We start from the raw sequence: 57671 nt of genomic DNA, 5'->3' as shown, positions 1-57671 counted from the left end.
TCCCGGCCGGGCCCGGCGGGACCTCCCGGCTCTCGCGCTCCGTACGCCCCGGCGCCACCCGACCGCCACGGGGCGGAGCGGACGCGTGCGCGAGACGGACCGGGAAGCGCGGTGCACGCGAGGGATGAGGAAGAGGCGTGCGAAGGGAGAGGGATGAGAAGGGAGAACAGCGGACTACGGGATACGGGCCATGCGGCGGACGAGGCAGTGAACGTCTCGGTGCGGGGCGATCCTTGCACGCTGCACAGGGGGCCGCGCAAGCCCTCGGTCGTCGGCTTATCGATGTGACTCCCCATCTGGTATGGGCAGTTGACGTCGCTCGATAGCCGCTGCCATCACGTCGGGGAACAGGTCGGGCGTGCAGGCGAAGGCCGGCGCGCCCAGCGCCGCGAGCGCCCCCGCGTGCTCCCGGTCATACGACGGCGCGCCCTCGTCGGACAGCGCCAACAGCGTCACGAACTGCACGCCCGACGCCTTCATCGCGGCCACCCGCCCGAGCATCTCGTCGCGTATGCCGCCCTCGTACAGGTCGCTGATCAACACGACGACGGTGTCGGCTGGCCGGGTGATCTGCGACTGGCAGTACGCCAGCGCGCGGTTGATGTCCGTGCCGCCGCCCAGTTGCGTGCCGAAGAGCACGTCCACCGGGTCGTCGAGTTCGTCCGTGAGGTCCACGACCGCCGTGTCGAAGACGACGAGGCGGGTGGCGAGCGAGCGCATCGAGGCCAGCACGGCGCCGAACACCGAGGCATAGACGACGGAGGCCGCCATCGACCCCGACTGGTCGATGCAGAGGATGACGTCCTTCTTCACCCCGCGCGCGGCCCGCCCGTACCCGATCAGCCGCTCGGGGATCACCGTGCGGTACTCGGGCAGGTAGTTCCCGAGGTTGGCGCGGATCGTGCGGTTCCAGTCGATGTCCTGGTGGCGGGGGCGGCTCACCCGCGCGGAGCGGTCGAGCGCGCCGTTCAGCGTGGCGCGCGTGCGGCTGGACAGTCGCTTCTCCAGGTCCTCCACCACCTTGCGCACCACGGCCCGCGCGGTTTCCTTGGTCGTCTCCGGCATCGCCTCGTTGAGCGAGAGCAACGTGCCCACCAGGTGCACGTCGGCCTCCACCGCCGCCAGCATCTCCGGCTCCAGGAGCAGCGTGGACAGGCCCAGCCGGTCGATCGCGTCGCGCTGCATGACCTGCACCACGGAGGTGGGGAAGTACGTACGGATGTCGCCGAGCCAACGGGCCACGCGCGGCGCCGAGTCGCCGAGCCCCGCGGAGCGCTGGCCCCCCGCCGTGCCGCCCTTGCCGCGCCCGCTCGCCCCGCCGGCCCCGCTCGCCCCGTACAGCGCCTCCAACGTCCGGTCCATCGCGGCGTCCCGTCCGTCGAGCGCGCAGCCCGTGCCGTCGGCGCCATCGCCGCCGCCGAGCACCAGGCGCCACCGGCGCAGCCGTTCGGCGTCCGGTACGCGCGACGCCGGTGCGCCGGCGTCGCCGTCCCGCTCGGGCGCCTCGGCCCGGACGCTTCCACCCCCGGTGGTCGCCGCGGCCACGGCCGGGCCGGCGGCGGGCCGGCACGCCGCGTGCGCCCCGGCCGAGGCAACGGCCGTGGCCGCCGCCCCGGCCGGTTCCCCGGTCTCGGCCGTAGCCCGCTGTCCGGTCGTGGCCTGTTCCCGGGGGGCGACCTGTTCGCCCGTCACGGCCTGTTTCCCGGGCGCGGCCTGCGGATCGGCCGCTGTCGCCGCCACCGGTGCGGGGTGTGGCCCCGCCGGGGCCGGGCCGTCGATCCCGAGGAGGGCCCACAGCGTCGGCAGCACGGCGCGCGCCCGCTCGAGGTCGGTGTCCGGGCCGAAGCCCGCGGCCGGGGCGGCGGCGGTGGTACCGGCGCGTGCGCCGCCGGGGCCGCGGCGCACGAGTTCGCCGAGCGTGCGGCGCACCCCCTCCTCGTACGTGGAGAAGGTGCGCCGCAGCAGCGGCAGGACGTCGGTGAACGCCTCGGGTGCCACGCCGCACAGCCAGTCGTCCACCAGGCCGAGCAGCCGTTCGTCGTGGACGAGGAGCATGCCGCCGCCCGCTCCCCCACCGACGAACCCCTCGATCCAGGCGGCTGCCGCGACCGGTGGCGTGCCGGGCGACAGGGCGAGACCCATCAGTCGGGCGGCCTCGCCGTCGGCCAACTGGCTGTCGTCGAGCAGGAGTCGGGCGGCCCGGCCCCGGATGAGGCCGGGCGTGCCATCCCGTTCCGCCAGCACGCGCAGCACGGCGGTCCAGCGGGTGCGCAGGCCCGGTTCGCTGCGGGTGGCGGGGACGGCTGGGGCGGCGGCCGCTCGTGGGCAGTCGTCCCCGGCCGAGCCGGGCGCGGCGTCGGGGTGGTGGTCATCGTCGGCGACGGCGACGCGGTCGGTGGACCGTGGGGTACCCGGAGCCGCGGTGCCTGCGGAGTCGGCGGTTGCCCGCGGGCTCTCGTCGCCGGCCGGGCCGGGGGCGGCGTCGGCGTGGTTGTCGTCGTCGGTGACGGCGACGGGGCCGGCGGGCCGTGGGGTGCCCGAAGTCGCGGGGGCGGCGGGCCCGGCAGCCGGAGCGCGGGTCTCGGCCAGCAGGCCGATGGCCCGGTGGGCCGCGTCCAGGTGGCCGCGCATCTCCTCGGCGCCGTCCGCGTCCAGGCCCACGCAGGCGGGTGGCAGGCCGACGCAGACCCGTTCGGCGAGGCCGACGGCGACCTCGCCGAGCGCCGCCGCGTCCGTGCCCCGCACGTCGCCATAGCGCACGGAACGCACCAGCGCGGGCAGGGCCTGGGCGAGGTGGCCCACGTCGGCGGCGAGCGCGGCCCGGTCCGCGAGCACCCGCATCACGACCGGGAGCGCGTCGGGGAGCCCGGCGAGCAGGCAGCGCTCGGCCAGTTCGGTGACGTCGGCCAGCCCCTCCGCGTCGACGGCCAGGGCCGCCGCCCGCGCGGTCGCGGCCGAGCGCACCGTGGTTCCCCAGACACCGGCCTCGGCGACCCGTACCGCCAGTTCGGGCTCCCACCGCAGTCGCCATGTCTCGCGGAACGTGCCCGCGTTGGCGCGGACGTTGCGCGCCGGCACGCCCCACGCGATGCCGAGCAGCCCCAACCGGTGCAGCAGCGCGCTGCGCTCCGCGTCGGTCTCCTTCCGCAGGTCGAGCTCCATCTCGCGGTCGGTCGCGGTCGGCTTCAGGCGCAGGGCGCGCTGGGCCCGGGCCAGGTCGCGCTGCAACGGCGTCGCGGGGGCCGTGTCGGGGACCTCGCCGATGTCGTCGCCGACCACCAGGCGCTCGCGGACCAGGGACAGCGGCACGTCCGACCCCTCGCAGAGCACCGACCGGATGGCGTCGGTGGTCTCGGTGAGCCCCGCCAGCGGGCGGCCCCGCAGGACGGCGAGGGTGTCCGCGAGCCGTACGGCCTCGATGACGTGCGCCGTCGACACGGGGTAGTCCTCCTCCCGCAGCAGCCCCGCGACCTTCGTCAGCCAGCGCTCCACGGGGCGGTCCGGCGCGCCGAACAGGTGCCCGTACCAGCCCGGCGAGGTGATGCCCGCGCCGTACCCGCTGGCGCGGGACAGCCTGCGGTGGGTCCACGGCACCCAGCTCAGCTCCACCTTGGCCTTCGGCAGGCCGCGCAGCAGCCCGCGGTCGGCGGCCACGGTCGTCTTGGTGGTCAGCGCCGGCACGTGCCAGGCGCCGCAGACGACCGCGACGTCGTCACCGAACTCGCGCCGCGCCTCGCGCAGCCGCAGCCGCATGTGCGCCTCGCGCACCGCGTCCCGGTCCGGGCCGTCCGCGCTGCCCGGGCCGCCCTCGTCGCCCCGGCCGTCCCGGTCATCGGGCTCGCCTCGGCTGTCGGGTCCGCCCTGCGCGGCGGACCCGTCCGGTCCGGCGGGTTCGTGCTCGGCGCGCAGGACGGCCATGGCCTCGCCGATGGCCGCGAACGGGGCCAGCGCCCGGGCCCGGGCGGTCGCGTGCCCGTCAGGCCCGTCGTCCTGGGCGAGCGCGCGCGCCGGCCCGACGAGGCGGTCGGTCTCGTCGTCCGGCGCGGCCTCGCCCCGGTGCTCGACGACGTCCTCCCACCATCGCTCGGGGTCGTCGTACCCCGCCGCTGCCGCGAGCGCCGCCAGCGGGTCGACCCGCACCGGCGCGCCGCCGGCCCGCGGGGCGTCGCCCGCATCTTCCGGGGTGTCACCGTCGACCGCCGCGTCGGGACCCCCGCGTCCCGGCGCGTCGGCGCCGGCCTCCCCGCCCGCGCCGGTGAGCGCCAGCGTGTGCGCCGCCGGCAGGTCGATGAAGCGCACCGGAACGTCGTGCCGCAGGGCCCAGCGGATCGCCACCCACTCCGGCGAGAACTCCGCGAGCGGCCAGAACGCCGCCCGACCCGGCTCGTTCGCCACGTGCGCGAGCAGCGCGACCGGGGGCCGCATCCGCGGGTCGGCGGCCAGCGGCAGCAGCGCGTCCCCCTCCGGCGGGCCCTCGATCAGCACGGCCTTCGGCGCGCACCGCTCCAGCGCGGCCAGCACGGCGCGGGCCGAGCCCGGCCCGTGGTGCCGGACGCCGAGGAGCAGCGGTCCCGTGCCGCCGTCGGTCGCGGCGGTCGGCCCGGCCGGTCGCGCGGTCCGCTCACCGATCGCCCTGGCCGCCCGCGCCAGGGCCCGTGCCTCCCCCGCGGACGGTCCGCCGTCGGCCTCGTCCGCTACGGCGACGACTCCCGCGTCGGCGGAGACCTCCGCCGCGCTCCCCCACGAAACGTCCACCCCGTTCTCCTCGCACGTAACCGATCCCTGCCGGAACATCGCCACCCCCGCGGCCGTGAACGGCGCCCCGGGGGCGGTCGCGGCCCGCGCCGCGACCGCGCCCGACGGCGCACTCGAACCTGCATCCGTGCCGGCACGCGCGCTCAACCGCGTGCCTCGTGCTGGGCCGCCGGCCCCCGTATCGACCCCGGCGCCCGGGCCGGTGCGCGCGCCCCCACGCCCACCGGCCGTCTCGGGGAGCGCCCGCGCCGCGTCGGACGCGGACGCTCCCCGCTCGTGCGCGTGCGTCACGCGCTCACCTCGCGGCAGGCGCGGTAGAAGTCCTTCCAGCCGTCGCGCTCGCGCACGACCGTCTCCACGTACTCCTGCCAGATCACCCGGTCGGCGGCCGGGTCGCGGACGACGGCGCCCAGGATGCCCGCCGCCACGTCGTCCGCGCGCAGCACGCCGTCGCCGAAGTGCGCGGCCAGCGCCAGGCCACCGGTGACCACCGAGATCGCCTCGGCCGTGGACAACGTGCCCGACGGCGACTTGAGCTTGGTCCGGCCGTCGCTGGTCATCCCGGAGCGCAGCTCGCGGAAGACGGTGACCACGCGCCTGATCTCCGCTATGGCCTCGGGCGTGGACGGCAGGTCGAGCGACGTGCCGAGCTGGTCGACGCGGCGGGCGACGATCTCGACCTCCTCCTCGGGCGTGGCGGGCAGCGGCAGCACCACGGTGTTGAACCGGCGGCGCAGGGCGCTGGACAGCTCGTTGACGCCCCGGTCCCGGTCGTTGGCCGTGGCGATCAGGTTGAACCCGCGCACCGCCTGCACCTCGGCGCCCAACTCCGGGATGGGCAGCGTCTTCTCCGACAGGACGGTGATCAGCGTGTCCTGCACGTCGGCCGGGATGCGGGTCAGCTCCTCCACGCGCGCGGTCATGCCGTCGGCCATGGCCCGCATCACCGGGCTGGGCACCAGGGCGTCCCGGCTCGGCCCGTGGGCCAGGAGCTGGGCGTAGTTCCAGCCGTACCTGATGGCCTCCTCCGAGGTGCCAGCCGTGCCCTGCACCAGCAGGGTCGAGTCGCCGCTCACCGCCGCCGCCAGGTGCTCCGACACCCAGGTCTTGGCGGTGCCCGGCACGCCGAGCAGCAGCAGCGCCCGGTCCGTGGCCAGCGTCGTCACGGCGACCTCGACGATGCGGCGCGGTCCCACGTACTTCGGAGTGATCACGGTGCCGTCCGGCAGGGTGCCGCCCAGCAGGTACGTGGCCACGGCCCAGGGCGAGAGCCGCCAGTTGGTCGGTCGCGGCCGGTCGTCGGCCGCGGCGAGGGCGGCCAACTCCCCGGCGAACGCGTCCTCGGCGTGCGGTCGGAGCGCCTCCGGACGCTCCTCGCTCTGCGGTGCGGCGTCGGCGGTCGCGGTGGCTTCCGACGCGGCCCGCGCGGTGTCCGACACGGTGTTCGCGGTTCCAGACACGGTCACAAATCCCCCTCTTCACCTGCCCGTCCGGCTGCTTCGGCCGGGGACGTCATCCACCATGCACCACCCCTCTGACAATCCCGCTCGGGCTGGGGAAACAGCAGGTCAGCGCGATTGTCAGTGGGGTGGCCTAGCGTCGTGGACATGAATTGGCAGGGGGAACGATGGACGGCGGAACAGGTGCTCGCGCTGGCTCCTGACGCCGCGTCACAGAAGGCGGGCGGCAAGCTGTCGTCGCCCGCGCCGTGGTCGGGCACCGGCGTGCGCGACGGGGCGTTGTGGGGGCTGTGCTCGGGCAGCGGCAGCAAGCCGTACCAGACCGTGATCGACCTCTCGGGCCCGGCGTACCGGTGCAGTTGCCCGAGCCGCAAGTTTCCGTGCAAGCACGCGCTGGGCCTGCTGTTGCTCTGGGCCACCGGGGAGCCGATGCCCGACGCCGAGGCGCCACCGTGGGCCGCGGAGTGGCTGACCGGCCGGCGCGAGCGCGCGGAGCGCGAGGCGGCCTCGTACGCCGGCGCGCGGGGGGCGGGCGACGGCGAGGGGGCGGCCGGGGCCGGTGACGACGGGGCGGCGGCGCGGCGCCGCGCGGAGCGGATCGAGCAGCGCGAGCGACGCGTCGCCGCGGGCGCGACCGAGTTGGAGCAGCGGCTGACCGACCTCGTGCGGGACGGCCTGGCCGGCGCGGACCGCTCCGGATACGCGCAGTGGGAGGAGACGGCCGCCCGCATGGTCGACGCCCAGGCCCCGGGCCTCGCGGCGCGGGTGCGGGAACTGGGGGCGATCACCACGTCGGGGGCCGGCTGGCCGTCTCGCCTGCTGGAGGAGTGCGCTCTCCTGCACCTGCTCAGCGAGGGATTCCAGCGCGTGGCCGACCTCCCCGCCCCGCTGGCCGCCACGGCCCGCACGCGGGTCGGGCTGACCACGGACACGGCGGAGCTGCTGGCCACGGCGGAGCCGGTCCGCGACGACTGGTTGGTGCTCGGCCGGCAGGACAGCGACGACGGCAAGCTGACCACCCGGCGGATCTGGCTGCGCGGCGAGCGCACGGGCCGGATGGCCCTGCTGCTCTCCTTCGGCGCCGCCGGCCGCGCCCCCGAACTGGCCCTCCCGGTCGGCCTGGTGCTCGACGCGGACCTCGCGTACTACCCGGCCGCCCGCCCCTTGCGCGCCGCCATCGGCCGGCGTTACGGGACGACGAACGGCGGCGGCACACCCGCCCCCGCCACCCTGTCGGAACCCGAACTGGCGGCTGCCGTCGCCCCGGCCCGGTCCGCCGGCGCGGACCCGGACTCCGCGGCGCACGCCGGCGCCACGCGCGCGGCCGACGCAGCCGCGCAGGCCCCGCCCGGCGTGGATGTCGCCACCGCCCTGGCCGCGTACGGCACCGCGCTGCGGGACGACCCCTGGCTCGACGCCTGGCCCGTGGTCCTCTCCCAGGTCGTCCCAGTGCCGGACGCGGCGACCCTGGAGGCCCTCGCCGGCGCGGGCGCTCCGCGCGGCGGGCAGCGGGGCGGCGGGGCGGACCCCACCGGATCAGCGGCCCGGACCGGCGACGACGGCTGGCAACTCGCCGACGCGGACGGGGAACTCGCCCTGCCCGTCGACCCGCGCTGTACGAGCAACCTGTGGCAGCTCACCGCGATATCCGGCGGCGCCCCCCTCACGGTCTTCGGCGAGTGCGGGCACCGCGGCTTCGTGCCGCTGACCGCCTGGAACGGCGCGCCGGTCGCGCTCACCTCCGGCGCCCGCCGCACCGGACCGTGACGCCACGGACCGCGCCACACCCTCGCCACGCGGGCGCCTCACCACGTGCGCGCCGCGTTAGGCGTGCGCCCCGTTACGGGCGCACGCGCAACCGGTACGTGGCCACGCCACACAGCCACCACTCCCACCCCGTCAGCCCGCCCGCCGTGGCCGACGCGCCCGGGCGACACCACACCAGAGCCGCCCCGCGCGCCGACGCCCGGCGCGCCGACGGACCGACGCACCGACCGGACGCCCCGGCGGGCGCGCGGCCAGCACCTCGCGTCGCCGAACCACTGCCGAACCACTGCCGAACCGGGTGACCGGCCGACCTGCCGCACCCGCCGCCCCACCTTCCCTGGAGGCACACCGTGACGTTGACCGACACCTCGGCTGCCCCGCCGGCGCCCGAGGGCGTACGCCCCGTGGCCGACTGGGGCGACCTGCTGGCCGCCGCGCTCCTCGGCACCGACCGGCGCACGCCGCCGGTGGCCGCGCGGCCGGGCCAGGACCCCGCGGCGGCACTCCTGGAAGCCGCCGCGATCAGTACCGTGCGGCGCCGGGCGGGGCTGCGTCCCGCCGCCGCGCGGCGCGGCCCCGCCCCGGCGCCCGCCGACCCGCGGCCGGGTCTGCCGCCCGCGGCCCGCGTGCGGCTGGCCATGCTGCTCACCGAGCGCGCCAGCTCCGGGGGCAGCGGCTCGCGGACCGCACCCGACCTGGCGGAACTGCTGCCGCAGTGGCTCTCCGCCGCCAATCGACACGGCTACCGGGCGCCCTCGGCCCTGCTCCCCGCCCTGCTCGACGCGGCCCGCGCGCGCACCGACCTGCGCCCGGCCGCGCTCACCCTCGCGGGCCCGCGAGCGCTGTGGCTGGCGCGGCTCAACCCGGACTGGAAGTTCGCCCTGCGCGGCGGCGCACCAGCCGGCGCGTCCGATCCCGCGGCCCCCGGTGCCGCGCTGGACGCGGCGGCGACCCAGCGCGTCTGGGAGGAGGGGCTGTTCGCCGAGCGGGTGGCGTTGCTGGCCTCGCTGCGCCGCCGGGACCCGGCCGCGGCGCTGGCCCTCCTCTCCAGCACGTGGGGCACCGAGCGCGCCGAGGACCGGTTGATGTTCCTCGACTCGTTGCGCGAGGGCCTCTCGCAGGCCGACGAGCCCTTCGTGGAGCAGGCCCTGTCCGACCGCAGCCGCAATGTGCGCTCCACCGCGGCCGAACTGCTCGCGGCACTACCCGGCTCCGCGCTCGCCGCGCGGATGGCCGCCCGCTCGACGGCCTGCGTCACCCTGCGCGAGGACGCGGGCCACCCCGTACTGGCCGTGGCACCGCCCGCGAGCTGCGACAGCGAGATGGAGCGCGACGGCGTCATCGCCAAGCCGCCGTCGGGGCGCGGAGAACGCGCCTGGTGGTTGGGCCAGTTGGTGGAGGCGACCCCGCTCGACGCCTGGCTCGAGCGGTTCGGCGGGCGCACGCCCGCGCAGATCCTCGCCCTGCCGGTCACCGACGACTGGCAGGCCGAGTTGCACGCGGCCTGGGGCCGTGCCGCCGTGCGACAGCGGAACGCCGACTGGGCCCGCGCCCTGCTCAACACCCCGGAGACCGACCCGTCGGCGCCGCTCACCGGCCCGCCCGCCCCCGCGCCCCAGGGCGGCGGGCACCCGGGCGGCGGGCAGGGAGGCGCCGGCGTTCGACCGGGAGGCGCGCCCGCCGGTGGCGCCCGCGCGGCGCAGGCGGCGCTCGGCGGTCACCTGTCCCCGACGGCCGCCGGCCCGTCCTGGCGCGATCCGGCCAAGTTGTTGGCGGTGCTGCCGGCGGCGGAGCGGGCCGCGTGGGTGGCGGAGTTCATCGCGGTGCACGGCTTGTCCGACGCGTTCCGGCTGCTCGGCGTCTGTACGGTGCCGTGGGCCGAACCGCTGGGCCGCGCGGTGGTGGACGCCCTCGACATCGCCCGCGACGCGGGCAGTTACCCCTGGAGCTTCAGCGGGGTGATGGGCCTTGCCGAGCGGTGCCTCGACCCGGCGCTGGCCGATCGGCTTGAGGTGCTGACCGCGATAGCGGAGGAACCCCGCGACGGCGCACCGGGGGCGATCGGCTACTGGTCGGAGGCGTTCCAACGGCTGGTCGGCACGTTGCGGCTACGCGCCACCATGCAGGCGGAACTGGCCGCCACGCCGGACCAACCGGCCGTCGCACCAGGCCCGGGAGATGCGGAGGGGACGGGAGGGACGAAGGCCACCGAGCGTTAGGCAGTGACGGGGGACCGGAGGCTGGTCCACGGCGCCGGACCGCACCGAACGCCCTGCGGGCGGTCGCGCCCGGCGCCGGCCGGTCAGCCTCACGGCCGCGTACGTGCGCACGCCGGGGCCCCTGCCCCTGCCGTCACCTACGGGGGTTGCCCCCGTACGCCCCCACTCCATCTCCATGCCGCACGCGACGGACGAGCGGCTGCCGGCCACCGGCCGCCGCCGGGGGCGGGGCCGATGGACGCGGGGGCCGGTGGGCGGGGGGGTTACGCCTCCGCGGGGTGCCGCACGTTGGCGCGCACCCATGCCACGACGTCCGTGGTCGGGGCGCCGGGGGTGAAGATCGCGGCCACGCCCTGTTCCTTCAGCGGGGCGATGTCCGCCTCGGGGATGATGCCGCCGCCGAACACCTTGATGTCCTCGGCCTCGCGCTCGCGCAGCAGTTCAAGAACCTTGGCGAAGAGCGTCATGTGCGCGCCGGAGAGGATGGACAGGCCGATGGCGTCGGCGTCCTCCTGGATCGCGGTGTCCACGACCTGCTCCGGAGTCTGGTGCAGCCCGGTGTAGATGACCTCCATACCGGCGTCCCGCAGCGCACGCGCGATGACCTTCGCCCCGCGATCATGGCCGTCGAGCCCCGGCTTGGCCACCACCACGCGGATCGGACCGGTCACTCCCATCACTGCCTCCATGCCTTTATGGATTCCTGGCCGTCTGCTCCCGCAGGCGGCCAGCACGTGCCACGCACGACTGCCGTCACTGGCCATAGGTGTGAACGAACGTTATCGCCAGCATCCCGCACCCGGCCGTTTCCCGGTGAAGAGGGAGGGGGAAATCACACGTGGACACCACGTACGCTACGCGCCGCCTCCGCGGCGAGCTCGCGGGACGACCGGGTAAGCCATCGTGAAGTCGCCGTACCCTGCGCCGTCAGCCGCCCGGCGCAGGGTACTGCCCACACCGGCCGGCTCCCCCGACCCCGCTCGCCACCGCCCCCCGCCTCACCGCGCGCCCCACACGCCACCGCGCGGCTCACCCGCCACGGCCACCGCCCAGCACACCGCGAGCCGCGCACCCGGCACCCGGCACCCGGCACCCGGCACAAGTTTGGCCACCCGCGCGGCAATTGCGGCTTACGCGACGCCATCCTCACCTGCCCGCCCCGCCTCGCCCCCACCTGGGCCGCACGGCGAGCGGCACCCGGCAACCCAGCACAACCGGCGCGCCCCGGAGCGACACCAGAGGCGACAACGCGACGGACCACGCCATCTCGCGGCCCGACGCCGACGCCAGCGCCGCCGCCATCACCACGACGGCCCGACGGGCGCCACCCCTCAGAGTCGGCACACGCAGCGCTCCCCAGAGCCCCCTCTCAGAGGGCCCGTAGACGCTCGGGATGTGGATTCGGTTGCGCGATCATGGCGAAATTTATCGAACAGATATCGAACACACGGCCAAGTAATGCCGATCGACGCGCCGAAAGGCGACCAAATGCCCGTTCTCGTCGAGCCAGAAACCTGTGGAAGATTGTCGGCGTCGCATACCGCCGGGTACAGTCGCCGCTAATTCTCCTGCTGTCGAGGCGAAAGAGAAGTTGGTGGTGAACAACCGTCACCCGTCGGGGAACCCAGACCCGGCGGCCCATATTCCCGATGCCTCATCAGCGCATTACGGGTCGTATGACCAGCAGAGCGCACAGCACGGCTATTCCGGGTACGACGGTTACGCCACCGGTACCTTCGACCAGTTCGCCACCGGTTACGGCGAAGCCGACGGAGCCAGCGACCCCTCGTACGGCGCGCTCCCCGACGGCTCGGACGGTGGACGGCAGCAGCACGCCGCGCACGACGCCTATGACGCCGGCTACGACGGGCAGTCGTCCGGCTCCTACGACGCCGGGCAGTGGAACGCCGCGTACGACGATCAGTCGAACGGCTATGGCACCGGCAGCTACGAGACCACGGCCAACTGGGCGGCCGCAACCGGTTATCCGCAGCCCGCCGATGGGCCGTTCACCGGCGCGGACGCCGACTCCTCCGGTCAGTGGGACGCCAGCGCCTGGGGGGGCGCGGGGCAGCCTGACGCGGCGCGGTTGGACACCGGTCAGTTCGAGGTCGGCCCGTACGACACCGGGCAGTTCGCGACCGGGCCGTTCGTCGCCGGGCCCGCGGATACCGGCCAGTTGGACGGCGGGCCCTTCGCCGCCGACACCTTCGCCACCGGCACCTTCGACGTCGGCCCCTTCGCCGACCAGGCGGCGGGCCAGGCGACGGACCAGGCGTACGGCACCGGGCAGTTCGACTCCGGGCAGTTCGACGCCGCGCAGTGGAACACCGGCGCCTTCGACGGCGCCCCGCGCGAGGCCGGGCATCACGAGACCGGGCAGCACGACACCGGCCAGTGGGAGACCGAAGGGCACGGGTCCGGTCCGTACGGCAGCATCCAGTGGGATACCGGCTCCTTCCAGGTTTCGGACGCCGCCGGCGACGTGGCCCGTGGCGCGGCGCTGGACCTGCCGGGCGAGGCGCACGCCGGCGCGCCAGGGCAGTACGACGAGAACGGCGCCTGGAACACCGGCTCCTTCGCGACGACCCTCGCCGGTGTTCCCGACTACGAGCAGCCGTACCCCGGGGCGGAGTCGGTCGACGAGGAACACACCAGGGCCCACGAGCGGGCGCACGACCCGGCGCCCGAGGCGGAACCTGAACGTACGGCCGCCTTCCCGGCCTTGTCCGAGGCCGATCTCGACGCCCCGTACGACCTCGACGCCGCCCCCGGCGACGCGTCCTCCCCCCACCCCTCCGGCCCCTCGGCCCCCTCCCTCGCGGAACCCGGCACCCGCGCAGCCCGACGTCGGCAGCAGCCCGAGGCCGCGGTCGCCACCGCCCCGCCCGCGCGCCGGGACGGCGGCCGTGGCCGGCGCCGGCCGGCCACGCGCTCGCGACGTTCCGCGCTGCTGACCGTCGCCGTACCGTCCGTCGCCGTCATGGGCGTCGCGGCGGTGGCCGCCGCGTCCGTCAGCGGTGTGGGCAGCGACGGCGACAAGAAGGACGAGTCGACCACGCAGGCCGCTCCCGACCGCCCGATGGTGCAGCCCACCGCCGCCAACAGCAAGCTGGACACCCAGCTCGCCGGGCTCACCGAGAAGGCCGACAACTTCGCCAACCGCGCCAGCCGCACCCAGGAGCGCATCGATCTCAAGGCGCGGCAGGCCGCGGAGAAGAGGCGCAAGGCGGAGGAGGCCGCGCGCAAGGAGGCCATGCGTCCCAAGTACGCGCTCCCGGTGCAGCAGCACGGACTCAGCGCGCAGTACGGGCAGGCGGGCATCAACTGGATGTCGGTGCACACCGGCATCGACTTCCCCGTCGACTACGGCACGCCCGTCATGGCCGCCACCGACGGCACGGTGCGGACGCAGTTCAACACCGCCTACGGGAACATGGCGATAGTGACGTCGCCCGATGGCACCGAGACCTGGTACTGCCACCTGGGCAGCACGAAGGTGCGTACCGGATCGGTGCAGGCAGGCGACACCATTGGTTACTCGGGCGACTCCGGCAACTCCACCGGCCCGCACCTGCACTTCGAGGTGCGCCCCGGCGGCGGTTCGGCCATCGACCCGCTGCCCTGGCTGCGCGGGCACGGACTCGACCCCACCTGACAGCGCGCCGCCGGCGGCGCCTCGCTCGCGCGCCGGCCGGCGGTGACAGCGCGACCCACGGCATGCCCCGCGCGGCCGGGCTGGGCGCACGCCCCTCAAGCCCGCCGCGCCGGGCGCTCGCCCCCCGCCGCGAACACCCCACAACCGCGCGAGCGCTCCACATCCGCTCGCATACCGGGCCACCCGAGCGCGCACACCGAGCCGTCAGAGCGTCGGCCCCGACGCGCGGTGGGCCCGCGCGCCGGGGCGTACGACTACAGCTTCTCCACCGGCGCGTACCGCAGCAGCAGCCGCTTGGGCTTCTCCTCGCCGAAGTCGATCGTGGCCTCGGCCGCGTCGCCGCTGCCCTTGACCCCCACGACCGTGCCCAGGCCGAACGAGTCGTGCGTGACCCGGTCGCCCACGGCCAGCGAGACCACCGGTCGGTCCTTGACCCGGCGGGTGGCGAAGGCGTTGCTGGTGCCCCGGCCGCCGCCCGAGCGTGACGACGCGGACAGCGACGAGGAGAGCGAGGAGGCCACCTGGCTCATCGAGGCGGACGGCGTCGCCGGGCCCGTGCGCTTCCAGGTCAGGTACTGGTCGGGGATCTCGTCGAGGAACCGGGACGGCGGGTTGTACGCGGGTTGGCCCCAGGCGCTGCGCATGGTGGAGCGGGTGAGGTAGAGCCGCTCGCGGGCGCGCGTGATGCCCACGTACGCCAGGCGGCGCTCCTCCTCCAACTCCTTGACCTGGCCGAGCGCCCGCATGTGCGGGAAGACCCCGTCCTCCAGGCCGGTCAGGAAGACCACCGGGAACTCCAGGCCCTTCGCGGTGTGCAGGGTCATCAGCGTGATCACGCCGGTGCCCTCCGCGTCCTCGTCGGGGATCTGGTCGGAGTCGGCGACCAGTGCCACCTTCTCCAGGAAGTCGGCCAGCGTGCCGGTCGTGGCCCCGGCACCGGCGGCCGCCACGTCCTCGGGCCCCGCGACAGCGGGCTGCGTCGCGCCCGGCGCCGCCACGGCGTCCTGCTCGGCCGGTCCGCCACCGGCCCCCGCGTTCGCGCCCGCCCCGGCCTCGGCGCCCTGGGCCACCACGCCCTGGGCCACCGCGGCGGCCGCCGCCTCCTCGACCGCGGCCACGGTCGCCGCGGTCTCGCCCGCGCCGGTGTCGCCGGCGTCCGCGGCCGGCCGCGCCTCGGCGTCCACCGGCTCGCCCGATGTCACGCCGCGCTCCTGCTCGAACTCCAGCGCCACCGCCGCGAGTTCCTGGAGGTTCTCCACCCGGGTCTCGTCCTGCGGGTCGGTGGAGGCCTGGAGTTCGGCGAGGTAGCCCGTGCGCTCGAGGACCGCCTCAAGCACCGTGGCCGGTCCGACGCCGGACTCCACGATGGTGCGCAGATCCTCAAGGAGCACGTTGAAGCGCTTGACCGCGTTGACGGAGCGCGCGGCCATGCCGTACGCCTCGTCGACCCGGCGCAGCGCCTGGGCGAAGGAGATGCGCTCGCGCTGGGCGAGCGCGTCGATCATCGCCTCGGCGCGCTCGCCGATGCCGCGCTTGGGGACGTTGAGGATGCGCCGCAGCGGCACCGTGTCCTCGGGGTTCGCGAGCACGCGCAGGTACGCGAGTATGTCGCGGACCTCCTTGCGCTCGTAGAAGCGGACGCCGCCGACGACCTTGTACGGCAGGCCGACGCGGATGAAGACCTCTTCGAAGACGCGGGACTGCGCGTTGGTCCGGTAGAAGACGGCCACGTCGCCGGCGCGGGCGTCGCCCGCGTCGGTGAGCCGGTCGATCTCGTCCGCGACGAACTGCGCCTCGTCGTGCTCGGTGTCGGCCACGTACCCGGTGATGGTGGCGCCGGCGCCGGCGTCCGTCCACAGGTTCTTCGGGCGGCGGTTCTCGTTGCGCTCGATGACGGCGTTGGCCGCGCTGAGGATGGTCTGCGTGGAACGGTAGTTCTGCTCCAGCAGGATCGTCGTCGCGTTCGGGTAGTCCTCCTCGAACTGGAGGATGTTGCGGATGGTCGCGCCACGGAACGCGTAGATCGACTGGTCAGCGTCGCCCACCACGCACAGTTCGGCCGCGGACTCGGCCGGCCCGACCAGCTCGCGCACCAGCGTGTACTGCGCGTGGTTGGTGTCCTGGTACTCGTCCACCAGCACGTGCCGGAACCGGCGGCGGTAGTGCTCCGAGACGTCCGGGAACGCCTGGAGCAGGTGCACCGTGGTCATGATGATGTCGTCAAAGTCGAGGGCGTTGGCCTCGCGCAGCCTGGCCTGGTACATCGTGTACGCCTCGGCCAGCGTCTTCTCGAAGCCGCCACCGGAACCCGCGCCGTCGCCGCCCACCTGCGCCGCGTAGGTCTCCTCGTCGATGAGCTCGTTCTTGAGGTTGGAGATCTTGGCGCTGAAGGACTTGGGCGGGAACCGCTTCGGGTCCAGGTCCAGGTCGCGGCAGACCAGGGCCATCAGCCGCTTGGAGTCGGCCGCGTCGTAGATCGAGAACGAGGACGTGAAGCCGAGCTTCTTGGACTCGCGGCGCAGGATGCGCACGCAGGCGCTGTGGAACGTCGACACCCACATGGCGTTCGCGCGCTGGCCCACGAGGTCCGTGACGCGCTCCTTCATCTCGCCCGCGGCCTTGTTCGTGAACGTGATCGCCAGGATCTCGCCAGGGTGCGCGCGGCGGGCGCCCAGCAGATGCGCGATGCGGTGGGTGAGCACCCGGGTCTTGCCCGAGCCGGCGCCGGCGACGATGAGCAGCGGCGATCCGGCGTGCACGACGGCGGCCCGCTGCTGCTCGTTCATCCCCTCAAGCAGCGCGGCCGGGTCCACGGCCGGGCGCGGCGCGCCGTTGCGGTAGTACGCCTCGCGCTCGCCGTACGGCTCCGGCTCCTCGCCGTACGCGTCGGACCCCGCGCGGCCGGCGCGCTCGCCGAAGCCGGCGGCCGGCCCCGGCCCCGCGCTCGGGGCGAGGTCCCAGCCCTCGAACAGGTCGTGCGGAACCTGCTCCGGGGCCTGGCCCGCGGGCACCGTCGGGTCACCCGGGGCGTCCTCGGGGATCTCCTGCTCCTCGGGCGGGGGCTCGCCGCCCGACCGGGCAAGATCCGCCAGGAAGTCGTCGTCAAAGAGGCTGCTCATCGCGAACCGAGTCTAGGCGGCACCACTGACAACCCGCACCGCCCTTCCCCCGACCCCTTCCCGACATGTCGAACACCAGCCTTCCCAGCCACCCGGGCCGTTGGCTACGGTGCCTGGTCATGGCGGCCCGTACCCCCGTCGGCGAAAGCGTCGGCAACGGGCGGCCCGCGCCGAGTCCGGCCCTGTCAGGCGGCCGGAGCCGGGGACCCACCGTTCCCCGCGCCTTACGGGAGTCTCCCGGAGGCGGGGGGAAGTACCACCGGGGTGAATCGGACCGCATCCCCATGTGCGGACCGTAGGGCATTCCCTTCCCTCCCCGTGCGCTCGGTGACGCCCGTCCCCGAGCCGCGCGGAGCGCCCGAACCCGACAGCTAACCCGGTAGGCGGTCCACGGAAGGAGTCGCCTCCCTTGGCGTCACACCGCAGGTCGCGGTACCGGCTGGACGTGTCGTCCGGTCGTCGTACCGTCGCCGGCCTCACCACGGCCGCGCTCGCCTCCCTCGCCCTCCTCGTCCAGCTCGCGCCGTCGGCCACCGCCGTACCGCGCGAGCCGCGCCCCTCGGTCGAGGAGGTGCGGCAGCGGGTCGACGCGCTGTACCGCGAGGCCGGCAGCGCCACCCAGGCGTACAACGGGGCCAAGGAGCGCACGGACGCGCAGCAGGCCCGGGTGGACGAACTGCTCGGGGACGTCGCCGAGCACACCGAGCGAGTCAACGAGGCGCGCCGCAAGCTGGGGACCTTCGCGGCGGCCCAGTACCGCACCGGCAGCGCCCACTCGACCGCGACGCTGCTCCTGGCCGCCGACTCCCAGCGTCTCTTCGACCAGTCGCACCTGCTGGCCCGGATGACCAGTCGGCAGCAGCGGGCACTGGCGGACTACGAGGCCCGGCGGGCGACGGCGGCCACCCAGCGCGGCAAGGCGGCGCGGAGCCTGGCCTCCCTCACCGCCGCCCAGGACGACCTGCGGGCCAAGAAGAAGTCCGTACAGACCAAGCTGGCCGAGGCCCGCAAGCTGCTGTCCAGATTGACCGCCGAGGAGAAGGCCAGGCTGGCGGAGCTGGAGCGCAGGAAGCAGGCCGAGGCCGAGCGCAAGGCCAAGGAGTTGGCCCGCGAGCAGGCCGAGAAGGAGCGCGCGGAGCGGGAGCGGCGCGAGCGGGAACAGCGGGAGCGTGAGCAGCGCGAGAACGCCGGCGACACGGGCGGCGACAGCGGCGACGGAAGCGGCCAGGGCGGGGCCGCGGGCCGCGGCGACGGCTCGGGCGACATCGGCCCGAGCGACCCCGCTTCCCCGGCCGACACGGCGAAGGCGCAACAGGCCATCGACTTCGCGCGGGCACAGCTCGGCAAGCCGTACGTGTGGGGCGCGACCGGCCCCAACGCGTACGACTGCTCCGGGCTGACGCAGGGCGCGTGGAAGGCCGCCGGGGTGACCCTGCCGCGCACCACCTGGGACCAGGTCAAGGTCGGCCAACGCATAGCCACCACCGACCTCGCCCCCGGTGACCTGGTCTTCTTCTTCGACGACATCAGCCATGTCGGCCTCTACGTCGGCGAGGGCAAGATGATCCACGCGCCGAGGCCCGGGGCCAACGTGCGGGTCGAGTCGATCTACACGATGCCGCTGTACGGGAACGTGCGGCCGGCCTGACCCGCCGGGCCCCCGCCCCCACGGAGCGGGCCCGCCTCCCCTGGCGCGGGGGCGGGCCCGCTCGCCGGTGGGGGCGGTTTCCGCTGGCTGCTGGCCGCTGGCGGGAGGGTGCGGCGTACGCCGGGGGTGGGCGAGGGTGGCGAAGACGGTGCCGGTCACGGCCTCGCGGGGAGGGGCGGCGTCCGTCGGGCCGCTGGCGGGAGGACCGCTGGCGGGAGGACCGCTGGACCGCTGGACCGCTGGACCGCTGAGCGAACGGGCGCGGGGACCAAGGGCACCCCCAAAGACGAATCGCAGATGCGTATTCCATAGAATCGCGGCGTGCGACTGACCAAGGCCACCGATCTGGCGCTCCGCGTCGCCATGCGCCTCGCGGTGCTCGACGCGGAGAGCGCGCCGACCACTCGCGAGGTGGCCGACGCCGTCGCCGTGCCGTACAGCCATGCCGCGAAGGCCGTCACCCGGCTGCGCCACCTCGGCGTGGTCGAGGCCCGGCGCGGCCGGGGCGGCGGGCTGGCGCTGACCTCGACCGGGCGCGCCGCGTCGCTCGGCTGGCTGGTACGCGAGCTTGAGGGGGCGGGTGACGTGGTGGGCTGCGAGGACGACCCGCCCTGCCCGCTGCGCACGGCGTGCCGGCTGCGCAGCGCGCTACGCCAGGCACAGGAATCCTTCTACGCCACGCTCGACCCGATCACCATCGCCGACCTCGTCTCCGCCCCGACCGGCCCCGTCCTGCTGGGCCTCACACCCCGTCCCACCTAGCACCCGAACACCACCCGCCACCTGATCACCACCCGCCGCGCCCACCGCGCACCGCGCGGGCCGCGGCCAAGCCCGCCCGCGCCTCACCGTGGCCACCTCGCGCCACCCCGCCCGAGGCCCCACGCCCACGTCGCCTCTCCCCGCTCCCCCCTGACCGGCCCTCGCGCCGGAATCCCCGCAATCCCTTCCGCGAACACCCTCGACCAAAAAGACGAATCTCAGAATCTGATTTGGAGTAGCCATGCTGTCCGAAAAGTCGGCCGTCGCGGTCCGTGCCACGCTGCCCGCCGTGCACGGCGCGCTCGACGAGATCGCCGCACGCTTCTACGACCGGCTGTTCGCGGCCCACCCCGCGCTGCTGCGCGACCTGTTCAACCGTGGCAACCAGGCCAACGGGACGCAGCGGCAGGCGCTCGCCGGCGCGCTCGCGGCGTTCGCGACGACGCTGGTCGGGCCATCGCCCACCGCGCCCGACGAACTGCTGGGTCGCATCGCCCACAAGCACGCCTCGCTCGGCGTCACCCGCGACCAGTACGACATCGTGCACACCCACCTGTTCGCGGCCATCGCCGAGGTGCTGGGCGAGGCCGTCACGGAGGAGGTGGCCGCGGCCTGGGACGAGGTCTACTGGCTGCTCGCCGACTCACTGATCGCCGCGGAGGGCCGGCTGTACGCGGCGGCCGGCGTGGCCGAGGGCGACGTGTGGCGGGAGTACCGGGTACTGGAGCGCACGCCGGAGGCGGACGGCGTGGTGAGCTTCCTGGTCCGGCCCGCCGACGGCACGCCGCCCCCGCCGTCCCGCCCCGGCCAGTACGTCTCCGTGCAGGTCGAACTGGAGGACGGGGCCCGCCAGATACGCCAGTACAGCGTGAGCGCGGCCCGCCCCGAGGGGTTGCGCCTCACGGTCAAGGCCGCCGCCGGCGAGGGCGAAGGCGCGCCGGACGGCGCGGTCTCCACACATCTGCACGCCCGCGTACGCGCCGGCGACACGCTGCGCGTCAGCCTGCCGTTCGGCGACGTGACGCTCGACGCGCGCGACGACGGGCCCCTCCTGCTGGTCTCCGCCGGCATCGGCTGCACGCCGCTGATCGGCATGCTCGACCACCTGCTGACCACCGGCGCGGCGCGCCCCGTGGTCGCCGTGCACGGCGACCGCGCCGAGCGCACCCACGCCTTCCGTGAGGAACTCGACGCGCTGGTCCGGAAGTTGCCGGATGCCGTCGCCCACGTCTGGTACGAGGAGCCGGCCGGCCCCTGGCCGGCCGACCGCACCGGGCGCGTCGACCTGTCCGCCGTCCCACTGCCCAACCTCCCCCGCACCACCGCCTACCTGTGCGGCCCCCTCCCCTTCGTCCACGCGACCCGCGCCCAACTCCGTGCCCTCGGCCTGCCCGCCGACCGCATCCACTACGAGGTCTTCGGCCCCGACCTGTGGCGGGGCGAGGGGTAGGGGGAGGGAGGAGGGCGTAACCGAGTCGGGAGCGGCGGAAGGGAGCGGGGCGGCGCGTGGGATGGAGCGCGTGGGGCGGGGGCGGCGCGTGGGGCGGGGCGCGTGGGGCGGGGGCGGCGCTCGGGGTACAACCGCTGGGGCGGGGAGTGCCGCCACGGCCACGCCCCGCCCCGGCACGCCCAAGGTCGGGCCCGGCCGCCCGAGGTTGAGCCGGTTCGCCCCGGCGTAGGTTTGAATCGTGGCGCCAGCCGGCCTCGGCTCACGCGAACAGGCGGTACGACGGTGGACTACGCACGCATGCGGGAGATCGGCGAAGAACTCGCACGGCATGCCCCCGATCCTCTCGTCGGCTACGAGATCTTCGGGGATCGAATCGTGTTGATGACGTCCCCCGGACGGCCACACGAGTTCATCGCGTGGCTGATTCTCGAGCAACTGGCAGAGCAGTTGCGGGAAACCTCTCCGCGGCTGGTCGCCCACACCGGCGGGGAGGTCGCAGACCCCACCATCGGCAGGCTGCGGAGGCCGGACGTGCTCGTGGTGCCGTACGACGTCCTCACCGAGCGGACCATGAACCCCTTCGAACCGGCGGACGTGGCGCTCGTCGCCGAGATCGTCTCCCCGTCCAGCCACACCAGCGACTACCTGGACAAGATGGCGGAGTACCCGGCGATGGGCATTCCGCTCTACCTCCTCGTCGATCCCCGCGAGGGCACCGTGGCCGCGCTCTCCGACCCCGGTCGCGGGCCCGACGGACCGCGCTACCGCACGCGCGGCGACTACGTCTTCGGTGACATCGTCACCGTGGGCAGTTGGACCGTGGACACGACCGACTTCCGCACGTACCCGTAGCGGCGCTGAGCGCCCCACCTCCGGGCAGCCCGCTCCCCCTCGACCCCCGGCAGGTGACGCGGCACGCCCCGCGAACCAGCCGGCCCGCCGCCCGCGAGCCACGCTCCCCGAACGCATAACACCAGGAGGGGGGCGTATGAACTTCGTGTATACACGACTTGTACAGTGCTCGGCATGCTCTCTGAACCTGCCATATCCGGCGCGCCCGACACCGTTGTCTCCGCCTCCCTCGAGGAGGCCAACGCGCCGACCCCCGATGCGTCCGCCGGCGGGCGGCGCCCCCGGAGCCGGCGACGGGCGCGGGCGATGGGTACGGCCGTGGCCGCGGCCGGCGCGCTGTCCCTCGCGCTCGTGCTGAGCGGTTGTTCGTCGGATCAGACCGACACGACATCGCCGGCGTCCGCGCGCTCCAAGGCCGGCGACGGCGCCAAGGGGAAGCAGGGATCGGTGGACTGCGCGGCGGCCAAGTGCATCGCGCTGACCTTCGACGCCGGCCCCGGCAAGGACACCGGGCGACTCCTGGACACGCTGAAGGACAAGAAGGTCCCCGCGACCTTCTTCCTGCTCGGCAAGAACCACGTGAAGAAGCACCCCGATCTGGTACGCCGGATCGCGACGGAGGGCCACGAGGTGGCCAACCACACCTGGTCGCACCCCCGGTTGACCGACCTCGAACCCGACGAGGCCCGCAAGGAACTGGCGCTCACCCAGGACGCGATAGAGGAGATAACGGGGCACAAGCCGACCCTCATGCGCCCGCCGCAGGGCCGCACCAACAAGGACGTCTCCAAGGTCAGCAAGGAGCTGGGCCTCTCCCAGGTGCTGTGGAGCGTGACCGCCAAGGACTACTCCACGACGGACTCCGCGCTGATCAAGAAGCGGGTCCTGGACCAGGCCGACCGGGACGGCATCATCCTGCTGCACGACATCTACGACGGCACGGTGCCCGCCGTACCCGGCATCATCGACGCCCTGCACAAGCGCGGCTTCACCTTCGTGACGGTGCCCCAGCTCATGGCCCCGGCCGTGCCCGAGCCCGGTGAGGTCTACCGCCCCTGAGCGGAGTTCACCGCCCCCGAGGGCACCCGTGAGAGCACCCGCCCACGCCACCCCAGGGGCCCGGCCCCGGGCCCTCCGCCGCCGGAGCACGCCCCGGGCCCCGCTACGGCGGGCCCCCGCGCGAGGCACACCCGGTGGGGCTCTCCCGTCGGAACACCGGATGCGGGCCGCGGCCACGGTGGGGCCGGCAACCGGGCCGGCGTACCGGCGGCGCGGCCGGGGCCGGAGAGGGCGGGGGGCCCGGAGGGGCGGGGCTCGCTCGCTCAGACCAGTCGGCGCGCGGTGGCCCAGCGGGTCAGCTCGTGCCGGTTGGAGAGCTGGAGCTTGCGCAACACCGCGGAGACGTGGGACTCGACCGTCTTCACGGAGATGAACAACTGCTTGGCTATCTCCTTGTACGCGTAACCGCGCGCGATCAGCCGCAGCACCTCGCGCTCGCGCTGGGTCAGCCGGTCCAGGTCCTCGTCCACCGGCGGCGCGTCCGTGGAGGCGAAGGCGTCGAGGACGAAGCCCGCGAGCCGCGGCGAGAACACCGCGTCGCCGTCCCGCACCCGGAAGATCGCGGCGACCAGGTCAGTGCCGGTGATGGTCTTGGTGACGTACCCGCGGGCGCCGCCCCTGATGACGCCGATGACGTCGTCGGCCGCGTCGGAGACCGACAGGGCAAGGAAGCGCACCGGGTTCGAGGCGTCGCCCATCAACGCGGCGCTGCGCCGCAGCACCTCGACGCCGCCGCCCCCGGGCAGGTGCACGTCGAGCAGCACCACCTCGGGGCGGGTGGCGGCGATGACGCTGACGGCCTGGTCCACGTCGGCCGCCTCGCCCACCACCTCCACGCCCGTACGCTCGGTCGCCCCGATCTCGGCCTGCACGCCCGTACGGAACATCCGGTGGTCGTCCACCAGCACGACCCGGACGTGCCGCTCGGCCCCCGTCGCGCCCTCCGTGCCGCCACCGCCTCCGGTGCCCGTCACGCCTTCGGTCATGTCGCGACCCTCTCCATCTCAAGTTCCACTTCGGTGCCCCCGTCCGGCGCGGAGCGCAGCCGCGCCGTGCCGCCGTTGCGCTGCATTCTGCCGATGATCGACTCGCGTACGCCCATCCGGTCGTCCGGCACCGCGTCCAGATCGAAGCCCGGGCCCCGGTCCCGCACGGACACGAAGACCGTACGCCCCTCCACTTCGGCGAAGACCTGCACGGCACCGCCCTCGCCACCGTACTTGGCCGCGTTGACCATCGCCTCGCGCGCGGCCTGCATCTGCGCCACCAGCCGGTCGTCCAGCGGGCAGTCGCCGACGCACACCACCTCGACGGGCACGCCGTGGTAGTCCTCGACCTCCGCCGCAGTGCTCTTGACCGCGTCCGCGAGCGTCGCCGGCTCGTCGGCCTCCTCCTTCCCCCGGCCCTCGGGCCGGTTCAGCCAGGCGCGCAGCTCGCGCTCCTGGGCCCGGGCCAGCCGGGTGACCTCGCGCGCGTCCTCGGCGTTGCGCTGGATCAGGGTGAGCGTGTGCAGTACCGAGTCGTGCACGTGGGCGGCGACCTCCGCGCGCTCCTGGGCCCGGATGCGCATCAACCGCTCCTCGGACAGGTCCTGAGCCATGCGCACCAGGTACGGCCCCGCGAGCAGGGCTATGCCCACGAGGACGGCGAGCGCCGCCTGGAGCACGGCGCCCAGGTGTCGGGCCGAGCCCTGCATCACGACGATGCCCGTCACGCCGGCGCTGACCAACACGACGCCCGCCGCGCCGCGCGCGATCGGCAGCAGCCGCTTGCGGCGGCTGAGCTCCACCCACTGCGCCCGCCGCGCGTTGTCAGCCTGCCGCCACACCAGCGCCACGCCCGCGCCGATCAGCAGCAGCGGCCAGACGTAGGCGTTGGCCCGGCCGAGTTGGAAGCTGCTGACGAAGATGGCCATCCCCGCCACGACCGCGATCAGGGCGAATATCTGGCCCTTGTCCGGCTTACGGGCCAGCAGCCTGCGCTTGCCGTCCCGGCCCGTGACTGCCGCGGGTCGCGGGGCCTCCACGCCACCGACGCCGAGCGGCACCACGAACCAGAACAGGGCGTAGAGCAGGACGCCGAACCCCTCGGCCATGAGGAGCGCGAGGAACACGATGCGGACCCAGGAGACCGGCAGCCCGAGGTGGCCGGCCAGGCCCCGGGCGACGCCACCCAGCATCCGGCCCTCGGCGCTGCGGTACAGCTTGCGCAGGGGCGGCTCGGTGGGGGGCGCTGCGGTGGTCATGTCCTGATCGTCACACGAGCACCGAGTCCCGGACATCAGGGGCTGACCCTGATCCCGTACACCGGAACCCGGAGGCTCACCTAGGGGCGCTCGTCAGGGCCTCCCGCGCGCCCCCTCCGACCTGCACCGATCGGGACCCGCCCAGACCGCCGCCGGGCCGCCACAGCCCGCCCACCGGGGACCAGCGACCGTCCACCGCCGACCCTCGGCCGCCCGCCGGCGCCCAGCGACCAGCGACCAGCGACCAGCGACCAGCGACCAGCGACCAGCGACCAGCCAAACAATAGGGACGGCGACGACGGCGACGGTCAGGAGCCGGTGCCGGCCGCCGTGCCCTGTGCCCTCTTGACGTCGTCGGCCGTGTGGAAGCTGTCCTTGATGACGTCGAAGATGGGCCGGTATTCCGACCACTGCTCGCTCGGCCCCGACACGTAGATGGCGTACTCCTCCTTGCCCACCTCGCCGAAGCCGAGATCGATGCCGCGGAACTCCCTGGCCTTGCCACGGAAGGAGAACTCCCAGATGGCGGCGGGGTCGCCGCGGAACGTCGTGCGCTGCATGCGCAGCCGCTTGAGCGTGGGCTCGCGCTCGCGCCACTGCGCCTCGATGTCCTCGAAGTGCTCCAGGTGGTCGGAGCTGGCGAAGTCCAGCACGTTGATCTTGATGCCGACCTTGCCGGTGGGGTCCACGTAGTCGACCTGCTCGCCGGTGCCCGACTTGCGCGTCCAACCGTCCGGAACCGGGAACGAGACGCCCAGGTCCTTCTCGTGCACCAAGTGGTAACCGGCCGGCACCGGGGACGGCTTGGGCTTCGGCGCGCCGGGCTTCGCCGGGACCGCTCCGTCGCTGCCGGGCCGCTGCGACGCGCTCTGCCGCGCGCTGGTCCGCGCGCCGCCGTCGTCCTTGTCGCTCGACGCCAGATAGACGACCACGGCACCGGCGCCGGACGCGATCAGCCCCACGGCCACCGCGCCCCACAGCGTCGCCCGCCCACGCCGCCGCCCGCCCGCACCACCCGCCCCGTCCGGCACGCCGATCGAGGTGGGCGCGGTGTGCGAGGGCGAGCTGCCCGCCGACGCGTGACCGGTGTGTGGGTGCGCGCCCGGCGCCTGCCCTACCGACGCGTGACCTACGGGCGTGGAACGGCTCTGCGCGTGTGGGTGAGGCTGCTGCGGGGGCGTCGCGTGCTGGAGGGACTGCACGGGCTGATGCGACTGTCGCGGTTGCTGCGACTGACTGGCTTGGGGCGGCTGATTCGGCTGGTGGGACTGCTGCGGCTGGTGTGCCTGAGGCGGCCGGTTCGACTGCCGTGTTTGCCGTAGTTGCTGGGTCTGTTGGGGCTGGTTCGGCTGCTGCGGTGTGTCGGTCGACTGGCGATCGGCCCGCACGCGGGTGGGAACGGTACCGACGTCCGAGTGCGGCCCGCCCGGGTTGGGCGTGTGGGGGTGGGCCGGATCGGGGGTGGTGTCACGTGAGGGGTGCGCGGTGGTGCCCGACGTCGCCCCGGAGGCCGTGTTCGCGGTGCCGGCCGGTGCCGTCCCGGGGGTCGGTGCCGGCTCGGTGGCCGCCACGTCGCCGTTGATCCGGGTCGGTGCCGTGGCCGGCGTGGGATTCACTGTGGTGTCTGGGACGGCTGGTACCACGGCGTCAGGTGTGGCGCGCGCGGCCGCGTCAGGTGTGCTGCGTGCGGCCGCGTCGGGTGTGGCGCGCGCGGCGTCCCGTTCGGGCAGCAGCGACGACCGCATCAGCTCCGTCTCGGCCTCGGCGGCGGCGGCCCGCAGCGTCCACTCCACCGTCTCCGCCGACGGCCGCGCGTCCGGGTCCTTGTCGAGCAGGGCCTCGACGAGCGGCGCGAGGACGCCGGCGTGGCGCAGCGGCGGCAGCTCGTCCACGGCGATCGCGTACGCCGTCTCGAACGCGGTGTCCTTACGGAACGGAGGCCGCCCCTCCACCGCCTGGTAGAGCGTCGCGCCCAGCGCCCACAGGTCGGACGCGGGGCCCGGCTTGCCGCCCTTGACGCGCTCGGGGGCCACGTAGTCGATGGAGCCGACGAGTTCGCCGGTCTTGGTCAGGGTCGAGGTGCCGGAGGCGACGGCTATGCCGAAGTCGGTGAGCACCACCCGGCCGTCGCCGAGCGGGCCGTGGCCCACGGCGCGGTGTCCGCCGCTGGCCGCGCGGTCGCCGGGATCACCGTCGGTGTGGTGGCCGGGGCCGTGGCTGCCGCCGGTGCCCAGGAGTACGTTGCCCGGCTTGACGTCCCGGTGCAGCACGCCCGCCGCGTGCGCGGCCCGCAGGGCGGCGATCATGCCGCGGCCGATCCTGGCGGCCTCCTCGGGCTCGATGCGTCCCTTGCGCTTGAGCACGTCGGCGAGGGTCGTGGAGGGCACGTACTCCATCACGATGCACGGCACGCCGCGGTCGTCCACGACGTCGTGCACCACGACCACGTTGGGATGGGCGATGCGCGCGGCGCTCTGCGCCTCGCGCCGCGTCCGCTCGTACAGCGTGGCCAGCTCGTCGTCGGCCAGGTGCGGTGAGATGTGCAACTGCTTGATGGCGACCTGACGGCCCAGCAGTTCGTCGGCGGCTCTCCACACGGTGCCCATGCCGCCCCGGCCGATCCGCTCCACCAGCCGGTACCGCTTGGCGACCAACCGCCCCTCGTCCGACACCGCACACCCCTCTACTTCCCCCGGCACCGTTCGAACGGCCACGATAGCCGCCTCTTTGCCGTACTCCCGCGTTGCGTCGCACGTCGTGCCCCCTGGGAGTGCTCCCCAGGCTGCGGGAAACAACGCGGAATCGAGCTTTCCGCCTCGCTCGGGTCGCCTCTCGACCTCCGCGCCCCCATCGATCGACGGGGGCGCGCGACCCATCCGAGCGCCCCTTGGGGGTGGCTCGGGGGGATCTCAGGGAACGGCCAGGGTCATGGCGGCTGCCATCTGGCGAGCCGGGTTGACACCATGGACTCATGACCGATGCACCCACCGCCGAGGACGGCGCCGCGAGCTCCCCGGCGACGCCCGGCGGCGCCACGGCCACCGAGCCAGGGCCGCCCGCGCGCGAGCCGCTGCGGCGCAGCCGTGAGCACAAGGTGATCTCGGGCGTGTGCGGGGGCCTCGGCCGGTACTGCGACCTGGACCCGGTCATCTTCCGCGTGGTCCTCGCCGTGCTCGGCGCGGCGGGCGGCCTCGGCCTGGTCGCGTACGGCTTCGCCTGGCTGCTCATCCCGAGCTACGGGGAGGATGAGAACGAGGGCCGGCGGCTGCTGTCCGGCCGCGTCGAGGGCCCGGCGCTGACCGCCGTGTTGGCCGCCCTGGTCGGGTGCGGACTGTTCCTGTCGATGCTCAACAACGGCAGCGTCGTGGGCTTCGCGATGATGGTCTCGCTGGCCGCGGCCGGCGCGGGGTACTGGTCGCGGCACCGGCGACACGCGGAGGGTGACGGCCCGGTGGACCCGGCGACGGCGCAGGCGGTCGCCGACGCGCCGCCCGAGACACAGGCCCCGCCCGTGCCCGGCTCCCCGTCCTGGTGGCGCGACCCGATCGTCAAGGACGGCACGACGGGGCTGCCGGGCGCCACCCGCCCCGTGACGGTCACGGCCTACCTGTGGGGCCCCGACGACACCCCGTACGAGCGGCGCGCGGGCTCCTCCGCCAGCCCGCCGCCCGCCCCACGCGGCGAGGGGATCGGCGGCCGGACGTTCCTGCTGGCCACGTGCGCCGCCGTGATCGGTGCCAGCACCACCTGGAGCACCAAGCCACTCGGCACCAGCCTGGAGATAGGGCTGGCGTGCGCGCTGGCGGTGTTCGGCGTCGGGCTCGCCGTCAGCAGCCTGTACGGGCGCACCAGCGGCGGCACGATGGTCTCCGTGGTGCTGACGGCCGCGCTGCTCGCGGGCGCCGCGGCGCTGCCGAAGTCGGTGACCGCCGACTGGCGCGAGCGCACCTGGCAGGCCACCGAGCCGGCCGGGCTGCGCGATCGGTACGAGCTGGGCACGGGGTACGCCAAGCTCGACCTGACCAAGCTGCGCCCGGGCCGCGGCCGTACGCTCGGCACGCACGCCTCGGTCGGCGCGGGCAAGTTGCGGGTCACGGTGCCCGCCGACGTGCAGCTGCGGCTCACGGTGGCGGTGGGCTTCGGCGACATCCAACTCCCGGGCGAGCGCGGGGACGACGTGGACGTGGCGCCCCGACGCTCGCGCGAGGTGACGATCCAGCCGCAGGCCGGCGGCAAGCCGCTGCCGGCGGCGAAGACACGCGGCACGCTGGTGCTCGATCTCGACGTGGGCGTGGGACAGGTGGCGGTGGTACGGCCATGAAACGGCACACCTTCGAACCAGGCCGACTCATCGCCGGCACCACGGCGCTCGCGGTCGGCGTCGGGTACGCGTTGGACGCCGCCGGCACCTGGGACCCGCCGCCCTTCGCACTGCTGCCGGCGCTCGGTGTCGGGTTGGCGTTCGCGGCGCTCATCACCGCGGTGACCCACGCGATGCGCCGCCGCCGCAACCGCGCCCGGCGCGTCGAGGCCGCGGCGAGCACGCCGTCGCCCGAGGAACTCGCCATGGCCTGGCACCGCAGGGCACACGCCGCTGCCTACGCGCCCCGGTCGGACGGGGCGGAACGCGGCGCGAACGGTACGGACAGCACGGCGGAAGCAACGAACACAGCGAGGCCAGCGAGCACCGCGCGACCAGAGCCGACCCCCCGAGCCGCCGACACGAACCCCACCCACACGGACCGCCCGGTCGACCGCCCAGCGAACACCGGTCCCGCGAACACCGACTCCCCTAACACCGGCCCCGCGAAAACCGACGCCCCTAACGCCAGCCGCACGGACACGGCCTCCACCAGTCCCGACCTCACCACCACCCGTGCCGACATACGCCCGGACCTGAACCGGGACTCCGGACAGGGCCCCGACGGCGAGTAGGGCAGCCACCGGGCGGGCGGCCCCACCAGGCCGTCCAACGCCCCACCGCCCGGCCCGCCCGACACCCGGCCCCAGCCACCGTGCGGGCCGACACCGACCCCAACCACCCAACACCCGCCTACCCGCCCGCGCGCCCGCCGGTGACCGCTCCCCCACCACCCGCACCCACCCAACCCGGTCCGGCACACGCACCCGCGAAGCGGTCACCCCACGTGGGCGATGCGGGCATCCGATCCGAACGAAGCAGACACCCGAAGGAGGCGATGCGGGCACCCGCTGGACGCGAGACGGGCATCGCGCCCTGAGGTGAGCGGCTGATCCAAGCGGGGCTGGTGCGAGCGCGTGGCGGGCCGACGCGTGGCAGGCCGCAGCGGGCTGGGCCGGTTCGGGGGCTGCCAAGCGCTGGCCGGGGCGGGGCCGAGGCAGTGCAAAGCAGTGCAAGACAGGGCAGGGCAGTAGGAAGGAGCGGGTCAGTCGGCCGTGCCGGGCTTGGTGCCCCAGACGTAGACGCGGTCCTTGAGGTGTAGGAGGTCCCACAGCGTCGCCGCGTCCTTGACGGTCAGGTTCACGCAGCCGGCCGAGCCGCCGCCGTCGAAGAGGTCGCCGGGCCGGCCGTGCAGCGCCTGGCCTCCGTCGAAGAACTGGGCGTACGGCATGGGGGCGTTGGCGTAGAGGGTGGAGACGTGGTCCTTGCTGCGGGAGTAGATCGTGTGCCAGCCCGGCCGGGTCTCCTGGGCGTCCCGGCCGGTGCGGATCGGCACGGGTCCGAAGTCCAGCCGGTCGCCGGTCTGCACCCAGAGCAACTGTCGGTCCATGTCAACGCAGGTGACGCGGAAGGAGCGAACCGGGCAGTGACCAGAGGCATTCGGGCGGTGCGCGGCCTGCACCGCGACAAGCGTGCGATACGTGCCGAGGTCGGCATAGCCGTCCGTGCGCGCGGTGCCGTGCTTGGCCTGGAAAGCGCGGATGGCCCGGCAGTCCGCGGCTGACTGTCGGCCGTCGACGGGCCGACCCAGGTGCTTCTCCAGCGGGCGCTGATAGGGCCCGCTGGGCGCGGTGCACGCGGCGCCGTCGGCGTCAGCGTGGGCCGTGGCAGCGGAGGCAGGTGCGGCGCCGGCCAGCGCCGTCGCCGCACAGAGGAGTGCCGTGGCCGCGAGAGCGGCCACGGCACGGGGGAGACGGACAGGGCGCACGTCACAACCTCCTGGGAGAACGTTCCGGGGCCCTGTCAGTGCATCACCGGGCCGGTTCGGCCGCCCAGTCATGGGCGGCCGAACCGGTGAGCGTCAGGAGCGCGAGTCGGCGTGCGGCTTGTGCTCGCCGCCCTTGCCGTGCTCGCCGCCCTTGTGGTTCTTGTCGTGCCGCTCGTTCTTGTTGGGGGTGCTGTGGTGGTCGTGACCGTGGTTCTTGTCGTCGTCGCGGCGGCCGTCCTTGCTGTGATGGCCGTCGTTGTGGTGGTTGTCGTTGTGGTGGCGGCCGTCCTTGCCGTGGTGGCCGTCGTTGTGGTGGCCGTCCTTGCCGTGGTCGCCGCCGTTGTGGTGGCAGCTCTTGCCGTGGTGGTGACCGTTGTTGTGGTGGTGGCAGTTCTTGCCGTGGTTGCCGTGGTTGCCGTGGTTGCCGTGGTGGCAGTTCCGGCCGTGCTCGCCGTGGTTGCCGTGGTCACAGCACCCGCAGTGGCAGTCGCACGGGGGCTGCGGCTTGCAGTCCTTGCCCTTGCACGGCTCGCCGCGCTTGTTGGACAGTTCCACGGTGACGCCCTCGGAGCTGTTCTCCTTCGTCACCTCGTACGGGCCGGAGACGGGGTTGTCCGGCAGTTCGTACCCCTCGGGGACGGCCGTCTCGCGGAGGTAGTACTCCCCGACCGGAAGGTCCTCGAAGGTGCAGACGCCGGCCTTGTCGGTCGAACATCCGCGGTCCTGACGGGTGTCGGGGTTGTCGCCCCTGACCTGCAGGCCCTCGACGCCGTTGGTCTCCCGCCACAGCTCGAAGACGGCGCCCGCGAGCGGCTTCCCGTGCTTGGCGTCCTTCTTCAGCAGCTTGATGGAGCCCTTGCCGGGAGGCGTGACCTCGCGGGTGTTCTCGGCCTCGACCCGGACGCCGGCGCCGGCGTTCTCCTCCGTCAGCGTCAGCGGACCGAAGACCGGGTCGGCCGGCAGCTCGTAGCCGTCGGGGGCCTCGTTCTCGACCCAGTAGTACGTGTCGAGGTTGGTGGTGTCGGCGCACACCCCGCTGGCCGGGGTGGTGCAGGTGGAGACCCGGGTGTCCGGGTCGGCACCGGTGGTCTGCAACCCCTCGGTGCCATTGCTCTCACGCCACAACGTGAACTCCGCACCCGCCAGCACGTCACCGGTCTCAGCGTCCCTCTTGATGACGCTCACCTCACCGGTGGTGGGCTCCGGCTCGGACGAGCGGTGGTTCGCCGCCTCGATCCGCGCCCCGGTGTCGGCGTTGTCCGCGGTCAGCGTGAGCGGACCGAAGACGTTCGGGTCGGGCAGGTCGTACCCGTCGGGAGCAGCGGTCTCCTCCCAGTAGTACGTACCGAGTTCAGTGGTGTCGGCACACACACCACTGGCAGGCGTCGTGCAGTCCGAAACCCGCGTGTCCGGATCGGCCCCACCCGTCTGCAGCCCAGGCGTACCGTTCGACTCACGCCACAGCACGAACTCGGCACCAGCAAGCGGGTCACCCGACCCCGAGTCGGTCTTGATGACACTGACCTCGCCGGTCGTCGGCTCCGGCTCGGACGAGGGAGTGTTCTCGGCCTCGGCCCGTACGCCGGCGCCGGCGTTCTCCTCCGTCAGCGTCAGCGGCCCGAAGACCGGGTCGGCCGGGAGGTCGTAGCCGTCGGGGGCCTCGTCTTCCACCCAGTAGTACGTGCCGAGACCCGTGGTGTCGGCACAGACACCGCTGGCCGGGGTGGTGCAGGTGGAGACCCGGGTGTCCGGGTCGGCACCGGTGGTCTGCAACCCCTCGGTGCCATTGCTCTCACGCCACAGCGTGAACTCAGCGCCCGCCAGCGTGTCACCCGTCGCCGCGTCCGTCTTGATGACGCTGACCTCGCCGGTCGTCGGCTCCGGCTCGGACGAAGCGGTGTTGGACGCCTCGATCCGTACACCGGTGTCGGCGTTGTCCGCGGTCAGCGTGAGCGGACCGAAGACGTTCGGGTCGGGCAGGTCGTACCCGTCGGGAGCAGCGGTCTCCTCCCAGTAGTACGTACCGAGTTCAGTGGTGTCGGCACACACACCACTGGCAGGCGTCGTGCAGTCCGAAACCCGCGTGTCCGGGTCGGCCCCACCCGTCTGCAACCCAGGCGTACCGTTCGACTCACGCCACAGCACGAACTCGGCACCGGCGAGCGGGTCACCCGACCCCGAGTCGGTCTTGATGACACTGACCTCGCCGGTCGTCGGCTCCGGCTCGGACGAGGCGGTGTTCGACGCCTCGACGCGTACGCCGGCGCCGGCGTTCTCCTCGGTCAGCGTCAGCGGTCCGAAGACCGGGTCGGCAGGCAGGTCGTAACCGCCGGGTGCGGCCGTCTCCTCCCAGTAGTACGTGCCGAGTCCGGTCGTCTCGGCGCACTCGCCGCTGGCCGGCGTCGTGCACTCCGAAACCCGGGTGTCCGGGTCGTCGCCGGTGGTCTGGAGCCCGGCCACGCCGTTGCTCTCACGCCACAGCACGAACTCCGCACCCGCCAACGGACCACCGGTCTCCGCGTCCGTCTTGATCACACTGACATCACCGGTCACCGGCGGCTCGGGCGAATCCGTGTTCTCCGCCACGACCCGCACACCCGTGTCAGCGTTGTCCTCCGTCAACGTCAACGGACCAAACACCGGGTCGGCGGGCAACTCGTAACCATCCGGAGCCGCCGTCTCCTCCCAGTAGTACGTCCCCAGGCTGGTGGTGTCCGCGCACACGCCAGTGGCGGGAGTCGTACACGTGGAAACCCGGGTGTCAGGGTCGTCGCCCTCGGTCTGCAACCCCTCGGTGCCGTTCGTCTCACGCCACAGCGTGAACTCCGCGCCGGCCAACGCGTCACCCGTCGCCGCGTCCGTCTTCAGGACACTGACCTCACCGGTCGTCGGCGGCACCGGGGTGGAGCTGTTCGCGGCCTCGACCCGTACGCCTTCGGCGGCGTTCTCCTCGGTCAGCGTGAGCGGGCCGAACACGCTCGGGGTGGGCAGGTCGTACCCCGGGGGTGCCGAGGTCTCTTCCCAGTAGTAGGTGCCGAGTCCGGTCGTCTCGGCACACTCGCCGCTGGCCGGCGTCGTGCACTCCGAAACCCGGGTGTCCGGGTCGTCACCGGTGGTCTGGAGCCCGGCCACGCCGTTGCTCTCACGCCACAGCACGAACTCCGCACCCGCCAACGGACCACCGGTTGCCGTATCGGTCTTCAACACACTGACATCACCGGTCACCGGCGGCTCGGGCGAATCCGTGTTCTCCGCCACAACCCGCACACCCGTATCAGCGTTGTCCTCCGTCAACGTCAACGGACCAAACACCGGGTCGGCCGGCAACTCGTAACCATCCGGAGCCGCCGTCTCCTCCCAGTAGTACGTCCCCAGGCTGGTGGTGTCCGCGCAGACACCGCTGGCCGGGGTGGTGCAGGTGGAGACCCGGGTGTCCGGGTCGGCTCCGGTGGTCTGCAACCCCTCGGTACCGTTGCTCTCACGCCACAGCGTGAACTCCGCACCCGCCAACGCGTCACCCGTCGCCGCGTCCGTCTTCAGGACACTGACCTCACCGGTCGTCGGCGGCTCGGGGCCGGTACCGCAGTCCGGCAGGTCACCGTCGAACGGGTACGCGTGGAACTCCTGGCCGCCGCCACCGGTCGCCGCGCTCGTGTGGGTCAGCGAGCCGGTGGTGAACATGCGTCCGTTGATGCCGGGGAGCGTCACCGTGGTCGTCGACGACTGCTCGCCGACCAGGACGCTGCCCTGGAACTGGCCGCTGCCGGCCAGGTCCACCGACGTGGCGTCGGGGAAGTTCCACAGCAGCCGCTCGCGGTAGGCGTTCAGCGGGTCGTCGTCGGTGATGCCACCGCTGTAGGTGTTGATGGTGCGGTCGGCGCCGACGATGTTGACGAGGATCGTGGCGTCGGCCGGGATGCCCGCGAAGGCGATGCCCTGGGCGCCGCCGCCCGCCCCCACCATGTCGAAGTCCACGTTGAACACCTGGAGCGAGGAGGTGCCGTCGCCGGTGAACAGCGTCTGGTAGCCCTGGTTGACCGCCGTGCCCGTGGCGGGCCTCGGCGCTCCGTCCACTCGCGCGTAGCAGCGGCTGGCCGCCGTGAGCTCGTCCCGCAGGGCGGTGTACGGCGCGACCGCGTCACTGTCCTGGATGGTCGTGCCCCGGACGGTGCCGGTGAGCGTCCCGGCGTACCGGACGATGCCGTCCTCACCGACGACGCCGCCGGTCGTGTCCAGTACCTGCCCGGGCGCGATGGTCACGTCACCGCCGGTGCTCAGGAAGTCCGAGCCGTCCGGCGGCGGGACACGCGAGCCGACCCCGACGATGCCGAGGTTGTAGAGGCCGCCGGCGGCGGTGTCCTTGTTCTGGTCGAAGTTGTCGAGCACGACCACGCGACCCTCGGCCTCGGCCGCCCGGCCGCGCACCAGGAAGTCGTCGCCGACGAAGATGTTGATCGCGTCGTCCCGACCGTGGAAGGCGTCGTTGTTGATCGGCGGGAACGGGTCGGGACAGGACCCCGGCACGCACGGGCCGAGGCCGCCCGGCAGGGGCGCGGCCGCCGCTGGCGGTGCGCTCAACCCGAACGTCAGGATGGGCACGGCCGTGGCGACCACGGCACATGCAACGCCGGCGGCGCCGGCGCGTGATCGGAGCGCGGCTAGGCGCTCGGAGATGGGTCTCATGCGCCGCATCGTGCGTAGCCGCGCGAGGTGCGGCGGTCAGTGACACGGACGCTTGCGCCGGTCACCTGGTCGATCCCACCCATACGGGCTGATTAACGTCAGGCGTGCTTAGGCCGTTCGTGACCCGTTGACCGCACGTGTGCGCCCCGGGGCGCACACACGCGTACGGGGCCCGTCACGGGCGGCCGGCCACCGCGCCGACGCGCCGTCGACCCCGCCCGCCAGCGCCCCGCACCCGCCCCGGGCCGACCCCGCCGCACCGGCGCGGGCCACCCGCGCCACCCGCCCGACGGCGCCGCGCCACGGCGGGCCCGCGATGGTACGAGCGGGGCCCGGCGCCCGCGCGGCGAGCCTCCGCCCCTGCCGGGTCCGCGTGGCGAGGTGGAGCGAGCCGTGGTAGGCCGTGGTACGCCCTCGGACCGGCCCGGAGCGACGGCCGGCCGGAGGCGGCCACGACCTCGTCCGCCCGAGGCTGGGCAGGCCGGAGGCGGCCACGGCCAGCCCGCCCGGGGCCCGTAACGGCCGCACGCCCGGCAGCTCGTAACAGAGACACGCGACAGCGACCAGACTCGACCGGAAGGCCGGAAGGCCGGAAGGCCGGAAGGCCGGAAGGCCGGAAGGCCGGAAGGCCGGAAGGCCGGAAGGCCGCGACCGGCACCGGGACCGGTAGCGTCCGAACCCGTGCCGGTCAGCCGAAGACGCGGCCGCCGCGGCGCCAGCGACCGCCTCGGCGGCGCCAGTGGTTGCCGGCGAGCGCGGCGTCCACGGACAGGTACGGGGCGCCCGCCAGGACCAGCGGCAACCAGGCCATCAGATAGGCCAGGTCGTTGCCGTAGTAGTACGGCTCCGTCGACCAGCTCACGGTCAGCCACAGGCTCAGCGAGATCAGCGCCCCGCCGACCGCCGCCAGCCGGGCCAGCACGCCGAACAGCGTGCCGAGGCCGACCGCGAGTTCGCCGCAGGCGATGGCGTAGCCGAAGCCGGTGGGTGCCTTCAGCGCCAGGTCGACCAGGTCCGGGAAGGCCGCGGACGGGCGCGCGAAGCGCATCGTCTCGCCGATCGAGCCCGGCCCGCTGTCGGACAGGAACGACGCGTCGGTCAGCTTGTCGAGGCCGGCGTAGACGAAGGTCACGCCCAGGAAGACGCGTAGCGGCAGCAGGGCGTACGGGGCGAGCGCGGAGCGCCAGCCGTGCCGTCGCCCGCCGGGCGGACCGCCGGTCGCGCCGCCGCCTGCCGTCCACCGTCCCTGGGTCATGGCCTCGCCTCTCGGTCTCCGGGCCCCCAGTGTCCCCGCGGGGCCGGCCGCGCGCCTGTGCTGGCGCGCGCCGCGCCGCCGCCCGGCGCGGCCCGGCCCGGCTGCACCTCGGTCCGGCGCGCGTCAGTCCAGGTCGCTGTGGCCGTCCAGGTTGTCCACGACCCGCCGCAGCAGGTTGATGAGCTGGACGTACTCGGCGTCCGAGAAGCCGGCGCGGATCCGGTCCAGCGTCCGCGGCACGCGCTCCCACAGCGTGGCGAGCGCGGCGGACCCCTCCTCCGTCAGCCGCAGCCGCTGGTCCCGCCCCTCGACGAGCCAGCCGCGCCCGGTGAGGTCGTCGGCGACCGAGTCCGTGACGGACGAGTCCACGTGGTGTCGCAGCCCCGCGGGCAGCTCGGCGCGCGTCAGCCCGTCGTCGGAGCGGTTGATCAGGTTCAGCACCCACCACTGCGGCTGCCGGATGCCCAGGGTGCCCAGGGTGTCGTTGATGCTGCCGACGACGAGTTCCTGGGCGACGCCGGTCCAGTAGCCGACCGGCTGTCGCAGCAGTTCCTCGTCCGAGTACGTCTTGAGCACGGTCCCTCTCCTCACGGTCGGGGCCACCTCGCACGGACCGCCGCGAAGGCGGTCGCCCCGCGACAGCGGGTTCGGGAACACGTGGTGACCTGCGCTGTCGTACGCATCCGCGAAGCGGTGCGGTCTCCCGACGACGAGATCACCGTAAAAGTTGAACCATTATTCAAGTCAACCGCCCGGAGCCGGCCCCCGGCCCCGGCCAACCCGGCCACTCCGCCCCGCCCCGGCCGGACCGACCGACCCCGCACGGGCCCACCCCGACCGCCCCGGCCCGACCCGCCCGGCCGAGATCGCGCGCACCACCACGAACGGCCGCGCCGCCCCCGGGGAATCGGGGGCGGCGCGGCCGTTACGCGACGTGCGGTGAGGCGGGAGGGGCTACTCCCACTCGATGGTGCCGGGGGGCTTGCTGGTGATGTCCAGGACCACCCGGTTGACCTCGTCGACCTCGTTGGTGATGCGGGTGGAGATGCGCGAGAGCACGTCGTACGGAAGGCGCGACCAGTCCGCCGTCATCGCGTCCTCGGAGGAGACCGGGCGCAGCACGATCGGGTGGCCGTAGGTGCGGCCGTCGCCCTGCACGCCGACCGAGCGGACGTCGGCGAGCAGCACCACGGGGCACTGCCAGATGTCGCGGTCGAGGCCGGCCGCGGTCAGCTCCTCGCGGGCGATGGCGTCGGCCTCGCGCAGCAGGTCGAGCCGGTCCTTGGTGACCTCGCCGACGATGCGGATGCCGAGCCCGGGGCCCGGGAAGGGCTGCCGCTGGACGATCTCCTCGGGCAGGCCCAGCTCCTGGCCGACCATCCGGACCTCGTCCTTGAACAGCTTGCGCAGCGGCTCGACCAGCTCGAACTCGATGTCGTCGGGGAGGCCGCCGACGTTGTGGTGCGACTTGATGTTGGCGGTACCGGTGCCGCCGCCGGACTCGACGACGTCGGGGTACAGGGTGCCCTGCACCAGGAAGGCGACGTCCTCGCCGGCCTCGCCCGCCTCGGCGACCAGCTCGGCCTGGGCCTGCTCGAAGACCCGGATGAACTCCCGGCCGATGATCTTGCGCTTCTGCTCCGGATCGGACACGCCGGCCAGCGCGGTCAGGAACCGCTCCTCGGCGTCGACCACCTTGAGCTGCACGCCGGTGGCGGCCACGAAGTCCTTCTCGACCTGCTCGGACTCGCCCTTGCGCATCAGGCCGTGGTCCACGTAGACGCAGGTGAGCTGCGAGCCGATGGCCTTCTGCACCAGCGCGGCGGCCACGGCCGAGTCCACGCCGCCGGAGAGCCCGCAGATCGCGCGCTTGCTGCCGACCTGCTCGCGGATGGCCGCGACGGCCTCCTCGACCACGTTCTTCGTGGTCCAGGTGGGCTCGATGCCGGCGCCCCGGTACAGGAAGTGCTCCAGCACCTGCTGGCCGTGCGTGGTGTGCATGACCTCGGGGTGGTACTGCACGCCGTAGAGCTTCCGCTCGTCGTTCTCGAAGGCGGCGACCGGGACCACGTCGGTGGAGGCGGTGACGGTGAAGCCCTCGGGCGCGGCGGAGCACGCGTCGCCGTGCGACATCCACACGGTCTGCTGGTCCGGGGTGCCCTCGAAGAGGGTGGAGCCGGACTTGGCGACCGCCAGCGGTGTCCGCCCGTACTCCCTGGCACCGTTGTCGTCGACGGTGCCGCCCAGCGACTCGGCCATCAGCTGGAACCCGTAGCACATGCCGAACACCGGGACCCCGGCCTCGAACAGGGAGCGGTCGACGCGCGGCGCGCCCTCCTCGTACACCGACGAGGGACCGCCGGAGAGGATTATCGCCCGCGGGTTCTTGGCAAGCATCTCGGCCACCGGCATGGTGGACGGCACGATCTCGCTGTACACCCGCGCCTCGCGCACGCGACGGGCGATGAGCTGTGCGTACTGCGCGCCGAAGTCGACGACGAGGACGGGGTCCGGCTCGTGCGCTTCGGTGGCGGAGGGAGTCGCTGATGGCACTGGGGCGGCCTTCCGGCGGTGGTACGGGGGGTTGGACTTTCTATCCTAACGGGCCCATACTCTGCTCCATGTCCAAGCACGTGACCTTCGTCTTTACCTATGGCACCGGCCCGTCCGGCTGCCATGGTCGTGCTGCTTGATCACTTAAGCGACTTCCCAGGCGCCCCGGGCCAGCCAAGGCCCGGGGCGTCCTGCGTTGTGCCGGGTCTGTGGTCGGCCGGGGGCCGGTAACCCCAGGACCAGGAGAGACCCATGAGCACCGCCAACGCCGCGACCCCCGCCCCCCTCGCCCCGTCGGCCGCCCCGCCCGCCGGCCCGGCCCGCCCGGCCGCCGCGACCGGGTCCGCCGCCACCGACAGCCCCCGGCCCGCGGCGACCGCCGTCGCGGAACCCGTCGCCCCACGGCCCGCCCGTCCCTCCGACGCCGAGTCCACCGGGGCCCGCACGGACGCCGCGGCGGGTGCCATCCACGACGCCCGGCGGCGCATCGACGACCTGGACGGCCGGATCATCGGTCTCGTCCAGGAGCGCGCCGCCGTCTCGGCCGCCATCCAGCGCGAGCGGATCGGGTCGGGCGGGCGCCGCGTGAACCTCGCCCGCGAGCTGGAGATCCTGAACCACTACCGCGACCAGCTCGGCAAGCCCGGCACGGCCCTGGCCATGACCCTCCTCGAACTGTGCCGGGGCCGCGCCTGAGCCGACGCCGGCCGGCGGCCGGCGGCCCGGCTCGCCCCGACTTGACCTGGCCCGCCCCGCCCCGGCGTACGCGGCGCAGGGAGCGGGGCACGGACGGCGCGGCCCGGCGACCCCGGCGGTCGGGCTGGCCCGGCCACCCCGGCCACCCCGGCGACCGGCCAGGCGCGTGGGGGCGTACGCCAATACCCCGGCGGGCCCGTACGGCGCGCTCGGGTCGCGGTCGTGCGCCGGAGCGTCGGCGAGGGCGCGACAGGGCGTGCCGGGTGTCGGGAAGGGTGCTCAGCGGGCGATTTGCGGCGTGTGCGGAATCGTTTGGTCGCCCGGCACGCCGAGCCGTCACCCGTACGGCGCGTGACCGGCTCGCGCGACCTGTCGTTGGGCCACGTGTCCGCGCCAGCCAGGAGCGGCCCCATTCCACGCGTGGCTTCCGTACCTGTTCATCGGGCGCCCAACAGCGGCAGGACGGATACCCGAAGCGATGAGACGCGCTCCCCGTGGTGACGCAAACGGAGCACGTCGTGGGACCTCGCTTCGGTCAGGCGACCGGACGGCAGGGGACAGCAGCCCGGTCGCCACACCAACGGTCGGCCCTGGGGACGCCCGGGGCCGACCGCATCCGGTCGAAACGGTTGCGCCGGATGTGGCATATCCACCACGATGCAAAGCGAGGCCCCCGCACCGCACCACCCGCCTTCCGGGTGGCGCTCCCGCCCTCGACGGCCCGACCAGCCGCGACGGGTAGACCCGCGACCGGTGCGCGCGGGCCGCGACACCGATACCTTCCGGGCCAGCGGCGCGATCCCCCGGCGCCGCCTCTCAGCACCGGCGCTGCCCTGACGCCGTTGCTGACCGCCGAGAGCCCCGTGGACGCCATCCCCCCGCGGCGTCCGCGGGGCTCTCGCACATCGACGCCCGCCCGCACCTCGCCCCGCAGCCTGGGTGGGTGCCCCCAATTCGCCGTAAAGCAGAGGCAGTTGACCTCCTTCGGGCCGCTCGCGGTGCCGCCGGAGGCCGCGCCCGGAGCCCGTACCCACGAGCCGTACGCCGCCCGGCGGAGGGTGACACTCCGCCACGCGAGGCCGCCGGCCCGGGTCGCGCCCGTGAGCGGATCGCGCAGGTCATCGTGGGCGGGCCGGGTTTGCCAGTGAGCTAGATCACCGCGAGTTGTGATTATTCTGTGTGCAACCTTTGGCCAGTACTACTGGTCATGTACGTGCAAACGCACGGCCATGACGCGCCCCACCGCGACGGCCGACCCCGCGGACGCCGCTCCCTTGGCGGCTCCTTTGGACCCAGAAGAGGTCTTCATGAAGCTTCGCCGCACCCTCACGGCCGCCGCGGCCACGGCGGCCCTCCTGCCCGCGACGCTGCTCGCCGCGCCCGGTGCGTACGCCGAGGAGCCGACGACGCCGTCGCAGACGCCGACGGGCACGCCGACCCCGACCGGCGAGCCGACCGGGAACCCCACCGGCAACCCGACGGGCACCCCCACCGGGAACCCGACCGGCGAGCCCACGGGCAAGCCCACCGGCGACCCGACCGGCCAGCCCACCGGGAACCCGACGGGCGACCCGACCGGTACCCCCACCGGGAACCCGACCGGCGAGCCCACGGGCAAGCCCACCGGCGACCCGACCGGCCAGCCCACCGGCAAGCCGACCAGCACTCCCACCGACGGGCCGAGCCCGACGCCCACCGACTCCGAGCCGCCCGCGCCCTGCGAGGACAGCGACGAGTACGCGGAGGACCCCGACCTGAGCACCACGCTCGTCGGGCTGCCGTCCAAGGTCGTGGCCGGCAGCGGCTACCACGGCTTCACCTTCCGCGTGAAGAACACCTCGGACCGCGCCTTCCACCGCGTCGACCTCGGCATCCTGGCGGGCACCGCGCACGCCGAGCACCCGGAGGGCACGGGCAAGTACCTGACCCTCCAGTTCAAGAACCCGGACACCGGGGCCTGGGAGAGCATCTCCACCGACCAGGACGACGACGCCCACGGCTACGTCGGCTACACCTCGGTCAGGCCGCACGAGACGATCCGCCTCGACCTGCGGCTGAGCGTCGCCAAGGGCGCGCCCGACGGCTTCGGTTACGCCATCTCCATCGGCGCCTTCGCCGACGAGGAGGGCAACTGCGTCTACTCCAGCGGCGACTACTACGACTTCGAGGTCGTGAAGTCCGCCGCGCAGCTCCCGGGCGGCGACGAGTCGCAGGTGCCGGACGCCAAGCCGCAGGGCGGCAAGAAGCCGCTGCCGGTGTCGATCCCCAAGCGGCCGGTCGGCGACAAGGCGATCCACCCGGTCGGTGAGCTGGCCAACACCGGTTCGGACTCGAACCTGCCGACGATCGCGATGATCGGCGGCGTGGCGATGGTCGCCGGCGCCGGCGCCATCCTCGTCGTGCGCCGCCGCAAGGCCGGGGCGACGCCCGCGTAACACGGACACCTCACCGGGTACCACCACCTACCGCGCCGCCGGAGCGACACCGGCGGGCGGCCGAGCGGGGGCCGGGGCGGCTGGACCACCAACCAGCCGACCCGGCCCCCGCGCCTTGGGCCCCGGCGCGGGGCACGGCCCGGCGCGCGGTTACGCCTCGGCCATGGGTTCCGGCGCCCCGTCCGGGGCGGGCCGTGGCGGGATGGTCGGCACCGGCAGGAGGGACAGTTTCAGGGCGCCGAACGCGCCCTCGGGGACCGCCGGACGACGCGGGGCCACGGGCGCGACGCGCTGGTAGGGCTCGCCCTGGGCGGGGCGCGGGTCGGGCTCGCCCTTGTTGGGCCACAGCGACATCGCCCGCTCGGCCTGCGCCGTGATGGTCAGCGACGGGTTGACGCCCAGGTTGGCGGTGATCGCCGCGCCGTCCACGACGTGGATGCCGGGGTGGCCGAAGAGCCGGTGGTACGGATCGATCACACCGTGCTCGGCGCTGGTGCCGATCGGGCAGCCGCCGAGGAAGTGCGCCGTGAGCGGGGTGCCCATCAGCTCGCCGACGTTGGTGCCGGCGAAGCCGTTGATGGACTCCGCGACCAGCCGCGCCGCCTCCTCACCCTCCGGTATGCGGTCCGGGTTGGGCGCGCCGTGCCCCTGTCGCGCGGTGAGCAGGCCCTTGCCGAGGCCCTTGGCCTTGCGGTAGGTGGTCAGCGAGTTGTCGTGGGTCTGCATGACCAGGCCGATGATGGTCTTCTCGGACCAGCGCCGGTTGGACAGCGCGCGCCCCGCGAGCACCGGGTGGCGCAGGTTGGCCGCGAGGAAGCTGATCCAGTTGGGCACCCGCTCGCGGTGGGTGAACTGGAGGATGGACAGCGAGCCCATCGCGTTGGAGCCCTTGCCGTAGCGCACCGGCTCGATGTGCGTGGTGGCGTTGGGGTGGATGGACGAGGTGATGGCCACGCCCTTGGTGAAGTCGACCCGCCGCTCGCCGCTGATCTTCCGGTAGCGCCGGTCGGTGGTCTGCGAGCCGAGTATGGCCTCGGAGTTGGTACGGGTCAGCGAGCCGAGCCGGGGTGAGAGACGCGGCAACTCGCCCCGGTCGCGCATCGCGTGCAGCAGGGTCTGGCTGCCGTACGTGCCGGCGGCGACCACCACCTGGCGGGCGCGCAACGTCCTCGGGCGGGTGCCGCGGCGCCGGTCGGTGGGGACGGTGGCGACCCGGTAGCCGCCGTCGGGGTGTTCGCCCAGGCCCACGACGGTGGTCATGGGGTGGATGGTGGCCCCGGCGCGTTCGGCGAGGTGGAGGTAGTTCTCGTTCAGGGTGTTCTTGGCGCCGTGCCGGCAGCCGGTCATGCACTCGCCGCACTCGGTACAGGCCCGCCGCGCCGGGCCGACGCCGCCGAAGTACGGGTCGGGCACGGTCTCGCCGGGCGCGGCCCGCACGCCCTCGCCGGTGCCCTGGGGCGCGGCGTCGTCGCCGTCGCCGAAGAAGACGCCGACCGGGGCCATGTGGAAGGAGTCCCCCACGCCCATCTTCTCGGCCGCGTCCCTGAGGTGGACGTCGGAGGGGGTGAGCGTCTTGTTCAGACGTACCCCGAGCATGCGCCTGGCCTGGTCGTAGTACGGGCGCAACTCCTCCTGCCAGTCGGTGATGTGACCCCACTGGGCGTCCTGGAAGAAGGCGGGTGGCGGCACGTACAGCGTGTTGGCGTAGTTGAGCGAGCCGCCGCCGACGCCGGCGCCGGCCAGCACCATGACCTTGCCCAGGACGTGGATGCGCTGGATGCCGTAGAGGCCGAGCGCGGGCGCCCACAGGTAGTTGCGCACGTCCCAGGAGTTCTTGGGGAGTTCGGCGCGGGCGAAGCGGCGGCCGGCCTCCAGGACGCCGACCCGGTAGCCCTTCTCGCTCAGCCGCAGCGCGCTGACCGAGCCGCCGAAGCCGGAGCCGATGACGAGGACGTCGTAGTCGTAGGCGGCGTCGTCGTGCGCGGAGGTGGGGTCGGGGGCGGGGCCGGGCGCGGCGTGGGCGGGGCCGGGGGCGGAGCCGTTGTGGACAGAGTTGTCCCGTGACACTGGGGTACCTCCGTAGGAACGGGCGGCTCAGCGGAGCCGGATGGCCTTCATGGCGCGCAGGCCGCGGGTCATGAGCTGGGCGTACTGCTCGTGCGAGAGGCCGAAGGAGGGGGCGAGCGGGACCAGTCGCTGCTGGGCGACGGTCTGCGCCTCGGTGTACTTGAGGATGCCCTCGCTGCCGTGCCGGCGCCCGAGCCCGGAGTCGCCCATGCCGCCCATCGGCGCCTGGGCGCTGCCGTAGGCGGCGGCGTAGCTCTCGTTGACGTTGACGGTGCCTGCGCGCAGCTGGGCGGCGACGGCCCGGCCGCGGGCCCCGTCGCGCGTCCAGACGCTGGCGTTGAGCCCGTACGAGGTGGCGTTGGCCCGTGCGATGGCGTCGTCCTCGTCGGTGAACCGGTAGATCGACACGACCGGGCCGAAGGTCTCCTCCTCGCAGACGGCCATCTCCGGCAGCACGCCGTCCAGGATGGTCGGCTCGTAGAAGTAGGGGCCGATGTCGGGCCGCGCCCGCCCGCCCGTGACGACCTTGGCGCCCTGGGCGACGGCCTCGTCCACGTGCCGCCGCACGGTGGCCAGTTGGTGTTCGGAGACCAGCGAGCCCATGTCGGCGCCGTAGGCGAGGTCGCCGCCGAGCCGCATGGCGCGGGTGCGGGCCGCGAAGCGCTCCACGAACGCGTCGGCGACCGACTCGTGCACGAACAGCCGCTCGATGGAGATGCAGAGCTGGCCGGCCGAGGAGAACGAGCCGCGCACCGCGCCGGCGGCGGCCTTGTCGAGGTCGGCGTCGCGCAGGACGAGCATGGCGTTCTTGCCGCCGAGTTCGAGGGAGCAGCCCACCAGGCGGGCCGCCGCGCCCTGGGCGACCTCGCGGCCGGTGCGGGTGGAGCCGGTGAAGGAGACGAAGTCGGCGTGCTGGACGACGGCGGGCCCGATCACCGGTCCGTCGCCGAGCACCACCTGCCACACGCCCGCCGGCAGCCCGGCCTCGATCAGCAGCTCGCGCGCCCACAGCGCGGTCAGCGCGGTCTCCGTGTCCGGCTTCATCACCACGGCGTTGCCCGCGACCAGGGCGGGCAGCGCGTCGCCGACCGACAGCTCGAAGGGGTAGTTCCACGGCGAGATCTGGCCGACGACGCCGCGCGGCTGGCGCAGTTCGGTGACCCGGGTGAGGGTGGGCGTGACGCCGGTGTGCCGCTTGGGGGCGAGGTAGCTGGGCGCCTTGCGGCCGTAGTGCCGGGCCGCGACGCTGACGGCCTGCACCTCCTCGTGCGCGTGCAGCCGGGCCTTGCCGGTCTCCGCCTGGATGAGGTCGAGCACCTCGGCCTGGCGGCGCAGCACCAGGTCGTGGAAGCGCAGCAGGACGGCGGCCCGCTGGCGCACCGGGGTCCGCGCCCACAGGTACTGCGCCTGGCGGGCCCGGTCGAAGGCGGTGGCCACGTCGTCGGGTGTGGACTCGGGCAGGTCGGCGAGGGTGGCGCCGGTGGCGGGCGCGTGGCTGCGGGTCTTGCCGCTGCCGACGACGTCCCGGGTGAGCCGGGCCACCAGCTCGGGGGTCACCACGTCGGCCACCGTGCGGGTGCCCGCCGGGGCGGCGAAGACCGGGTTGTCCGCGGCGGCGGGAAGCGTGCTGACAGTGGCCTGCGTGGTGCCCTTCGAGTCCGTCATGCGGGTGAGCGTATTCCCGCGACGGCCGTTTGGGTACCCGACGGTAACCCCTTTTCACCGCATGGACACGGCCACGTTTCCCGCCCGCCTCACCGCGCCAGTAAACGCTGGCGACATCTGCCCTGGTCAGGGGCGTTGCACCCGGCGACGGGACGGCCGAGACAGGTCGAGTCGGGTCGAGTCGACTCGGCGACCGGATTCGACGACGGCCGCGAACCCGGCCGCCGCGCCCCGTCCCCGGGGGCCGCGACGGGCGCGGACCGGGCGCCCGCGCGCCCGCTCCCGCGCGCCGCCCGGCCGGCTACAGGTCCTTGATCCGCAGGTGCTTGACCACGTCCTTGAAGATCCGCTCGCCCTCGGCGCGCGGCTTGCCGCCCGCGGGCATCTCCACGCTGAGCTGCCACTGCACCTTGGAGTCGTTCATGTAGTGGAACTCGCGGCGGCGCAGGTCCTCCGGGTTGTCGGAGTCGTTGGTGGTGTACGTGGCGGTCAGCTCAGCGGCCTTCTCGCCGTGGTACGTCGTCGCCCGCACCGAGCCGTCCACGGAGTCCTTGGTCCAGCCGTACTCGTAGGAGTTCTCCTGGTAGTCGTCCAGGTAGGAGTTGGCCTCCTGGAGCGCCGTGGGCGTGTCCGACTCGTCGGTGACCGGGTCCCGGTTCAGGGTGATCGTGAAGACCTTGCCCGGGTCGAGCAGCGTGATCTCGTCGTCGTCCTCGCTGAGCGTGTAGTCCTCGGGCGCGGCGAGTTCGGCTCGTACGCGCTGCTCGGCGTCGACCGTCTTCCAGCCGGCCGGCGCGTCGTCACCGCTGCCACCGAAGGGGTTGACCACCACCATGACCACCGCGACCGCGAGCGCCAACACGCCGCCACCGAGACCGAGTTGACCCTTGCGGCCGCGCAGCCAGCCGGGGATCCGGGACGGGCCGGTGGCCGGTGAGCCGGCGCCCGAACCCGCGGCGATCAGCGGCGGGAGCTGGGGCGCCGGGCGGGCCACCGACTCCAGCGTCTGCCGGGCCTCGGCCGCCGTGGGCCGCGCCCCCGGCTCCTTGCGCAGCAACTGCATGATCAGCGCGCCCAGGGCGCCGGATCCACGGGCGGGCACCTGCGGCTCGGCCGACAGGACCGCCTGCAGGGTGGCGGGGTGGTTGGTGCGGCGGAACGGGGACATGCCCTCGACCGCGGCGTACAGCACGACGCCCAGCGACCACAGGTCCGACTCGGGCCCCGGCCGCTGGCCGAGCACCCGCTCGGGGGCGATGTACTCGGGCGAGCCGATGAACGCGCCGGTCTCGGTGAGCCCCTGCTCGCCCTCGACCTGGGCGATCCCGAAGTCGGTCAGCACGACCCGGCCGCCGGGCCCCTCGCCCTGGCCGCCGCCGACACGGCCGAGCAGCACGTTGTCCGGCTTGACGTCGCGGTGCAACACGCCCGCCTCGTGCGCGGCGGCCAGCGCGCCGAGCACCTCGACGCCGATCCGGGCCGCCTCGCGCGGGTCGAGGGTGCCGTCGGCGAGCACGTCGCCCAGCGACCGGCCGCGCACCAGCTCCATCACGATCCACGGGCGGCCGTCCTCGACCACCACGTCGTGCACGGTGACCACCGCCGGGTGGTCGATCCGGGCGGCGGCGCGCGCCTCGCGCTGCATCCGCTGGTAGACGGTCTGCCGCTCGCGCTCGGGCAGGCTGTCGGGGACGCGCGGCTCCTTGACCGCGACGTCGCGGTCCACGATCTGGTCGTGCGCCTTCCACACGGTGCCCATGCCGCCGTGCCCGAGTCGGGACACCAGCCGGTAGCGACCGCCGATCAGCCGGCCCGCGTCCGGGTCGGCCGCCGCGGCCCATGCGGCTGCGGCGCCCGCGGTGGTCGGCGAGCCGGCGCCCGCCGCCGCGCCGGGAGGGCTGGGAGGGCCGGCGGGGCCGGCAGAACCAGCAGGACCCGCGGAACCCGCGAAATGCGTCGGCTCGTACGCGCGCTGCCGCCCCGCGGGTGACTGGCCCTGGTACTGGACTTGTTGCTGGCCCTGGCCGGCGACCGCTCCGGCGTCCTGCCCGGGGGTCGGCTCCGGGGCGGCCGGAGGTCTTACGCCGCGCGGTGGCTGGAGTCCGTAACTCGTGGGCTCGTCCGCCCGTCCCCCATGGTTATTCATGGCTTAATCATTACCTCGCGCCAGTGGCACATTTCCACCGGCCTCGGGTGCGGGCGACCGATGTGACAAAGCCGTTGCCGCTAGGGCTGGTTACCGCCGCCGGGGAGGTCGAAGGTATCCACAACGGTGGCGAAATGTCGCCTACCCTCGTCTTTTTCCGCCACGGGCGCCGATACCCACACGTCGTACATCCGGCCACCCTCGTCCCAACTGAGGTCGTACGTCCGCCGCGCCCCGCCGTCGTCCTGGGCCCCGTTCCAGGTGAACTCCCACAGCGCGGCCGGCCGGCCGTTGTGCGTGGTCTCGGTGACCCGGCCGTCGCGGTAGCCCTCGTACCGCTGCGAGCCCTCGGCGTGCGCCTCGCGCATCACGCGCACCGCGCCGCGCGGGTCCAGGGTCTGCGGGTGGATGCCGATCCGGAACGCCTTGCCCGGCGAGTAGTAGTACACGCGCGGCGCCTCGTACGAGCGGGTGTACCCCTTGGGCACCGCTACCCGGAACCCGGCCGGGTCGGTGATCAGCTCGTATCCGTCGGGCGCGGCCGTGGGCACCGTGGTGGGCCCCGTCGGCGGCTGGTCGGTGGGCGCGTCGTCCCGCTCCCTTACCTGGTCCTCCGCACCGCCCGGGCCCTTGGTCCGCTCGCCCCGGCCGCCCTCGTCGCCGCCCTTGTCGCCGTCCTGGGCGCTGTTGGACGCGCCGTCGTCACCCCGATCCAGCAGCACCACGGTGCCGGCCACGAGCCCGGCCAGCGCGACGGCGGCGGCGACGGCCAGGGCCACGGTGCGCCCGCGCGACCCGCGCGCCGGGCGCCCCGGGCCGGCGCCGCCGGGCGGCGTCCCGTCGGGGGTGGCCGGCGCGGGCGCGCCCTGTCCGGCCGCTGGGGCGTGACCGGCGGGCGGGCCGTGACCCCCGGGCGGGGCGTGGCCCGCGCCAGGGGCGTGGGTGGCGTGCGGGACATGGGCAGCGGCCGGCGAGTCGACCGTCGGCGGGTGGCCGGGGCCGGCCTGCTGGTGCGCCCCGTGGGCCACGGGCACCGGCTGCCCCTGCCCCGGCGGGGCGCCGTTCCCCCGGGCGGGGCCGTGACCCACGGGGCCGACCCCGTCCTGTGTGGCGCCGCCCGCGACCTGGTCCTGTCGCGAGTGGCCCGACGGGTGTGGGCCGGGCGCGGGTCGCGGAGGGCCCGGGGCGGGGGGCGTGCGCGGCGGGGGCCAGCGGGAGGCCGTCGTCGGAGGTGGGGTGCGCGCCGTACGCGCGGAGCAACGAGGTCGCGCTGGCCGCGGTGAGCCGGCGCGCCGGGTCGCGCTCCAGCAGCCCGAGGACGACCGGCGCGAGCGGGCCGGCCTGCGCCGGCGCGCGTATCTCGTCGAAGACGACGGCGTGCAGCACCCCGCCCAACGAGTCGCGCCGGAACGGCGACTCGCCGCTGACCAGCGTGCACAGCAACACCCCCAGCGACCACAGGTCGGACTCGGGGCCGGTCCTGCGGCCCGACATGCGCTCGGGCGCGGTGTACTCGGGCGAGCCGACGAAGGTGCCGGTCTCGGTGATGGTGGTGGCCCCGGCGACCTGGGCGATGCCGAAGTCGGTCAGTACGACGCGCCCGGTGCCCGCCTCCATCAGCACGTTGGCCGGCTTGATGTCGCGGTGCAGCACGCCGCGCGCGTGCGCCGCGCCCAGCGCGTCGAGGAGGGCCAGCACGATACGGGCCGCCTCGCGCTGGCCGACCGGGCCGCTCTCGGCGATCTGGTCGGCCAGGGAGCGGCCGTCGACCAACTCCATCACGATCCACGGGCGTTCGTCCTGCTCCACCACGTCGTGCAGGACGATGACGTGCGGGTGCTTGAGCTGGGCCACGGTGCGCGCCTCGCGGAGCGTGCGCTCGCGCCGCGCCTGGGCGTCGAGCGCGGACAGGCCCTCGTCCAGGTGCAGTTCCTTCACCGCGACCTGGCGGCCGAGCAGTTCGTCGTCGGCCCGCCACACGGTGCCCATGCCACCGCGCCCCAACTGCCCCACCAACCGATAACGCCCGGCGATCAGCCGGGCGTTGCCCCCGTTACGTGCCATGCGGCCATCTTGCATCACGCGTCACAGCGGGCCCGGGTCCGGGGGCGGGCCGCTACGCGCCCTCCACACACCCCGTCGCCAACCCCCGCAACGCGCCGTACGCCCGCTGGATGAACGCCCCGTTCGGGGCCGGCGCCCGGTTGGCCAGCGCCACCAGCGAGACGCCCGCCTGCGGGCTGAAGCCGGCGAACGCCGTGAAGCCCCGCGTGCCGCCCGAGTGGTGGTAGAGGTCGAAACCGGGGCGCGGGCGGATGTTCCAGACCAGCGCCATCCGGGCGGTGCTCCGCGGCACCACGAGCCGGGGCCGGGTCACGTCCGCGAGGGCCTCGGTCAACCGCGCCGGCACCGTGCCCGGCGCCGTGGCCGGGTCGGCGAGCGCGTCGAGCAGGTCGAGCACGTCGCGGGTGCTGGAGCGCAGGGCCCCCGCACCGGGCAGCCCCGGGATCTCCCACGGGGGGCGGGCCCGGCCGTGCCAGTAGCCGGTGGCCTGCGGAAGCTCGGGCGTGCACGTCGTACGGCGCAGCCCGAGCGGGCGCAGCACCCGGCCGGCCAGGAGTTCCCCGTAGTCGCCGTAGGCGCCGCGCCCCGGCGACGCGGCCCGGGCCAGCAGGTGGCCGAGGAGCCCGACACCGAAGTTGGAGTAGCGGAACCGGTGGCCGGGGCGGGTCCGGGTGCGGGTGTGGCCGAGGGAGGCGAGCAGGTCCTCGGTGCGGAAGGTGGCGTACGGGTTGGTGAACCACTCCGGGGCGGCGCGGGTGAGGAGGCCGGGGGGCAGCCGGGGTAGCCCGGAGGTGTGGGTGGCCAGGTGCAGCAGCGTGATCGGGCCGCCGGGCACCCGGGGGGCCGCGACGCGCGGCAGGAAGCGGGTGATCGGGTCCTCGTACCGCACCTCGCCGCGCGCCACCGACTCGGCCAGCAGCAGCGCGGTGAACGTCTTGGTCAGCGAGCCGAGTTCGAAGCGCGTGTCGGCGTCCACGGGGCGGCCGTCGCCCCAGGCGGTGCGCCCGTCGGCGAGGAAGACCCGGTCCGCTCCGCGTCGGGCGGCGACCGCGACGCCGCTGGCGCCCGGAGCCGCGCGCAACAGCGGCACCAGGGTCTCGGTGGCCCACGCCGGCTCGGCCCCCATGGGCGCGGGCGCCGTCCGCGCGCCCCCGCGCGCGCCCCGGCCGGTGCGCCGGTGCCCGTCCCCCGGTCCCACCCCCCGCTGCCCCGCGTCCGCCCGGCCGGCGACCGCCGGCTCCGCGTCCTTGCGGCCGCTCACCGGCCCGCCGGCACGGGCTGACTGCCGCCGAGCGTGCGGGAGACCGCGAGGGTGCCCGCGACGGCGGCGACCACGGCGGTGTGCTGGTGGTGCTCGAAGCGCTCGTCGGGGTCGTCGGAGACCGGGTCGCCGTCGCGTGGCATCAGGCCGTCGGCGTGCTGCACCCGGGCCAGCAGCTCCCAGTCGGCCGCGTCGCAGTACGGCCGCTCCAGGCAGCACCCGACGATCATCAACTCGGCGACCAGGTCCCACTGCTCGATCTCGGCCCAGATGTCGATCCACACCGGCAGCCAGGTCGAGACGTACTCGGTCAGCTCGAGCGAGAGCCCGGTGGGGCGGGCGCCCCAGTCGGTGAGGTGGAAGACCGCGTGGGTCAGCGAGTAGCCGGTCATCCAGTCGATGAGCCAGGGCTCGGGGGTGCCGCCGAGCCAGGTGGCGCGGGCGAGCGCGTCCCAGTCGTAGGCGTGCGGCCCCGCGTCGAGGCCGACGACGCGGGTGGCGTTGGCGACCGCGAGCTTGCGGTTGGGCACCTGCTCCACGCCACGCACCGTGCGCAGTCGCGTGGTGTGCGCGAGCAGCCGCTCCAGCGGCTCGTGCCGGTAGCCGACCCGGGTGAAGTGGGAGTACGTCTCCAGCGGGTCGCTCATCATCGGGTAGCGCAGCAGCCGCTCGTAGAGCATGTCGCCCTCGCGGAACTGCCGCCAGCAGTAGTCGATCAGCTCGCGGGCGACGCGCAGTTCGGTGGTGCCGGCCGCGGCCTCGCGCAGCACGAGCGTGCCCGCCAGGGCGGTCTCGCCCAGCGGTTTGTACACGCTGTTCGGGTCGCCGAGGTCGGCCGTGGTGTCGTCGGGCAGCGCTCCGCGCTGGTGGTGGGCGTGCAGCCAGGCCAGCGCCTTGGAGCTGACCTGGTGGGCGGTCTGGGTGACGGACGCCGTCATGCGGAGGGCTCCAGTGCGAGCAGTCGGCGGGAGATGGTCAGGTCGAGGGCGATCCGGGGGCCGCCGCCACCGAGCAGTTCCAGGTGCTCGATCAGCGGGGGCAGCTCCAGCGGCAGCGGCACCCCGTCGGAGCCGAGGAGGGCGAGCCAGCGCACGATGCGGGCGGCGGTGGGGTGGTCGCGGCGCAGCAGGGCGCGGCTGGCACCACGGGCCAGGGCCAGCGGGGCGGCGCGCGCCGCGCGGTGCACGGGTCCGTCGAGGCCGGGCAGGGCCAGCGGCGAGAGCTGCCCCATCCGCACCGACCAGCGCTGCCAGTCGAGACCCGCGGCCTCGGTGGCGGACGCGGGGGCGTCGGCCGTGTACGCGGCGTCGGTGGCGTGCAGCCGGTCGGCGGCGTACGACCCCTCGGGGACGCGGACCGCCTCGCGCGCGCGGGGGCCGCCCGCGCCGTACGCGGCCCGCAACCGGTCGTCGACCAGCAGCGGCGCGCCCTGCGGCTGCGGTGCCCGCACCCCGGTCACCTCGGCGGTGTCGATGCCGGTCAGCTCCGCGAGGCCGGCCGCGGCGGAGCCGGCCGCCGGCGGTCCCGTGGGCGCGGTGAACCGGCCGAGCAACTCGGCCATCGCCCAGTCGCGCCAGGCCACGACCCAGGGTTCGGCGGGGCCCGCCGGGGGCGGGGTGGGCGAGGTGACGGGGGGCGGGAAGATCGTGAAGGAGGTGGCGAAAGCCGCCGCGTCCTGGGGGTGGAAGACGCTGTCGCCCAGCAGGAACGGGGCGAAGGTGTCCGCTCCCACGACCCGCAGGGCGGCCAGCGCGGCCTTGGGGTCGCCCGCCCGTTCCACGTGTTCGGCGACCAGGGCCGTGCCCCCGGCGCCCCGGAGGGCGCCGAGGACACGACGAGCCAGGTCGGCCGCCGATTCGGCGTAGGCCGTCTGCGACCGATCGGGGCTCACTTGTCCTTCGGCTCCTTCGGCGACAGGAGCAGCAGGAGCAGCAGCACGCCCGCGGCCTGCGGCGTGTACATCGGAGCGTCGCTCAGCGGCGCCTCAGGCTCGGTCATCAGGTGACCGACGGCTGCTTGGTCGGTGGGAGTGGCGAGTAGGGATGCGGTGTGCTGAGCAAGCATCGATGCCTCCTCAATAGACGTGGCCATCGCTCTCGACGGCTGTTCACGATGTCCTAATTTACACCTCTTCATCCCATCTGTAGAGCTGGGCGATCAGCCCGCTCACGCCAGGCATCCATCCACACAATCAGCCCAACGCCAGCGCCACCCGCAAGAGATGAGCCGTCAATTACTGACCCTTAAACAGAACGTCGTAAGAAATAGGCCGCGCGAAAGAGCCCCCAACCGACCCCACGGAACGGACCACCGACACCCCCACCGACCCCCGACCCACCCGCGCCCGCGACCCGCCCCCCGACACGCCAGCGGCGGCCGGCGCCACCGGGCCCTCACCCGACGCGCGCCGACCGCCGCCGCGATCGCCTCAACTCACTTACCGAACCGCCTACTCGAGGCCATCCCCGGCTACCGAACGCAGGGGAATCGCCCCCCGGGGCGCGCGTCAGCCGCGCACGCGCCAACTACGGCTGTCCGTCAGCAGCTTCCGCAGTTCCGGGTCGCGCACCGAGGCCGTGGCGTCGGTGGCCCGCACCGTGATCCGCTGGCCGTGGCCGCCCGGCCGGACGCCGAGCGAGGCGGGCGTGACCGCCTGCTTGTCGCGCGCCCGGCGCACCTCGCGCCCGTCCACGTACCAACGCACCGACGCCGACTCCGGCACCCGCACGCTCACCCGCTGACCACGGGTCAGCGGCCGGTCCGTGGGGACGTCACTGGCCAGCACGCTCGCGTGGCGGTAGAAGCCCGCGATCATCGCCTCGCGCCCGGGCAGGTTGAACTCGCGGCCGAGGGTGCGCATGATCGAGTTCTCGGTGGGGCGGTTCAGGCCGCGCGGGTAGTAGCCGCCGCCCTCGTACGCGCCGACCGTGCCGCCGTCCGGGGACTGCTGACCCAGCCAGCGGTACCACTTGGCGCGCTGCGCGGCCATGGCGGACGCGCCGAGCGTGCTGATGTTGACGTCGGCCGGCTCGGGCCCGGTGTAGGTGCCGTACTCGTCGTAGACGTACTCGTCGGCGAGCTTGCCCAGCGAGTGGCCCGTCTCGTGCACGGCGACCTGCGCGGAGTCGGGGTGGTCGGACGAGACGGTGGCGATGCCGTCGTAACCGGGCCCGGAGGAGACGTCGTTGTAGCCGGCGCCGCCGTACTTGGCGGTGTTGCTGACGACGATGACCAGGTCGGCGGCGGGCGCCTTGGCGGCGTACGACTCGACCTTGTCGGTGTCCACGCACAGCAGCCGCTCCAGGCCGTCGCACCAGAAGTACGAGCCGAGCGCGGTGTCCTTGACGACGGACCGCGTGGGGTCGCCGGAGACGCCGGAGTCGTTCGAGACGGCGTCCACGGCCCACACGTTGAACAGCCCTCGGTACGCGTCGTACGGGGCGACCGCCGAGACCTGCCGCCACTTGGCGCGGGCGTCGGCGTGGAAGTCCGCCTGCTCGGCCGCGGTGTAGCCGTCGCCGATGACGACCACGTCGAGCTTGTCGGCGGTCGACCCGTTCCCCACGATCGGCGTGACGTCGCCGTCCCCGGCCCGTTCGGCCGCGTCCAGCGGCCGCTGGGCGCGCGCGACGCGCTCGGGCGGCTCGGCCGCCACCCGCACGTGCCGGCCGTGGCCGCCAGGACCGGAGAAGTACTCGACCTCGTGCGTCCGCTCGCCGTTCGCGACGCTCGGCCGCTGACCCCCGGCGCCACCGGCCGCGCTCGCGGTGCCGGTCAGCACCGCGACGGCGGTGACCCCCGCGGCTATCGCGGTGGTGCGGATGCGGGCTCGTGCGCGTCTGAGCATGGCAACTCTCCCGGGGCCGGTTACGTAAGTGGCTGGTTAAGCCGAGTTAAGTTGCCGCTCAACGTAGGGGCGCGGGAGGCGCCGGGCAATGGGTCGGACGCGGGTTCGTACAAGTCCGCGGTTCGGCGGGGCGTACGAAACGGGCCGGGACGGCCGAAACGGGGCGGGCCGCCACGGGCCCGCCCCGTCTCTACCCCGCCACTGCCGCTGGGGCGGGGGCCGGTTCGGTCAGGCGTCGCGGGCGAGCCGCAGCAGACGGTCGAACACCACGCCGCCCGCGCGCACCCCGTCGTGCTCGTACTCGTTGGTGACCCAGGTGCGCAGGCCCCGGATCGCGCGGGCGGTGGCCAGCGAGTGGTCGGTGTCCACGAACAGGTCGTCGTGGTAGATCGCGGCGGCCACCGGCACCGTGTTGCGGGCCAACCGCTCCGCGTCGTACAGCGGGCCCCAACCGGTGCGCGCGGCCAGGGCGTTGGCCGTCTCGCGCAGCGGGCGCAGCGCGGGTTGGGTCTCCAGCATCCACGGGTGCACGCTCTCGCCGGTGAGCAGCACGGGCGCGCCGGCGGCGACCGCGGCCGGCGCGTCGAAGCCGGGGAACTCCTCCCGCACCCGGTGCGCCGACCAGTTGGTGGCGCGGCCGTCCTGCGCGTAGATGGACTCGTGCAGCAGCGTGTAGAGCGGGCTGCCGGCGCGGCTGAGCACGGCGGCGACGCGCTCGCCGAACGCGTCGCTGAGCCGGGGCCCGTCGACGGTGTCCACGAAGGCGTCCTCCAGCAGGTAGTGCAGCCGGTGTGAGCCGTCGCCGGAGCCGAGCAGGATGCCGAGCTGCTGGAAGGCGGCGGGAGTGAGCGTGGAGCCGTCCGGCAGCACCTCCTCGTGCGCGCCCAGGTGGGCCACGACGCGCGCGGCGATCTCGGCGTCACCGGGGTAACGGGCGTAGTGGGCCAGCGTCTTGCGCTCCATGCGCGGGTAGGCGGCGCGGTAGACCGCGTCGGCGTCCGCGTCCAGGCCCGGCAGCCCGCCGGTGATCAGGGCGGTGGCGAGCCCCTCGGGCGCGTACGAGAGGTAGCTGACGACGCAGAAGCCGCCGAAGCTCTGGCCGAGCACGGTCCACGGCCGGCCGCCGGTCAACCGGGCGCGGACCAGCTCGCAGTCGCGCACGATCGCGTCGGCCCGGAAGTGGCTGAGGTACGCGGCCTGCTCGGCGGGGGTGCCGCGGAGCGGGAGCGTCTGCCGGGTGGCGGGCGTGGAGCGCCCGGTGCCGCGCTGGTCGAGGAGGAGCACCCGGAACTCGTCCAGGGCCCGGCCGAGCCAGCCGCCGCGCCCGACCGGCCGGTCGGCGCCGAAGCCGGGGCCCCCTTGCAGGTACAGCAGCCAGGGCAGCCCGTCCCGGTCGGCGTGCCGGTCGGCGGCGACGACCTCGCGGGCGTAGAGGCGGATCCGCTCACCCTCCGGCGCCGCGTGGTCCAGGGGGACGTCGAAGGCGTGATCGGTCAGGACGAGACCGGGCTGGCGTACGGTCGCAGGGGGGTCGACCACGTTCGACATCTGTCCATCCTCCAGTAAATCGACTAGTTAAGTGAATTTATCGCCGAGATAAATTTCTCCGCGACAAACCTACCTGCGGGAGACGAGGGCACGGTGGCTGACAAGGGCACCCGGGCGGCGGCCCGAGCGGACGACGCGACGGGGACGACCGGGGACGCGAGCGGCCCGGCGCCGGACGACCCGACGGGGCCGCGCGCCATCGGGCGCCGCGTGCTGCGGCTGCGCACCGAGCGCGGGCTCACCCAGCGCCAGCTCGCCGAGCCCGCGTACACCGCCGCCTACGTCTCGACCCTGGAGGCGGGCCGGGTGCGCCCGTCGGACGCCGCGCT

35 protein-coding genes, 1 pseudogene and 1 riboswitch (1 of these 37 only partly in view) are annotated in these 57671 nt (G+C 74.2%); of the genes and pseudogenes, 13 read left to right on the top strand and 23 right to left on the bottom strand.

What is annotated here, in order from left to right; genetic code table 11:
* Positions 1–276 precede the first annotated feature (276 nt).
* Both OYE22_RS20410 and OYE22_RS20405 read right to left on the bottom strand, forming a co-directional pair.
* Positions 277–4566, bottom strand: a complete 4290-nt coding sequence (locus tag OYE22_RS20410; RefSeq protein WP_277324231.1) for a DUF5682 family protein — start codon at positions 4564–4566, stop codon at positions 277–279.
* A 476-nt stretch (positions 4567–5042) separates the two neighbouring features.
* Positions 5043–6194: an AAA family ATPase gene (locus OYE22_RS20405; protein ID WP_277324230.1), complete on the bottom strand. Its 1152-nt coding sequence runs from the start codon at positions 6192–6194 to the stop codon at positions 5043–5045.
* 168 nt (positions 6195–6362) lie between these two features.
* On the opposite strand from OYE22_RS20405, the gene OYE22_RS20400 reads away from it, so the two are divergent.
* Positions 6363–7982 (top strand): SWIM zinc finger family protein, encoded by a 1620-nt coding sequence (locus OYE22_RS20400; RefSeq protein ID WP_277321758.1) that lies wholly within the window; start codon positions 6363–6365, stop codon positions 7980–7982.
* A 404-nt stretch (positions 7983–8386) separates the two neighbouring features.
* On the top strand, positions 8387–10201 hold the full coding sequence (locus OYE22_RS20395; RefSeq protein ID WP_277324229.1) for a DUF5691 domain-containing protein: 1815 nt from the start codon (positions 8387–8389) through the stop codon (positions 10199–10201).
* Between the two features lie 263 nt (positions 10202–10464).
* On the opposite strand, the gene OYE22_RS20390 is transcribed toward OYE22_RS20395, so the two are convergent.
* Positions 10465–10878, bottom strand: coding sequence for a cobalamin B12-binding domain-containing protein (locus OYE22_RS20390; RefSeq protein ID WP_176162124.1), 414 nt, complete (start codon positions 10876–10878; stop codon positions 10465–10467).
* 917 nt (positions 10879–11795) lie between these two features.
* Between OYE22_RS20390 and OYE22_RS20385 the strand changes: the two genes are divergently transcribed.
* Positions 11796–13859, top strand: a complete 2064-nt coding sequence (locus OYE22_RS20385) for a peptidoglycan DD-metalloendopeptidase family protein (RefSeq protein WP_277321757.1) — start codon at positions 11796–11798, stop codon at positions 13857–13859.
* Between the two features lie 254 nt (positions 13860–14113).
* Here the strand turns inward: OYE22_RS20385 and OYE22_RS20380 are convergent, their stop codons facing one another.
* Entirely contained in the window at positions 14114–16978 is a 2865-nt protein-coding gene (locus OYE22_RS20380; protein WP_277321756.1) for an ATP-dependent DNA helicase, read from the bottom strand.
* A gap of 158 nt (positions 16979–17136) precedes the next feature.
* A riboswitch (cyclic di-AMP (ydaO/yuaA leader) is annotated at positions 17137–17380 on the top strand.
* Positions 17381–17387: 7 nt separating this feature from the next.
* Between OYE22_RS20380 and OYE22_RS20375 the strand changes: the two genes are divergently transcribed.
* The 5 genes from OYE22_RS20375 to OYE22_RS20355 all read left to right on the top strand — a co-directional run bounded on the left by OYE22_RS20375 (position 17388) and on the right by OYE22_RS20355 (position 22749).
* Complete coding sequence (locus OYE22_RS20375; RefSeq protein ID WP_277321755.1) at positions 17388–18626, top strand: C40 family peptidase; 1239 nt, start codon at positions 17388–17390, stop codon at positions 18624–18626.
* Between the two features lie 321 nt (positions 18627–18947).
* Positions 18948–19388, top strand: a complete 441-nt coding sequence (locus OYE22_RS20370; RefSeq protein ID WP_277321754.1) for an Rrf2 family transcriptional regulator — start codon at positions 18948–18950, stop codon at positions 19386–19388.
* Between the two features lie 241 nt (positions 19389–19629).
* Entirely contained in the window at positions 19630–20838 is a 1209-nt protein-coding gene (locus OYE22_RS20365) for a globin domain-containing protein (RefSeq protein WP_277321753.1), read from the top strand.
* Positions 20839–21120: 282 nt separating this feature from the next.
* Positions 21121–21690 carry a Uma2 family endonuclease gene (locus OYE22_RS20360; protein WP_277321752.1) on the top strand — a complete coding sequence of 190 codons (570 nt, stop codon included), beginning with the start codon at positions 21121–21123 and terminating at the stop codon, positions 21688–21690.
* 306 nt (positions 21691–21996) lie between these two features.
* Positions 21997–22749, top strand: a complete 753-nt coding sequence (locus tag OYE22_RS20355; RefSeq protein WP_277324228.1) for a polysaccharide deacetylase family protein — start codon at positions 21997–21999, stop codon at positions 22747–22749.
* Positions 22750–23012: 263 nt separating this feature from the next.
* On the opposite strand, the gene OYE22_RS20350 is transcribed toward OYE22_RS20355, so the two are convergent.
* The 3 genes and pseudogenes from OYE22_RS20350 to OYE22_RS20340 form a co-directional block, all read right to left on the bottom strand.
* Positions 23013–23735, bottom strand: coding sequence for a response regulator transcription factor (locus OYE22_RS20350; protein WP_277321750.1), 723 nt, complete (start codon positions 23733–23735; stop codon positions 23013–23015).
* Complete coding sequence (locus OYE22_RS20345; RefSeq protein WP_277321749.1) at positions 23732–24994, bottom strand: ATP-binding protein; 1263 nt, start codon at positions 24992–24994, stop codon at positions 23732–23734. The genes OYE22_RS20350 and OYE22_RS20345 overlap by 4 nt, the downstream gene beginning before the upstream one ends.
* 1787 nt (positions 24995–26781) lie before the next feature.
* Positions 26782–27666, bottom strand: a pseudogene (locus OYE22_RS20340) (serine/threonine-protein kinase); the annotation flags it as partial.
* 299 nt (positions 27667–27965) lie between these two features.
* Here OYE22_RS20340 and OYE22_RS20335 point away from each other — a divergent pair.
* Together OYE22_RS20335 and OYE22_RS20330 are read left to right on the top strand one after the other, a co-directional pair.
* Positions 27966–29315 (top strand): PspC domain-containing protein, encoded by a 1350-nt coding sequence (locus OYE22_RS20335; RefSeq protein ID WP_277321748.1) that lies wholly within the window; start codon positions 27966–27968, stop codon positions 29313–29315.
* Positions 29312–29929 (top strand): hypothetical protein, encoded by a 618-nt coding sequence (locus tag OYE22_RS20330; RefSeq protein ID WP_277321747.1) that lies wholly within the window; start codon positions 29312–29314, stop codon positions 29927–29929. The genes OYE22_RS20335 and OYE22_RS20330 overlap by 4 nt, the downstream gene beginning before the upstream one ends.
* A gap of 470 nt (positions 29930–30399) precedes the next feature.
* Here OYE22_RS20330 and OYE22_RS20325 read toward each other — a convergent pair whose 3' ends face one another.
* The 5 genes from OYE22_RS20325 to guaA all read right to left on the bottom strand — a co-directional run bounded on the left by OYE22_RS20325 (position 30400) and on the right by guaA (position 39613).
* Positions 30400–31122 (bottom strand): L,D-transpeptidase, encoded by a 723-nt coding sequence (locus OYE22_RS20325; protein ID WP_277321746.1) that lies wholly within the window; start codon positions 31120–31122, stop codon positions 30400–30402.
* Positions 31123–31215: 93 nt separating this feature from the next.
* A complete protein-coding gene (locus OYE22_RS20320) occupies positions 31216–35805 on the bottom strand; it encodes a SpaA isopeptide-forming pilin-related protein (RefSeq protein WP_277321745.1) in 4590 nt (1529 codons plus the stop codon).
* Positions 35806–36493: 688 nt separating this feature from the next.
* Positions 36494–37060 carry a DoxX family protein gene (locus tag OYE22_RS20315; RefSeq protein WP_277321744.1) on the bottom strand — a complete coding sequence of 189 codons (567 nt, stop codon included), beginning with the start codon at positions 37058–37060 and terminating at the stop codon, positions 36494–36496.
* A 123-nt stretch (positions 37061–37183) separates the two neighbouring features.
* Positions 37184–37636 (bottom strand): MarR family winged helix-turn-helix transcriptional regulator, encoded by a 453-nt coding sequence (locus tag OYE22_RS20310; protein ID WP_277321743.1) that lies wholly within the window; start codon positions 37634–37636, stop codon positions 37184–37186.
* 378 nt (positions 37637–38014) lie between these two features.
* On the bottom strand, positions 38015–39613 hold the full coding sequence (guaA, locus tag OYE22_RS20305; protein WP_277321742.1) for a glutamine-hydrolyzing GMP synthase: 1599 nt from the start codon (positions 39611–39613) through the stop codon (positions 38015–38017).
* A gap of 252 nt (positions 39614–39865) precedes the next feature.
* On the opposite strand from guaA, the gene OYE22_RS20300 reads away from it, so the two are divergent.
* Together OYE22_RS20300 and OYE22_RS20295 are read left to right on the top strand one after the other, a co-directional pair.
* Positions 39866–40309 (top strand): chorismate mutase, encoded by a 444-nt coding sequence (locus OYE22_RS20300; protein ID WP_277321741.1) that lies wholly within the window; start codon positions 39866–39868, stop codon positions 40307–40309.
* Positions 40310–41616: 1307 nt separating this feature from the next.
* Positions 41617–42744 carry an LAETG motif-containing sortase-dependent surface protein gene (locus OYE22_RS20295; protein ID WP_277321740.1) on the top strand — a complete coding sequence of 376 codons (1128 nt, stop codon included), beginning with the start codon at positions 41617–41619 and terminating at the stop codon, positions 42742–42744.
* A 150-nt stretch (positions 42745–42894) separates the two neighbouring features.
* Here the strand turns inward: OYE22_RS20295 and OYE22_RS20290 are convergent, their stop codons facing one another.
* The 11 genes from OYE22_RS20290 to OYE22_RS20240 all read right to left on the bottom strand — a co-directional run bounded on the left by OYE22_RS20290 (position 42895) and on the right by OYE22_RS20240 (position 57342).
* Positions 42895–44688: a GMC family oxidoreductase gene (locus tag OYE22_RS20290; protein ID WP_277324227.1), complete on the bottom strand. Its 1794-nt coding sequence runs from the start codon at positions 44686–44688 to the stop codon at positions 42895–42897.
* Positions 44689–44838: 150 nt separating this feature from the next.
* Positions 44839–46476, bottom strand: coding sequence for a succinic semialdehyde dehydrogenase (locus tag OYE22_RS20285; protein ID WP_277321739.1), 1638 nt, complete (start codon positions 46474–46476; stop codon positions 44839–44841).
* Between the two features lie 301 nt (positions 46477–46777).
* Complete coding sequence (locus OYE22_RS20280) at positions 46778–48622, bottom strand: serine/threonine-protein kinase (protein WP_277321738.1); 1845 nt, start codon at positions 48620–48622, stop codon at positions 46778–46780.
* Between the two features lie 80 nt (positions 48623–48702).
* A complete protein-coding gene (locus tag OYE22_RS20275; RefSeq protein ID WP_277321737.1) occupies positions 48703–49401 on the bottom strand; it encodes a hypothetical protein in 699 nt (232 codons plus the stop codon).
* Positions 49325–50686 (bottom strand): serine/threonine-protein kinase, encoded by a 1362-nt coding sequence (locus tag OYE22_RS20270; protein ID WP_277321736.1) that lies wholly within the window; start codon positions 50684–50686, stop codon positions 49325–49327. The genes OYE22_RS20275 and OYE22_RS20270 overlap by 77 nt, the downstream gene beginning before the upstream one ends.
* A gap of 52 nt (positions 50687–50738) precedes the next feature.
* Positions 50739–51812, bottom strand: coding sequence for a serine hydrolase domain-containing protein (locus tag OYE22_RS20265; protein WP_277321735.1), 1074 nt, complete (start codon positions 51810–51812; stop codon positions 50739–50741).
* A 131-nt stretch (positions 51813–51943) separates the two neighbouring features.
* Positions 51944–52885 carry a hypothetical protein gene (locus OYE22_RS20260; RefSeq protein WP_277321734.1) on the bottom strand — a complete coding sequence of 314 codons (942 nt, stop codon included), beginning with the start codon at positions 52883–52885 and terminating at the stop codon, positions 51944–51946.
* On the bottom strand, positions 52882–53838 hold the full coding sequence (locus OYE22_RS20255) for a hypothetical protein (RefSeq protein WP_277321733.1): 957 nt from the start codon (positions 53836–53838) through the stop codon (positions 52882–52884). The genes OYE22_RS20260 and OYE22_RS20255 overlap by 4 nt, the downstream gene beginning before the upstream one ends.
* Positions 53835–54011, bottom strand: coding sequence for a hypothetical protein (locus tag OYE22_RS20250; protein WP_187060393.1), 177 nt, complete (start codon positions 54009–54011; stop codon positions 53835–53837). Before OYE22_RS20250 ends, OYE22_RS20255 begins: the two co-directional genes overlap by 4 nt.
* Positions 54012–54453: 442 nt before the next feature.
* Positions 54454–55794, bottom strand: a complete 1341-nt coding sequence (locus tag OYE22_RS20245) for a M64 family metallopeptidase (RefSeq protein WP_277321732.1) — start codon at positions 55792–55794, stop codon at positions 54454–54456.
* A gap of 228 nt (positions 55795–56022) precedes the next feature.
* Positions 56023–57342: an alpha/beta fold hydrolase gene (locus tag OYE22_RS20240; RefSeq protein WP_277321731.1), complete on the bottom strand. Its 1320-nt coding sequence runs from the start codon at positions 57340–57342 to the stop codon at positions 56023–56025.
* 198 nt (positions 57343–57540) lie between these two features.
* On the opposite strand from OYE22_RS20240, the gene OYE22_RS20235 reads away from it, so the two are divergent.
* A protein-coding gene (locus OYE22_RS20235) for a helix-turn-helix transcriptional regulator (RefSeq protein ID WP_277324226.1) crosses the window boundary here: on the top strand, positions 57541–57671 show its 5' portion. It continues 1291 nt past the right edge of the window; the window shows 131 of its 1422 coding nt (coding positions 1–131); it begins with the start codon at positions 57541–57543; its stop codon lies beyond the right edge, outside the window.

It is taken from the genome of Streptomyces sp. 71268, assembly GCF_029392895.1.
GTDB lineage: Bacteria > Actinomycetota > Actinomycetes > Streptomycetales > Streptomycetaceae > Streptomyces.
The sequence above is the reverse complement of the archived record's forward strand: the minus strand, read 5'-3'. Positions and strand labels throughout refer to the sequence as shown.

What these genes read in the sequence shown, in the direction of transcription:
- OYE22_RS20400 (WP_277321758.1), top strand. Translation starts at nt 6,363, where the DNA reads ATGAATTGGCAGGGGGAACGATGGACGGCGGAACAGGTGCTCGCGCTG.
- OYE22_RS20390 (WP_176162124.1), bottom strand. Translation starts at nt 10,878, where the DNA reads ATGGGAGTGACCGGTCCGATCCGCGTGGTGGTGGCCAAGCCGGGGCTC.
- OYE22_RS20380 (WP_277321756.1), bottom strand. Translation starts at nt 16,978, where the DNA reads ATGAGCAGCCTCTTTGACGACGACTTCCTGGCGGATCTTGCCCGGTCG.
- OYE22_RS20365 (WP_277321753.1), top strand. Translation starts at nt 19,630, where the DNA reads ATGCTGTCCGAAAAGTCGGCCGTCGCGGTCCGTGCCACGCTGCCCGCC.
- OYE22_RS20355 (WP_277324228.1), top strand. Translation starts at nt 21,997, where the DNA reads ATGGGTACGGCCGTGGCCGCGGCCGGCGCGCTGTCCCTCGCGCTCGTG.
- OYE22_RS20350 (WP_277321750.1), bottom strand. Translation starts at nt 23,735, where the DNA reads ATGACCGAAGGCGTGACGGGCACCGGAGGCGGTGGCGGCACGGAGGGC.
- OYE22_RS20345 (WP_277321749.1), bottom strand. Translation starts at nt 24,994, where the DNA reads ATGACCACCGCAGCGCCCCCCACCGAGCCGCCCCTGCGCAAGCTGTAC.
- OYE22_RS20335 (WP_277321748.1), top strand. Translation starts at nt 27,966, where the DNA reads ATGACCGATGCACCCACCGCCGAGGACGGCGCCGCGAGCTCCCCGGCG.
- OYE22_RS20330 (WP_277321747.1), top strand. Translation starts at nt 29,312, where the DNA reads ATGAAACGGCACACCTTCGAACCAGGCCGACTCATCGCCGGCACCACG.
- OYE22_RS20320 (WP_277321745.1), bottom strand. Translation starts at nt 35,805, where the DNA reads ATGAGACCCATCTCCGAGCGCCTAGCCGCGCTCCGATCACGCGCCGGC.
- OYE22_RS20315 (WP_277321744.1), bottom strand. Translation starts at nt 37,060, where the DNA reads ATGACCCAGGGACGGTGGACGGCAGGCGGCGGCGCGACCGGCGGTCCG.
- OYE22_RS20300 (WP_277321741.1), top strand. Translation starts at nt 39,866, where the DNA reads ATGAGCACCGCCAACGCCGCGACCCCCGCCCCCCTCGCCCCGTCGGCC.
- OYE22_RS20295 (WP_277321740.1), top strand. Translation starts at nt 41,617, where the DNA reads ATGAAGCTTCGCCGCACCCTCACGGCCGCCGCGGCCACGGCGGCCCTC.
- OYE22_RS20285 (WP_277321739.1), bottom strand. Translation starts at nt 46,476, where the DNA reads ATGACGGACTCGAAGGGCACCACGCAGGCCACTGTCAGCACGCTTCCC.
- OYE22_RS20280 (WP_277321738.1), bottom strand. Translation starts at nt 48,622, where the DNA reads ATGAATAACCATGGGGGACGGGCGGACGAGCCCACGAGTTACGGACTC.
- OYE22_RS20270 (WP_277321736.1), bottom strand. Translation starts at nt 50,686, where the DNA reads ATGGCACGTAACGGGGGCAACGCCCGGCTGATCGCCGGGCGTTATCGG.
- OYE22_RS20265 (WP_277321735.1), bottom strand. Translation starts at nt 51,812, where the DNA reads ATGGGGGCCGAGCCGGCGTGGGCCACCGAGACCCTGGTGCCGCTGTTG.
- OYE22_RS20260 (WP_277321734.1), bottom strand. Translation starts at nt 52,885, where the DNA reads ATGACGGCGTCCGTCACCCAGACCGCCCACCAGGTCAGCTCCAAGGCG.
- OYE22_RS20250 (WP_187060393.1), bottom strand. Translation starts at nt 54,011, where the DNA reads ATGCTTGCTCAGCACACCGCATCCCTACTCGCCACTCCCACCGACCAA.
- OYE22_RS20245 (WP_277321732.1), bottom strand. Translation starts at nt 55,794, where the DNA reads ATGCTCAGACGCGCACGAGCCCGCATCCGCACCACCGCGATAGCCGCG.
- OYE22_RS20240 (WP_277321731.1), bottom strand. Translation starts at nt 57,342, where the DNA reads ATGTCGAACGTGGTCGACCCCCCTGCGACCGTACGCCAGCCCGGTCTC.